65 protein-coding genes and 1 other annotated feature (2 of these 66 only partly in view) are annotated in these 56,242 nt (G+C 41.2%); of the genes, 40 read left to right on the forward strand and 25 right to left on the reverse strand.

Annotated features, from left to right (window positions below):
• The 4 genes from LG330_RS07320 to LG330_RS07335 all read left to right on the forward strand — a co-directional run.
• Positions 1-86, forward strand: the final stretch of a protein-coding gene (locus tag LG330_RS07320) for an ABC transporter permease subunit (RefSeq protein ID WP_404408662.1). 1,225 nt of this gene lie to the left of the window's left edge; 86 of the gene's 1,311 nt are visible here — the last part of the coding sequence; its start codon lies off the left edge, out of view; the stop codon is at positions 84-86.
• The gene (locus tag LG330_RS07325; protein ID WP_404408664.1) at positions 86-928 is read left to right on the forward strand and encodes a sugar ABC transporter permease; all 843 of its coding nucleotides are present in this window, start codon (positions 86-88) and stop codon (positions 926-928) included. The genes LG330_RS07320 and LG330_RS07325 overlap by 1 nt, the downstream gene beginning before the upstream one ends.
• 80 nt (positions 929-1,008) lie before the next feature.
• Positions 1,009-2,553: an alpha-amylase family glycosyl hydrolase gene (locus LG330_RS07330; protein WP_404408666.1), complete on the forward strand. Its 1,545-nt coding sequence runs from the start codon at positions 1,009-1,011 to the stop codon at positions 2,551-2,553.
• Between the two features lie 50 nt (positions 2,554-2,603).
• Positions 2,604-3,635: a LacI family DNA-binding transcriptional regulator gene (locus LG330_RS07335; protein WP_404408668.1), complete on the forward strand. Its 1,032-nt coding sequence runs from the start codon at positions 2,604-2,606 to the stop codon at positions 3,633-3,635.
• A 14-nt stretch (positions 3,636-3,649) separates the two neighbouring features.
• Here LG330_RS07335 and LG330_RS07340 read toward each other — a convergent pair whose 3' ends face one another.
• Both LG330_RS07340 and LG330_RS07345 read right to left on the reverse strand, forming a co-directional pair.
• Positions 3,650-5,002 carry a CoA-disulfide reductase gene (locus LG330_RS07340; protein ID WP_404408670.1) on the reverse strand — a complete coding sequence of 451 codons (1,353 nt, stop codon included), beginning with the start codon at positions 5,000-5,002 and terminating at the stop codon, positions 3,650-3,652.
• 13 nt (positions 5,003-5,015) lie between these two features.
• Positions 5,016-5,879 (reverse strand): DegV family protein, encoded by an 864-nt coding sequence (locus LG330_RS07345; RefSeq protein WP_404408672.1) that lies wholly within the window; start codon positions 5,877-5,879, stop codon positions 5,016-5,018.
• Between the two features lie 204 nt (positions 5,880-6,083).
• Here LG330_RS07345 and LG330_RS07350 point away from each other — a divergent pair, with 204 nt between their 5' ends.
• Complete coding sequence (locus LG330_RS07350; RefSeq protein ID WP_404408674.1) at positions 6,084-6,977, forward strand: YitT family protein; 894 nt, start codon at positions 6,084-6,086, stop codon at positions 6,975-6,977.
• Between the two features lie 212 nt (positions 6,978-7,189).
• On the opposite strand, the gene LG330_RS07355 is transcribed toward LG330_RS07350, so the two are convergent.
• Positions 7,190-8,002, reverse strand: coding sequence for a Cof-type HAD-IIB family hydrolase (locus LG330_RS07355; RefSeq protein WP_404408676.1), 813 nt, complete (start codon positions 8,000-8,002; stop codon positions 7,190-7,192).
• Between the two features lie 129 nt (positions 8,003-8,131).
• Here LG330_RS07355 and yjfP point away from each other — a divergent pair, with 129 nt between their 5' ends.
• Entirely contained in the window at positions 8,132-8,896 is a 765-nt protein-coding gene (yjfP, locus tag LG330_RS07360; RefSeq protein ID WP_404408678.1) for an esterase, read from the forward strand.
• 60 nt (positions 8,897-8,956) lie between these two features.
• Positions 8,957-9,265 (forward strand): metal-sulfur cluster assembly factor, encoded by a 309-nt coding sequence (locus LG330_RS07365; RefSeq protein WP_039808436.1) that lies wholly within the window; start codon positions 8,957-8,959, stop codon positions 9,263-9,265.
• Positions 9,266-9,710: 445 nt separating this feature from the next.
• Here the strand turns inward: LG330_RS07365 and LG330_RS07370 are convergent, their stop codons facing one another.
• Complete coding sequence (locus LG330_RS07370) at positions 9,711-10,541, reverse strand: undecaprenyl-diphosphate phosphatase (RefSeq protein WP_404408680.1); 831 nt, start codon at positions 10,539-10,541, stop codon at positions 9,711-9,713.
• A 141-nt stretch (positions 10,542-10,682) separates the two neighbouring features.
• Between LG330_RS07370 and clpB the strand changes: the two genes are divergently transcribed.
• On the forward strand, positions 10,683-13,259 hold the full coding sequence (clpB, locus tag LG330_RS07375) for an ATP-dependent chaperone ClpB (RefSeq protein ID WP_404408682.1): 2,577 nt from the start codon (positions 10,683-10,685) through the stop codon (positions 13,257-13,259).
• 36 nt (positions 13,260-13,295) lie between these two features.
• On the opposite strand, the gene LG330_RS07380 is transcribed toward clpB, so the two are convergent.
• Positions 13,296-13,481, reverse strand: a complete 186-nt coding sequence (locus LG330_RS07380; RefSeq protein WP_404408684.1) for a YjzD family protein — start codon at positions 13,479-13,481, stop codon at positions 13,296-13,298.
• 140 nt (positions 13,482-13,621) lie between these two features.
• Here LG330_RS07380 and LG330_RS07385 point away from each other — a divergent pair, with 140 nt between their 5' ends.
• The 9 genes from LG330_RS07385 (at position 13,622) to LG330_RS07425 (ending at position 22,672) form a co-directional block, all read left to right on the forward strand.
• Entirely contained in the window at positions 13,622-13,804 is a 183-nt protein-coding gene (locus tag LG330_RS07385) for a ComZ family protein (RefSeq protein ID WP_404408686.1), read from the forward strand.
• 268 nt (positions 13,805-14,072) lie between these two features.
• Positions 14,073-15,026, forward strand: coding sequence for a beta-ketoacyl-ACP synthase III (locus LG330_RS07390; protein WP_404408688.1), 954 nt, complete (start codon positions 14,073-14,075; stop codon positions 15,024-15,026).
• A gap of 21 nt (positions 15,027-15,047) precedes the next feature.
• Complete coding sequence (fabF, locus tag LG330_RS07395) at positions 15,048-16,283, forward strand: beta-ketoacyl-ACP synthase II (RefSeq protein ID WP_404408690.1); 1,236 nt, start codon at positions 15,048-15,050, stop codon at positions 16,281-16,283.
• Between the two features lie 340 nt (positions 16,284-16,623).
• On the forward strand, positions 16,624-17,652 hold the full coding sequence (locus tag LG330_RS07400) for an ABC transporter ATP-binding protein (RefSeq protein ID WP_404408692.1): 1,029 nt from the start codon (positions 16,624-16,626) through the stop codon (positions 17,650-17,652).
• Positions 17,649-18,662 (forward strand): ABC transporter ATP-binding protein, encoded by a 1,014-nt coding sequence (locus tag LG330_RS07405; protein ID WP_404408694.1) that lies wholly within the window; start codon positions 17,649-17,651, stop codon positions 18,660-18,662. Before LG330_RS07400 ends, LG330_RS07405 begins: the two co-directional genes overlap by 4 nt.
• 28 nt (positions 18,663-18,690) lie before the next feature.
• Complete coding sequence (gene opp4A / locus LG330_RS07410; RefSeq protein ID WP_404408696.1) at positions 18,691-20,442, forward strand: oligopeptide ABC transporter substrate-binding protein; 1,752 nt, start codon at positions 18,691-18,693, stop codon at positions 20,440-20,442.
• Between the two features lie 34 nt (positions 20,443-20,476).
• Entirely contained in the window at positions 20,477-21,442 is a 966-nt protein-coding gene (opp4B, locus tag LG330_RS07415) for an oligopeptide ABC transporter permease (RefSeq protein WP_404408698.1), read from the forward strand.
• 18 nt (positions 21,443-21,460) lie between these two features.
• The gene (opp4C, locus tag LG330_RS07420) at positions 21,461-22,366 is read left to right on the forward strand and encodes an oligopeptide ABC transporter permease (RefSeq protein ID WP_404408699.1); all 906 of its coding nucleotides are present in this window, start codon (positions 21,461-21,463) and stop codon (positions 22,364-22,366) included.
• 93 nt (positions 22,367-22,459) lie between these two features.
• Entirely contained in the window at positions 22,460-22,672 is a 213-nt protein-coding gene (locus LG330_RS07425; RefSeq protein ID WP_404408701.1) for a hypothetical protein, read from the forward strand.
• 3 nt (positions 22,673-22,675) lie between these two features.
• On the opposite strand, the gene trpS is transcribed toward LG330_RS07425, so the two are convergent.
• Complete coding sequence (gene trpS, locus LG330_RS07430) at positions 22,676-23,671, reverse strand: tryptophan--tRNA ligase (RefSeq protein WP_404408703.1); 996 nt, start codon at positions 23,669-23,671, stop codon at positions 22,676-22,678.
• A gap of 63 nt (positions 23,672-23,734) precedes the next feature.
• Positions 23,735-23,937: a binding site (T-box leader), on the reverse strand.
• A 201-nt stretch (positions 23,938-24,138) separates the two neighbouring features.
• Between trpS and LG330_RS07435 the strand changes: the two genes are divergently transcribed.
• The 6 genes from LG330_RS07435 (at position 24,139) to pepF (ending at position 30,958) form a co-directional block, all read left to right on the forward strand.
• Positions 24,139-25,326 carry a putative glycoside hydrolase gene (locus LG330_RS07435; protein WP_404409530.1) on the forward strand — a complete coding sequence of 396 codons (1,188 nt, stop codon included), beginning with the start codon at positions 24,139-24,141 and terminating at the stop codon, positions 25,324-25,326.
• A gap of 176 nt (positions 25,327-25,502) precedes the next feature.
• Positions 25,503-26,075, forward strand: a complete 573-nt coding sequence (locus tag LG330_RS07440; protein WP_404408705.1) for a GNAT family N-acetyltransferase — start codon at positions 25,503-25,505, stop codon at positions 26,073-26,075.
• A gap of 274 nt (positions 26,076-26,349) precedes the next feature.
• The gene (gene spxA, locus LG330_RS07445) at positions 26,350-26,745 is read left to right on the forward strand and encodes a transcriptional regulator SpxA (protein WP_039808451.1); all 396 of its coding nucleotides are present in this window, start codon (positions 26,350-26,352) and stop codon (positions 26,743-26,745) included.
• Between the two features lie 393 nt (positions 26,746-27,138).
• Positions 27,139-27,795: an adaptor protein MecA gene (gene mecA, locus LG330_RS07450; protein WP_404408707.1), complete on the forward strand. Its 657-nt coding sequence runs from the start codon at positions 27,139-27,141 to the stop codon at positions 27,793-27,795.
• 72 nt (positions 27,796-27,867) lie between these two features.
• A complete protein-coding gene (locus LG330_RS07455; RefSeq protein WP_404408709.1) occupies positions 27,868-29,067 on the forward strand; it encodes a competence protein CoiA in 1,200 nt (399 codons plus the stop codon).
• 67 nt (positions 29,068-29,134) lie between these two features.
• Positions 29,135-30,958, forward strand: coding sequence for an oligoendopeptidase F (gene pepF / locus LG330_RS07460; protein WP_404408711.1), 1,824 nt, complete (start codon positions 29,135-29,137; stop codon positions 30,956-30,958).
• A gap of 85 nt (positions 30,959-31,043) precedes the next feature.
• On the opposite strand, the gene LG330_RS07465 is transcribed toward pepF, so the two are convergent.
• The 5 genes from LG330_RS07465 to LG330_RS07485 all read right to left on the reverse strand — a co-directional run bounded on the left by LG330_RS07465 (position 31,044) and on the right by LG330_RS07485 (position 34,010).
• Positions 31,044-31,214, reverse strand: a complete 171-nt coding sequence (locus tag LG330_RS07465; protein ID WP_404408713.1) for a hypothetical protein — start codon at positions 31,212-31,214, stop codon at positions 31,044-31,046.
• 211 nt (positions 31,215-31,425) lie between these two features.
• On the reverse strand, positions 31,426-32,289 hold the full coding sequence (locus LG330_RS07470; protein ID WP_404408715.1) for a ClpXP adapter SpxH family protein: 864 nt from the start codon (positions 32,287-32,289) through the stop codon (positions 31,426-31,428).
• On the reverse strand, positions 32,283-32,681 hold the full coding sequence (locus LG330_RS07475; protein ID WP_404408716.1) for a globin: 399 nt from the start codon (positions 32,679-32,681) through the stop codon (positions 32,283-32,285). The genes LG330_RS07470 and LG330_RS07475 overlap by 7 nt, the downstream gene beginning before the upstream one ends.
• Positions 32,682-32,794: 113 nt before the next feature.
• On the reverse strand, positions 32,795-33,430 hold the full coding sequence (locus LG330_RS07480; protein ID WP_404408718.1) for a lytic transglycosylase domain-containing protein: 636 nt from the start codon (positions 33,428-33,430) through the stop codon (positions 32,795-32,797).
• A gap of 13 nt (positions 33,431-33,443) precedes the next feature.
• Positions 33,444-34,010 (reverse strand): CYTH domain-containing protein, encoded by a 567-nt coding sequence (locus LG330_RS07485; RefSeq protein WP_404408720.1) that lies wholly within the window; start codon positions 34,008-34,010, stop codon positions 33,444-33,446.
• Between the two features lie 150 nt (positions 34,011-34,160).
• Between LG330_RS07485 and LG330_RS07490 the strand changes: the two genes are divergently transcribed.
• Genes LG330_RS07490 through LG330_RS07500 form a run of 3 tightly spaced genes read left to right on the forward strand, consistent with a single transcriptional unit; the run spans position 34,161 to position 36,530 of the window.
• A complete protein-coding gene (locus LG330_RS07490) occupies positions 34,161-34,838 on the forward strand; it encodes a GTP pyrophosphokinase family protein (protein ID WP_404409532.1) in 678 nt (225 codons plus the stop codon).
• Complete coding sequence (locus tag LG330_RS07495; protein ID WP_039808459.1) at positions 34,835-35,629, forward strand: NAD kinase; 795 nt, start codon at positions 34,835-34,837, stop codon at positions 35,627-35,629. Before LG330_RS07490 ends, LG330_RS07495 begins: the two co-directional genes overlap by 4 nt.
• Positions 35,607-36,530: an RluA family pseudouridine synthase gene (locus tag LG330_RS07500; RefSeq protein WP_404408723.1), complete on the forward strand. Its 924-nt coding sequence runs from the start codon at positions 35,607-35,609 to the stop codon at positions 36,528-36,530. The genes LG330_RS07495 and LG330_RS07500 overlap by 23 nt, the downstream gene beginning before the upstream one ends.
• A 3-nt stretch (positions 36,531-36,533) precedes the next feature.
• On the opposite strand, the gene prpE is transcribed toward LG330_RS07500, so the two are convergent.
• Positions 36,534-37,277: a bis(5'-nucleosyl)-tetraphosphatase PrpE gene (prpE, locus tag LG330_RS07505; protein WP_404408725.1), complete on the reverse strand. Its 744-nt coding sequence runs from the start codon at positions 37,275-37,277 to the stop codon at positions 36,534-36,536.
• Positions 37,278-37,437: 160 nt separating this feature from the next.
• Here prpE and mgtE point away from each other — a divergent pair, with 160 nt between their 5' ends.
• The 3 genes from mgtE to LG330_RS07520 all read left to right on the forward strand — a co-directional run bounded on the left by mgtE (position 37,438) and on the right by LG330_RS07520 (position 40,598).
• On the forward strand, positions 37,438-38,808 hold the full coding sequence (gene mgtE / locus LG330_RS07510) for a magnesium transporter (protein WP_404408727.1): 1,371 nt from the start codon (positions 37,438-37,440) through the stop codon (positions 38,806-38,808).
• A gap of 285 nt (positions 38,809-39,093) precedes the next feature.
• On the forward strand, positions 39,094-39,867 hold the full coding sequence (fabI, locus tag LG330_RS07515) for an enoyl-ACP reductase FabI (RefSeq protein WP_404408729.1): 774 nt from the start codon (positions 39,094-39,096) through the stop codon (positions 39,865-39,867).
• A gap of 290 nt (positions 39,868-40,157) precedes the next feature.
• Entirely contained in the window at positions 40,158-40,598 is a 441-nt protein-coding gene (locus tag LG330_RS07520; RefSeq protein WP_404408731.1) for a hypothetical protein, read from the forward strand.
• A 78-nt stretch (positions 40,599-40,676) separates the two neighbouring features.
• On the opposite strand, the gene LG330_RS07525 is transcribed toward LG330_RS07520, so the two are convergent.
• The gene (locus LG330_RS07525) at positions 40,677-41,204 is read right to left on the reverse strand and encodes a CotY/CotZ family spore coat protein (RefSeq protein ID WP_404408733.1); all 528 of its coding nucleotides are present in this window, start codon (positions 41,202-41,204) and stop codon (positions 40,677-40,679) included.
• A 147-nt stretch (positions 41,205-41,351) separates the two neighbouring features.
• Here LG330_RS07525 and LG330_RS07530 point away from each other — a divergent pair, with 147 nt between their 5' ends.
• From LG330_RS07530 to LG330_RS07560, 7 genes are all read left to right on the forward strand, one after another.
• Positions 41,352-41,777: a sporulation protein gene (locus tag LG330_RS07530; RefSeq protein WP_404408735.1), complete on the forward strand. Its 426-nt coding sequence runs from the start codon at positions 41,352-41,354 to the stop codon at positions 41,775-41,777.
• 12 nt (positions 41,778-41,789) lie between these two features.
• On the forward strand, positions 41,790-42,248 hold the full coding sequence (spoVAC, locus tag LG330_RS07535) for a stage V sporulation protein AC (RefSeq protein WP_404408736.1): 459 nt from the start codon (positions 41,790-41,792) through the stop codon (positions 42,246-42,248).
• Positions 42,249-43,262: a stage V sporulation protein AD gene (gene spoVAD, locus LG330_RS07540; protein ID WP_404408738.1), complete on the forward strand. Its 1,014-nt coding sequence runs from the start codon at positions 42,249-42,251 to the stop codon at positions 43,260-43,262.
• Between the two features lies 1 nt (position 43,263).
• Entirely contained in the window at positions 43,264-43,620 is a 357-nt protein-coding gene (gene spoVAE, locus LG330_RS07545; RefSeq protein ID WP_404408740.1) for a stage V sporulation protein AE, read from the forward strand.
• Positions 43,621-43,681: 61 nt separating this feature from the next.
• On the forward strand, positions 43,682-43,798 hold the full coding sequence (locus tag LG330_RS07550; RefSeq protein ID WP_039808466.1) for a YjcZ family sporulation protein: 117 nt from the start codon (positions 43,682-43,684) through the stop codon (positions 43,796-43,798).
• A gap of 56 nt (positions 43,799-43,854) precedes the next feature.
• The gene (locus tag LG330_RS07555; protein ID WP_404408742.1) at positions 43,855-44,109 is read left to right on the forward strand and encodes a stage VI sporulation protein F; all 255 of its coding nucleotides are present in this window, start codon (positions 43,855-43,857) and stop codon (positions 44,107-44,109) included.
• Between the two features lie 95 nt (positions 44,110-44,204).
• Positions 44,205-44,495 (forward strand): hypothetical protein, encoded by a 291-nt coding sequence (locus LG330_RS07560; RefSeq protein WP_404408744.1) that lies wholly within the window; start codon positions 44,205-44,207, stop codon positions 44,493-44,495.
• A gap of 38 nt (positions 44,496-44,533) precedes the next feature.
• On the opposite strand, the gene LG330_RS07565 is transcribed toward LG330_RS07560, so the two are convergent.
• From LG330_RS07565 to LG330_RS07575, 3 genes are all read right to left on the reverse strand, one after another.
• Positions 44,534-44,965, reverse strand: coding sequence for a GNAT family N-acetyltransferase (locus tag LG330_RS07565; protein ID WP_404408746.1), 432 nt, complete (start codon positions 44,963-44,965; stop codon positions 44,534-44,536).
• On the reverse strand, positions 44,965-45,480 hold the full coding sequence (locus LG330_RS07570; RefSeq protein WP_404408748.1) for a YjcG family protein: 516 nt from the start codon (positions 45,478-45,480) through the stop codon (positions 44,965-44,967). The genes LG330_RS07565 and LG330_RS07570 overlap by 1 nt, the downstream gene beginning before the upstream one ends.
• A gap of 83 nt (positions 45,481-45,563) precedes the next feature.
• Positions 45,564-46,298 (reverse strand): alpha/beta hydrolase, encoded by a 735-nt coding sequence (locus tag LG330_RS07575; protein ID WP_404408749.1) that lies wholly within the window; start codon positions 46,296-46,298, stop codon positions 45,564-45,566.
• Positions 46,299-46,641: 343 nt separating this feature from the next.
• On the opposite strand from LG330_RS07575, the gene LG330_RS07580 reads away from it, so the two are divergent.
• The 4 genes from LG330_RS07580 (at position 46,642) to LG330_RS07595 (ending at position 50,967) form a co-directional block, all read left to right on the forward strand.
• Entirely contained in the window at positions 46,642-47,193 is a 552-nt protein-coding gene (locus tag LG330_RS07580) for a phosphatidylglycerophosphatase A (protein WP_404408751.1), read from the forward strand.
• A 219-nt stretch (positions 47,194-47,412) separates the two neighbouring features.
• Positions 47,413-48,384 (forward strand): TAXI family TRAP transporter solute-binding subunit, encoded by a 972-nt coding sequence (locus tag LG330_RS07585; protein ID WP_404408753.1) that lies wholly within the window; start codon positions 47,413-47,415, stop codon positions 48,382-48,384.
• Positions 48,385-48,464: 80 nt separating this feature from the next.
• Entirely contained in the window at positions 48,465-48,986 is a 522-nt protein-coding gene (locus LG330_RS07590) for a DUF1850 domain-containing protein (RefSeq protein ID WP_404408754.1), read from the forward strand.
• Positions 48,979-50,967 (forward strand): TRAP transporter permease, encoded by a 1,989-nt coding sequence (locus tag LG330_RS07595; RefSeq protein ID WP_404408756.1) that lies wholly within the window; start codon positions 48,979-48,981, stop codon positions 50,965-50,967. Before LG330_RS07590 ends, LG330_RS07595 begins: the two co-directional genes overlap by 8 nt.
• Before the next feature lie 48 nt (positions 50,968-51,015).
• Here the strand turns inward: LG330_RS07595 and LG330_RS07600 are convergent, their stop codons facing one another.
• The 9 genes from LG330_RS07600 to LG330_RS07640 form a co-directional block, all read right to left on the reverse strand.
• The gene (locus tag LG330_RS07600) at positions 51,016-51,423 is read right to left on the reverse strand and encodes a hypothetical protein (protein WP_404408758.1); all 408 of its coding nucleotides are present in this window, start codon (positions 51,421-51,423) and stop codon (positions 51,016-51,018) included.
• Between the two features lie 658 nt (positions 51,424-52,081).
• Positions 52,082-52,759 (reverse strand): hypothetical protein, encoded by a 678-nt coding sequence (locus tag LG330_RS07605; protein ID WP_404408759.1) that lies wholly within the window; start codon positions 52,757-52,759, stop codon positions 52,082-52,084.
• Complete coding sequence (locus LG330_RS07610) at positions 52,759-52,977, reverse strand: hypothetical protein (protein ID WP_404408761.1); 219 nt, start codon at positions 52,975-52,977, stop codon at positions 52,759-52,761. The genes LG330_RS07605 and LG330_RS07610 overlap by 1 nt, the downstream gene beginning before the upstream one ends.
• 20 nt (positions 52,978-52,997) lie before the next feature.
• Positions 52,998-53,435, reverse strand: a complete 438-nt coding sequence (locus LG330_RS07615) for a hypothetical protein (RefSeq protein ID WP_404408763.1) — start codon at positions 53,433-53,435, stop codon at positions 52,998-53,000.
• Positions 53,436-53,532: 97 nt separating this feature from the next.
• Complete coding sequence (locus tag LG330_RS07620; protein WP_404408765.1) at positions 53,533-53,691, reverse strand: hypothetical protein; 159 nt, start codon at positions 53,689-53,691, stop codon at positions 53,533-53,535.
• A 64-nt stretch (positions 53,692-53,755) separates the two neighbouring features.
• Positions 53,756-54,100 (reverse strand): hypothetical protein, encoded by a 345-nt coding sequence (locus tag LG330_RS07625; protein WP_404408767.1) that lies wholly within the window; start codon positions 54,098-54,100, stop codon positions 53,756-53,758.
• A 62-nt stretch (positions 54,101-54,162) separates the two neighbouring features.
• Positions 54,163-54,363 carry a hypothetical protein gene (locus LG330_RS07630; RefSeq protein ID WP_404408768.1) on the reverse strand — a complete coding sequence of 67 codons (201 nt, stop codon included), beginning with the start codon at positions 54,361-54,363 and terminating at the stop codon, positions 54,163-54,165.
• Positions 54,364-54,426: 63 nt separating this feature from the next.
• A complete protein-coding gene (locus LG330_RS07635; protein ID WP_404408770.1) occupies positions 54,427-55,116 on the reverse strand; it encodes a hypothetical protein in 690 nt (229 codons plus the stop codon).
• Positions 55,117-55,172: 56 nt separating this feature from the next.
• Positions 55,173-56,242: the 3' portion of a hypothetical protein gene (locus tag LG330_RS07640; protein WP_404408772.1), read on the reverse strand. It continues 1,024 nt past the right edge of the window; only the last 1,070 of its 2,094 coding nucleotides appear in the window; its start codon lies beyond the right edge, outside the window; the stop codon is at positions 55,173-55,175.

The following is a 56,242-nucleotide window of genomic DNA, read 5'->3' on the forward strand; positions in this document are numbered from 1 at the left end:
CATTAATCCTTGGATTAATCGTTACAGGATTTGCCTTCTTCCAGTTCAGAAGAACAAGATCATTTAAAGAGGAGGGGAACCTTTAATGAGTAAAAAATTGAAATCCAATCTTGAAGTCGGGCTGATTTATCTATTCCTTGCGTTCATGGCTGTTGTTATTGGCTATCCTCTTCTCTGGACTGTAGGAATGTCGCTTAACCCGGGAACAAGTCTTTATTCAGCTCAGCTGATCCCGGATAACTGGTCACTCGTTCACTACAAATGGTTATTTACAGATCCATCAAGTGATTATCTGCTCTGGTATAAAAATAGTGTCATTGTTGCAATTGCGAATGCTTTCTTCTCAGTTGTGCTGACATCATTTGTTGCCTATGCATTCTCACGCTATAAGTTCACCGGCCGTAAATATGGTCTGTATGCATTCCTATTGCTTCAGATGTTCCCTGTGATCATGGGAATGGTCGCAATTTATGTCATGCTGAACATGGTTGGACTGCTTGATTCACTAGTTGGACTTACTTTGATCTATATTGGTGGTCAAATACCGTTCAATGCTTGGCTCGTCAAAGGATATTTTGATACAATACCTAAGGAGCTTGATGAAGCTGCAAGAATTGATGGTGCCGGGCATTTAGGCGTATTCTTTAAAATAATGCTGCCGCTCGCAAAGCCGATCCTCGGTGTTGTAGCCCTGTTTAATTTCATGGCACCATTCGTTGACTTCCTGCTGCCGCGTATTATTCTCAGAAACCCTGACAACTTTACGCTTGCACTTGGACTCTTCAACTTTATCAGTAATCAGTTCGATAACAACTTCACACGATTTGCTGCAGGATCGATTCTGATCGCTGTACCAATCGCACTTGTTTACCTCTTATCCCAGCGTTACCTGATCTCAGGACTGACTGCCGGCGGTACAAAAGGTTAATCGCTGATACTGATTGATTCTTACAGACACATAGCTTACGTAACTTCGGAAAATTTTCCGTTAAAGGAGGAGGGGCAGAGGTGAGAAGAGTCAGCGCTCTTTTACTCATCACTATCCTCCTTTTTAATAGCGCTTTTTTGAATGCAGCCGGCGCTGTTGAAAAGGAAGAGAGAATGTGGCAGGACGAATCAATTTATTTTCTGATGGTAGACCGCTTTTTAAACGGTGATACCTCGAATGACTTTACAGTGGACACGCAGGATCCGCTTGCGTACCACGGTGGTGATTTCCAGGGAGTTATTAATGAACTGGATCACATTGAAGATATGGGCTTTACAGCAATCTGGCTGACACCAATCTTTTCTAATGAAGAAAACGGGTATCACGGCTACTGGATTGATGATTTTTATGAAACAGAAGAGCATTTCGGCACAATTGAAGAATTTAAGACACTTGTCGATGAAGCACATGACAGAGATATTAAAGTCATTCTGGACTTTGTCGTAAACCACACAGCACCAACCCACCCATGGATGTCTGACCCTGAAAGAGAAGCATGGTACCATGAAGAACAGCCGATCAGAGACAACAATGACCCTGAACAGCTTGAAAACGGCTGGATTTATGGGCTGCCGGACCTTAATACTGAAAATCCGGAAGTACGTGAATATTTATTTGACGCAGCTAAATGGTGGATCGAAGAAACTGATATTGACGGATACCGTCTTGATACAGTAAAACACGTTCCGGCTGAATTCTGGACAGAGTTTTCCTCTGAAGTAAAATCTGTAAAGGAAGACTTCTATTTAATTGGGGAAGTATATGATACGGATGTAAGAAAAATTGCTGAATATGCTGATACCGGGATTGACGGATTTGTAGACTTTCCGCTGGCTGAACAGATGAGAACGGCATTTCAGACAGTTGACGAGTCAACGGACAGACTGTTTAATTATTGGGATTATAATCAGCAGTTTTTTGACAACCCTTATCTGATGGGTAATTTTATCGATAACCATGATATGACCCGTTTTACAAGACTTGCTGCAGAAAATAATATGTTCCCGGGTACAAGGTGGGAGCTTGCTACCGTCTTTATGTTCACAGTACCCGGCATTCCAATTATGTATTACGGTTCTGAAATTGCACTCGATGGAGGGGAAGATCCTGACAATCGAAGGCTCATGGACTTTAACGTCGATGAAGAGCTGAAAGATTATATTGCTGATGTCGGCGAACTCAGACAGCAGCTTCCTTCATTAACAAGAGGGACTTTAAATGTCCTTTATAATGAAGATGGAATGCTTGTGTATGAACGGGAATATGAAGATGAAACAAGTGTAATCGCAATTAATAACACGAGTGCTACGCAGACAGTGGATTTACCTCTATCAGAGTTCCGGGGCGACAGCGAGCTTCGCGGCCTGCTGGGTGGAGATCTTGTCAGACCGGAAAACGATCAGTTCAGAATTATTCTGGACCGTGAAGTAGCAGAAATCTATGTCGTTGCTGAAGAAACCGGTATTAATTACGGCTTTTTAGCATTGATTGCTGCTGTATGGATATTCTTCATCGGTTTGTTCATATTTATGAAGAAAAAAGGGAATAGAAAATCAAAGGCATAAAGTCTTTGATTTTACTCGAATTGTAAGCGTAATCACAGGAGGTGACGATGATGTCTGTCACGATTAAAGATGTAGCAAAGGTTGCGAATGTCGCGCCTTCCACTGTTTCACGGGTGATTGCAAATAATCCGAGAATCAGTGAACGGACGAAAGTTAAGGTAAGGGAAGCGATGAATCTTCTTGGCTATCATCCGAATTTTATAGCCAGAAGTCTTGCCAATCAGGCAACGCAGGTGATCGGACTAGTCACTCCGGGTTCATCAGACGTGTTTTTTCAAAACCCATTCTTCCCGACAGTGTTAAGAGGATTGAATGAAGGTGCACACGAGCATCAATATGCACTTCAGCTCGTTACAGGTAAAAGTGAGGACGATATCTATCATGGCGTCGTCCAAATGGTACAGGGCGGCCGGGTTGATGGCGTTGTCCTTTTATACTCGAAAGTGGAAGACAGAATTGTTTCATACTTACAGGAACGGAATTTTCCGTTTGTGATGATTGGTAAGCCTTATAAAATGGCTGACAGCATTACACATGTCGATAACGATAACGTCAGCGCAGGCTTTGATGCAACAGAGTTTTTAATTGGCATGGGGCATGAACGGATTGCCTTTGTCGGCGGTGACAAGCAGCTGGTAGTGACGATGGAAAGACTCCATGGGTATAAAGAAGCGCTTGAGAAAGCGGGTATTCCTTATCGTGAATCTTATACGGTTCATGAAAGCTTTCTACTTGAAGGCGGGAAGGATGCAATTTGTGCGCTGATGGAGCTGCCGGAACACGACCGGCCGACAGCACTGTTAGTGACAGATGATTTAATGTCGCTTGGGGTATTGAACACATTAAGTGAGCTTGAAATGTCAGTTCCAGAAGATATTTCAATTATTAGCTTTAATAACGTGCTCTTTTCTGAAATGTCGAGACCACCTCTTACTTCAGTTGATATTAATATATTCCAGCTTGGATATGAAGCGTCAAAACAGCTGATTAAATGTGTAGAAAACAAAGAAGAGCCTTCTCACAGAGTCACTGTTCCTCATGAAATTGTGAAGAGATTTTCAACGGAATACGTAAAAAAATAAGAGCAGCGATGCTCTTATTTTTTTTTGTTCATTTTCATAACTGCTTTGTATCCAATCATATTAACAGGATCTTTCGGTGCGCTGTAAGGTGGTGCGTAGGCAATTTCTAGCGTCTGCAGGTCAAGAACACCTAAATGTCCGCAAATCGCTGTACTGATGACATCGATACGCTTATCTGCTCCCTGTCCGACTGCTTGAGCACCGAATATCTTTCCGCTGTCAGGACAGAAATGTAATATCAGCGATAGGGAGGATGCACCAGGGTAATAGCCAGCGTGCTGCTTCGATGTCAGTTCTGCAGTTTCAAACGTCATATTCATTTTTCTGAGTGAAGCTGCACTGTGACCAGTAACAGCGGCTGATTGCTCAAATACCTTACAAATTGCAGTACCTAAAATCCCTTTAAAGGGTATTGGATCATCTGTGATATGTCTTGCTGCAATATAGGCTTCCCTGTGTGCCACCCAGGCGAGTGGCACCTGCTTAGGCTCACCTGTAATAAAATCAACTGATTCGATTACATCACCAATCGCATAAATATCATGGTCATCTGTCTGCATATATTCGTTAACGCAAACACCGCCTGTAGAACCGATTGAGAGCCCAGCCGTTTCAGCCAGGTGTTTATTCGGTTTAATACCGACTGCTAGCAGCAGAAAGTCCGCCTCAATGACAGAGCCATCTGAAAGCTGAAGTGACTGATCTTCATTAATTTGCGTCACTGTTGATGACAGATGGAGATCTATACCATTTTCAACCAGTTCTTCTTCAAGTATTTTTGAAAATTCAGGTTCAAGGAGGTTAAGCACATGTTCAGACCGCTGGACAAGATGAACTTTTATCCCTCTGGCTTTCATATTTTCAGCCATTTCAAGCCCGATAAATCCGCCGCCGACCAGACAGACAGACTGATAATTGCGCTTAGAGATATGCTCATCAAGCTTCAGCATATCTTTGAATGATCTCAGGCTGTAGCAGTTCCCTCTGTCCAGATGTTGAATATCCGGAACGATTGGTACTGCACCGGGTGAATAAACAAGCTTGTCATAGCTTTCATCATACGTGTCATCTTTAATATGATCTTTTATGGTTACGGTTTTCTCAGTTCTGTTGATGCGGATTACTTCATGACGGATCCGGACTTCAATATTCTTCTTGTCCCGGAAAGACTCAGGTGTAGCTGCAATCAGGTGCTCTCTTTTTTCAACAAAGCCCCCAAGGTAATAAGGCATTCCGCAATTTGCAAAAGACATTGTCCCATCTTTCTCAAAGACTATGATCTCAGCCTGCTCATCAAGCATTCTAAGTTGTGAGGCGAAAGTGGCACCTCCTGCAACTCCACCTATTACCAGCACTTTTTTTGTCATCTAATCAATCCAATCAATGTGCAGATTTTTTATTCAGGAAAAAGATGGCCAGCGTGCCGGGTCCTGCGTGTGCCCCAACTGCTGAACCGATCATTCCAGTAAAGAATGAAGTTGTACCAAACTCATTTTCAATCATCGTTTTCATTTCTTCAGCAAGTGCTTCATCATCCCCGTGGCTGATCCCGATCATCTGTTGGTCCAGCTGATCACCGCGTTCTTTCATAACTTCAATGATTCTCTTCATCAGCTTCTTTTTACCACGAAGCTTCTCAAGCGGTACAAGCTTTCCGTCTTCAACATGCAGTAACGGCTTAATATTTAATAAACCTCCGATGAATGCAGACGCTTTAGACACGCGTCCGCCTTTTGCAAGATAATCAAGGTCCTCAACCGTAAAGAGATGTTCCATATGCTCATACTGGAACTTCACTTCTTCTTCGATTTGTTTAAATGTTGCCCCCTCTGAAAGCATGTGAGCCGCTTTTACAACTACGAGGCCATATCCAAGAGATGCACACTTAGTATCAAGGATTGTCAGATCGAGCTCAGGATATTCTTCCTTCACCTGATCTCTGATCATAACGGCAGTCTGATAAGTCCCAGATAACTCTGAAGAAAAGGCAATATATAATCCTTTTTTACCTGATTTAGCAAGGTCTGTAAAAACTTCTTCCATTTTCTTTGGACTTGCCTGCGATGTTTTTGGATGACCGCCATTTCTGATCGAGTCAAATACATCTTTGGACTTAATTGATACGATGTCTTCGTATTCTTCTTCTCCAATATGTACATGAAGTGGGAGGAGTGTTATATTATGTTCTGTGAAAAATTCACCCGGTAAATCACTAGCACTATCAGCAATCAGTTGAATATTCATTTTAGTAGCTCCTTTTAGTTTAGTTGTCGTAAACGGCTGAAGTGTTTGCGGTCCCGCGCATCGTTCTTCAGCTGCTGTTTTTATCAAGCTTTAGTCATACTTCTAAGTTTAGCGATTAAATGAAGAATTTACAATCAGATTAGTGTATTGACGGGTAAATTAGGTAAAGTATAAATTAAGTGATATAGAAGGGAAGGGTAAATCGTGACAGAGACGAAAGACGCCTTTAGCCTGGCGCACGTATCGAGAGAAAATATCTGGCTTGAATCAAAGAAGATTGCAGTTGTCATTATAGGGGCTGTATTGAACGCAGTCGCACTGAATCTGTTTTTAATACCGGCAAACGTTTTTGCAAGCGGCTTTACAGGGATGGCTCAGCTTTTATCTAATATTCTTCTTGATTTTACACCGTTTTTTCTATCAACTGGTATATTGTTACTCATCTTAAATATACCGGCTATCATACTTGGCTGGCTTAGAGTGGGGAAAATGTTTACCATTTATAGTTTGATTTCGGTTGGATTTACAACGATTGCGCTTGAAATCATTCCGGTGGTGGAGGTTTCACCGGATATTTTATTAAATGCTGTGTTCGGTGGCGTTATAGCAGGGATAGGAGTAGGTATGACCCTGAAGTGGGGTGCTTCAACTGGTGGTATGGATATCATTGCCATGATATTATCGCGGTTGAATGATAAACCTGTCGGCATTTACTTTTTCGCAATGAACGCAGGGATTATCCTGCTTGCAAGTGCGCTATTCGGGTGGGAGAAAGGTTTGTACACGCTCGTGACACTTTATGCATCCACCCGTATGATTGACGCACTGCATACGAGACATGAAAAGCTTACTGCGATGATTGTTACTGACAAATCATCAGTACTGAAAAAAGCGATTCATGACAAAATGGTACGTGGCATTACGATTGTACCGGCACGCGGTGCTTTTGCTGATGATCCGAAGGAAATGCTCATTATGGTTATTACGCGATATGAGCTGTTTGAGCTTGAGCGGATTATTCACCAGACGGATCCGCATGCGTTTACGAATATTATTCAGACGACCGGGATCTTCGGGTTCTTTAGAAAAGATGATTAGAAAAACGGCTGCTTCTATTAAAGAGGCAGTCGTTTTTATCTGTAACCGGGTCACTTCGCTTCAGGCGGACGCTTTCCGCGGCCGGGCGGTGAGCCAGCAGGCTTCGCCATGCTCTGTCTCACACGTCCCTTCCTGCCGCAGGAGTCGCCTCCTTACGCTTCGTTCCCCTCTGATTCATTTCAAACGATTGAAACATTTAACATTCATCTTAATCAGATTTTGATATTTAAACGGTCTTCTAAAAATAATGAAATACCATCTTCGTTGTTAGTGCCTGTAATGTGTTTGGCTGTTGATCTGACGCTGTCGATGCCGTTGCCCATTGCGACCCCGAGTCCAGCGTAATCCAGCATTTCAAGATCGTTGTCCTCGTCTCCAAAAGCGATGATGCGGTCTTTGGAGATGCCGTAGTAGTCAGACACTTTTTTAAGTCCGACTGCTTTATTCAGACCGGATTTGACGATTTCAATGACATGCCACGGGGCACCCCAGCGTCTATGGTCAATCACTTCTGCGTGAACTTCACTCAGGTGGCTCCTGATGCTTTCAACATGGGATTCATCTGCATGAATCAATAAGCTTGTCGGATTGGCAGGCAGGTAGGTTCTAAGATCTCCTGCAGTAATAGTCGGGTTACCGAAACTGAAGATATCCAGCAGCTTTTCGTCATGATAATGAAGGTACACGTCATCAAGAATTTCTGCAACCATATTGTGAAATTCATAGCTGTGAACAGCTTCAACAATATCTTTTACAACATTCAGGTTCATTGGTTCATGATGAAGTCCCCAGCTCTGATCAAGAGGATGGTGGACATATGCACCATTGAAATTAACAATCGGTGTATGGAGAGCAAGCTCCTTATAATAAGCTTCGCTCGCTCTAAAAGGTCTGCCGGTTGCAATCATGACTTCATGACCGGCTTCTTTTGCTTTTAAGAGCGTTCTTTTCGTTCTGTCTGAAATTGTTTTTTCATCTGTCAGCAGAGTACCATCTAGGTCAAGTGCAATTAAATGTTTGTCCATTGGAATGCGCTCCTTCGCTTCTACGTTCTGACACAATTGTATCACTCGTTTAAGGTAAGGTGAAATAGTATGCCACAATTTGGTTATATGATAATATATGAGCGAAAAGGATTGAAAGGAGCATCAGAGTTGATCGAGATACATAACAGAAAAATTGCAGGTATACCATGTTTACTGGTTGAAAATAAGCAGGACGAGAATTCCCCGGTTATTTTTTTCTTTCATGGATTTATGAGTGCGAAAGAGCACAATCTTCACTATGCCTACCTTTTAGCGGAAAAGGGATTTAATGTGGTGCTGCCTGATGCAGCCTATCACGGTGCAAGATCGGATGGTGCTGATGAAATGGTGATGAGCACACGTTTCTGGCAGATTGTTGTCAGATCAATCGAAGAGTTTAATGCAATGAAGCAGGAGCTCGTCGCTAAAGGGTATGTAGAAGAAAATCGAATTGGTGCTGCAGGTACATCCATGGGAGGCATTACGACACTCGGCTCACTGAAACGCTATGACTGGATCCACACAGGGGTCAGCCTGATGGGTTCTCCTGCATATGTAGGATTTGCTAAAGCGCAGATTCAGCACTTCGAAAGAAACGGCCTTAAATTACCGATGAGTAATGAAGAGGTTGATGAACAGCTAAAGGTACTTGAAGCATATGATCTCAGCCTTCATCCCGAAAAACTGGATAACAGACCACTCTTGTTCTGGCACGGGAAGGCTGATACAGTCGTACCTTATGAGCCGACATATGCTTTCTTTAAATCCATTCATCAGTTATACGATAAGAAAGACAATCTGAAATTTATCTCTGAAGAAACAGAAGGACATAAAGTAACCAGAAAAGGATTACTTGAAACAGTTAAGTGGTTTGATCTGCATATGCAATCATGACAGTTTCAGTTAAAGCATTTTTTTGTTATGATAAGTACAAAGCGTTAAAGGAGTGATTGGATGGATCAGGATACAAAAGACAGCATCATGGGTGCCCTTGAACAGGTGATTGACCCGGAGCTTGGAATTGATATCGTAAACTTAGGCCTTGTCTATGATGTATTTATGGACGATGCAGGAAATACAGAAGTAAAAATGACACTGACATCTATGGGTTGCCCGCTGGCACCGGTTATCGTTGACCAGGTTAAAGCAGCACTTGCAGATGTACCGGAAGTAAAAGAAGTAGATGTGAATATTGTATGGAGCCCGCCTTGGAGCAAAGATAATATGTCACGCTACGCTAAAATTGCGTTAGGGATTACGTGATCATACACTCAAAACCGCTGGACCTTTTAATGGGTTCAGCGGTTTTTTGCTGAGCGAGGAGCGGAGGCAGCTGTCGTGGGAGGATCCGTTCAAATAATCCGGTAAACGATTCAATTAATGCGCGCCATGAACCAATTATCAGTAGAAATGAGACATATATCTTATCCTGCAGCAGTGAGGGTTCAATAACACTTACTGATGAACCGATTAAACCTGGAGCCGACACATATATCGGAAGAGGTGAATCAATTAACGACACTCACCACAACCCATTCCCGAGCAATGCAGCTCACATGTTTTGCGCAGACCACTCCCTGGTGTCAGATTGCAGTACTTCCACTCTCTCGAAAATTAAAAAGAGGCTTAGCCATTAACGCAGCCAAACCTCTCACCAATTAAAGTGAAACAATTTTCCTTATTTAACGTACATAAGAAAACCAATCCTTTATGAAATCCACAGTACAAGTAAAACAATTGGACCTACAATCAAACAGTAAATTGCAAAATAAATCAGGTTGCCTTTCGCCATAATATTCATAAACCACTTAAGTGAGAAGTACGAAGCAATGAGTGATGCGATAAACGCCAGCAGGTATGGAAGCCATAAAACTGCAAGGTTATCGTCCTGCAAAAAGTCTGAAAAGCTCAGGATCATACCGCCAAGACTGACAGGTACAAATAACAAAAATGAATACCGCAGTGCCGTTTCCTGATGAATCCCTCTTGCCATTGCCGCAACAATTGTTGCACCACTCCGGCTGATACCCGGGATTAAAGCAATCGCCTGAGCACCACCGATGATCAGTGCATCCTTAACAGACATACCGCTCTCACCACGTTTTCCGCGCAGGTTTCTGATCAGAAATAGTGCGATACCGGTAATCATTAAAGTGATCGCAACGGTTTGAGGCCCTGACAAGCGGGAAATATCATCATCAAACAGCACACCGATCACACCGGCAGGAATTGTCCCGATGATCAGGTACAAAATAAAGTTAAATTCAGTTTTATCTTCAGGCTTTCTTGTTTTTATGTAGCCGAGCCCTCTTGTGATCAGTCGCATGATGTCTTCTCTGAAAACTAGTAGTACAGCGATCAGTGAAGCAGAATTAACCATTAATTCAAATGTGAAGTTGTTTCCTTCAATTTCAATACCCAGAAAATATTGTGCCAGCTGCAGGTGCCCACTGGATGAGATCGGAATCGGTTCAGTAAACCCCTGAAAAAGTCCGAGAAAAGTAAATTTTAATAATATCCACAATTGTTCAATATCCATAAAATCCTCCATTATTTTAGCATCACATGTTTTTAATTTAACCACCCAAAAGGTGAGATGTAAAGTGTTGGTTCTTTACAATTTGATGAAGAGAATGATAAAATATAGGAAAAGGTCAAAGAAGGTCAAAGGAGTGATCAGATGAAACTGGATCAAATGACATACAGTGTTCAAGATGCTTTTGGAGAGGGGAAAGAGCTTGCAGTAAATAGTAAGCATTCCTCTATTGATGTAGAACACGTTTTTGCAGCAATGCTGAATAATGATTTTACAGCACGTCTTCTGACCGGTATCGGGCTGGATGTAGCTGATGTCAAAAGCTATATCTCAGAAAAACTGTCTTCATTCCCTGTCATTCATTCAGAAGGGTACGACCCCGTTTTTGCAAGTGATGTGGGTGCCTGGTTAAAGAAGTCGGAAGAGGTCATGAAAGAATATACAGATGAGTTTCTATCATTAGAACACCTGATGCTTGGTTTAATGAGAATGTCTCATCTGGATATGGTCAAATATTTATTAAAACATAGTGAAGGACCTGATGCTTTAAAGCAGGTCATTGATGAAATCAGAGGGGGAAGAAGAGTGACATCTCAAAATCCTGAAGTAGCATATGAAGCACTGTCCAAATACGGACGTGATTTAGTAGAAGAAGTTAAGAAAGGAAAGATGGATCCGGTGATTGGACGTGATGCTGAGATCAGACATGTCATCAGGATTTTATCCAGAAAAACAAAAAACAACCCTGTGCTGATCGGTGAGCCCGGGGTTGGTAAAACGGCCATTGTTGAAGGACTTGCCCAGCGGATAGTCAGAAAAGATGTTCCGGAAGGACTGAAAGATAAAATTGTCTTTGAACTTGATATGAGTGCACTTGTCGCCGGTGCAAAGTTCAGAGGTGAATTTGAGGAAAGACTGAAAGCCGTACTTGCAGAAGTAAAAAACAGTGACGGGCAGATCATCCTCTTTATTGATGAATTACACACAATTGTCGGTGCCGGGAAAACAGAAGGTGCAATGGATGCAGGAAATATGCTGAAGCCGATGCTTGCCAGAGGGGAAATACACTGTATTGGTGCCACAACATTAAATGAACATAGACAGTATATCGAAAAGGATCCTGCTCTTGAACGCAGATTTCAGCAGGTAATGGTGCAGGAGCCTGACGAAGATGATACAGTATCGATCCTGCGCGGACTGAAAGAACGTTTCGAACTGCATCACGGGGTAAGAATTCACGATAGTGCGATCGTTGCTGCTGCGAAGCTTTCTGAGCGGTACATTACAGACCGTTTTCTGCCGGACAAGGCAATTGACTTAATTGATGAAGCCTGTGCAATGATCAGAACTGAAATTGATTCCATGCCACAGGAATTAGACGAAGCATTCCGCAGAGTCATGCAGCTTGAAATTGAAGAAGAGGCACTTGCAAAAGAAAAAGATCCTGCGAGTATTGAACGGCTGAATAAACTCCGGCTTGAACTTGCTGAACTGAAAGAACAGGCTGAGGTCATGAAAGCAAAATGGGAAGGTGAAAAGAAGTCATTAGTCGTGATTCAGGAGAAAAAAGAAGAGCTGGATAAATTGAGACGTGAGCTTGAAGACGCTGAGAATAACTATGACCTGTCAAAAGCCGCAGAATTGAAGCATGGTCATATTCCAAAGCTAGAAAAGGAAATTACAGCACTTGAAGTTGAAAATGAACAATCACGCGACGAAAACCGTCTGTTAAGAGAAGAAGTTTCTGAAGAAGAGATTGCATCGATTGTAGCGAGATGGACTGGGATTCCGGTCAACAGATTAATAGAAGAAGAGCGTCAAAAACTGTTACGACTAGAAGATACACTTCAGGAAAGAGTAATTGGGCAGCAGGAAGCTGTTGTTGCTGTCAGTGAAGCGGTTCTGAGAGCCCGGGCAGGCATTAAAGACCCTGATCGTCCAATCGGTTCATTTATCTTCCTTGGGCCGACAGGCGTCGGTAAAACAGAGCTCGCAAAATCACTCGCTTTCACACTGTTCGACAGTGAAGATCAAATGGTCAGAATTGATATGTCTGAGTATATGGAAAAGCACGCTGTTTCAAGGTTGATCGGTGCGCCTCCGGGTTATATTGGATATGAAGAGGGAGGTCAGCTTACTGAGGCGGTAAGGAGAAAGCCATACTCAGTTATCCTTCTTGATGAAATTGAAAAAGCACACCCTGAAGTATTTAACATTTTGCTTCAAATGCTTGATGAAGGAAGAATTACTGATTCTAAAGGTCGCACAGTAGATTTTAAAAATACGATTATTATTATGACTTCTAATATCGGTTCCAGTCATCTTCTTGAACAACCCGAAGATATTGAAAAGGCGAGGAAGCTCGTGATGGGGGATCTCCACCGTCATTTCAGACCGGAGCTGTTAAACAGAATGGATGATATCGTCTTATTTAATCCGCTGACAGAAGATCATATGAAAGGCATTGTCTATAAGCTGATCGAAGAATTGCAGGAGCGTTTAGCTGAACAGCACATTACACTTGAACTCTCAGATAAAACAGTCAGCTATATTGCCAAAACAGCCTACAACCCATCCTTCGGCGCAAGACCGCTGAAGCGTTATATCCAGAAGGAAGTAGAAACCCTACTTGCAAAAGAGCTGTTAAAAGGAAATGTACAGTCGCACAGTCATATACTGATCGAGCGTGAAGATGAGCAGTATAGAATTATAAACAAATAAAAAATCATGATCCCTGTATCCGGGGATCATGATTTTTTAATGATGCTCAGCAGGCTGAGGCTTTGGAATGATTGTACCAAGTACAAATAGCAGTACCGTTACGATCACAGCGATAATGTTAGCAGTCATAAACTCGTAAGGAACGCCGTTCATTGAGCTGACAACATAAGCCATCATGTGCGTTAAAAGGAAAGTCCAGAATAATGTGAAGAAATATGCCAAAGGATTCACCTCATTTCGAAAAAATACATCGCTTTCATTTTAGCACAGTTTTTTAGAAAAGAAATGTCGAATCAATGAATTCATGATGAAATTCGGTTATGATATTAAAGTAATAATAGGAATTCAAAGGAGAGAGACAAATGGCAGACGATAAAACAATGGAATTTATGCAGATTGCAATGAAATACTTACCGGAAGCAAAAGCAAAAATGGACGAAGCAGGCATCGAAGTTTCAGTAGAATCACTCCAGCCATTCATGACAATCTTCGCAAAAGCAATGAACGACGCATACGAACTTGGGAAAGCAGATGCCGGGAAGTAAGAAAAAGTAAACACATGGAATACCAGTAACACTTGAGGTGAGCGTAGCGTATGGCGGCGACTCCACCGGGATAATACGGATAGGTGAGACCCCGCTGGCGCGCAGCGAGCCGGTCGTGTTCGAAGCTAAGACTATAATGTCTTAGCTTTTTTTATTTCATAGCAATCTATCCATCAGTTGAAAACAAATTCATTATCATATATTATTAGTACCAACTCATAATATATGATCATATTGATTGATAAAAAATCAGAAAGAAGGAAGATATATGCGTGCAGGTGCTTTAGGGGTAGGGCGTTACTTACCTGAAAAGGTCGTAACAAACCTTGACTTGGAAAAACAGATGGATACGTCAGATGAATGGATCCGCACCCGGACAGGGATAGAAGAACGCCGGATCGCCGGTGATGATGTAGATACATCAGATATGGCCTATGAAGCTGCGTTAAAAGCGATAGAAAACGCCGGTACAAAAGCTGAAGACCTGGATATGATCCTTGTAGCGACAGTAACACCTGACAGGCCGTTTCCTTCAGTTGCAACAATTTTACAAGAAAGACTCGGCGCTACCAAAGCTGCGGCAATGGATATATCAGCGGCATGTGCGGGATTTATGTATGGAATGGTCACTGCAAAACAGTTTATTGAAAATGCAGGTTATCAGCAGGTCCTTGTAGTTGGTGTAGAAAAGCTGAGCAAAATAACAAACTGGGATGACCGTAACACTGCTGTATTATTCGGAGATGGTGCTGGGGCAATGGTCTTAGGTCCTGTTGACGAATCGAAGGGTATTCTGTCATTCGAGCTTGGTTCAGATGGTTCAGGCGGCAAGCACCTTTATCAGGCGGAAGAAGGCATTTACATGAATGGTCGTGAAGTATTTAAATTCGCGGTGCGTCAAATGGGTGAGTCCAGTATCAATGTGCTTGAAAAAGCTGGACTGACAAAAGAAGATGTTGATTATCTGATTCCGCATCAGGCTAACATCAGAATTATGGAAGCATCCAGACAGAGGCTTGAATTACCAATTGAAAAGATGTCTATGACTGTAAATAAATATGGAAACACCTCAGCAGCTTCAATCCCAATCTCATTAATAGAGGATCTTGAAGCGGGCAGAATTAAAGATGGAGACCTGCTCGTAATGGTTGGATTCGGTGGCGGTCTGACATGGGGCGCGATCGCAATGCGCTGGGGAAAAAAATCGAACGAACAGATTTAAACTAAACAGGAGATGACAACAATGACTAAAAGACGCGTCGTAGTAACAGGTCTTGGGATGGTTTCACCATTAGGAAACGATGTTGAGACAACCTGGCAGAATATTATTGATGGGAAATCAGGGATTGGTGAATTGACAAGACTCAAACAGGAAGATTTTCCTGCAAAAGCGGTTGCTGAATTAAAAGATTTTAATATTGAAGATCATATAGAAAGAAAAGAAGCGCGTAAAATGGACCGTTTCACTCAATATGCGATTGTTGCAGCCAGAGAAGCAGTTAAGGACTCTTCACTTAATATTGCATCAAATGCAGAGCGAATTGGCGTCTGGATCGGCAGTGGTATCGGAGGAATGGAAACGTTCGAGAAACAGTTTGAGACATTCCAGAAACGGGGCTATAAACGTGTCAGCCCATTTTTCGTTCCTATGATGATTCCTGATATGGCAGCGGGGCAAGTGTCTATTGATCTTGGGGCTAAAGGAATGAACTCTTGTACGGTAACTGCATGCGCGAGCGGAACCAATTCGATTGGAGATGCCTTTAAAGTCATCCAGAGAGGCGATGCTGATGCAATGGTCACAGGAGGGTCAGAAGCACCAATCTCCCAGATGGCGATGGCAGGATTTGTTGCAAACACTGCCCTTACGCTTAATGATGATGTGACTAAGGCAAGCCGTCCATTTGATAAAAACCGTGATGGATTTGTCATGGGTGAAGGTGCAGGGATTCTAGTGCTTGAAGAGCTTGAACATGCGCTTGCAAGAGGCGCTAAGATCTACGCTGAAATTACTGGCTATGGCTCTACAGGAGATGCATATCATATTACAGCACCTGCTCCCGGTGGAGAAGGAGGCGTCCGTGCAATGAGGCAATCTCTTGAAGATGCAGGTATCAAGCCTGAAGAAGTTGGTTACATCAATGCACACGGTACAAGTACACCATATAATGATAAGTATGAAACAATGGCAATCAAGGAAGTCTTCGGAGATCATGCATATAAACTTGCGGTAAGTTCAACGAAATCAATGACAGGTCATTTACTTGGGGCAGCAGGCGGAGTCGAAGCGATATTCACCGTTCTTGCACTTAAAAACAGTATTCTTCCTCCAACAATTAACCTGGAAGAAGCTGATCCGGACTGCGATCTGGATTATATACCCAATGAAGCCCGTAAGCAGGAAATACAGGCTGCGGTCAGTAACTCCCTGGGATTTGGCGGACATAATGCTACAATTGTTTTTAAATCATATCAGTAAATTCAAGATACCGAGGCAGGGTTTGCAGCATGCAGCCCTGTTTTTTTATATGAATATGAATGTATATTCATGCATCCTATTGTAATATAATTCATTTTAACTATTAAAGTATTTTGAATAATAAAGTATTGTAAATATTATACTCAACTTTCAAGTGTGAAAATATTTTTTAATTTTTTTTATTTCGACAAAACCCTTTAAATTCAACTGTTCTAGGATGGTGTGGGGGGGTAATTTCAAAGAATTAGAAAAAACAAGTTGAAATTGTAATCTATCTGTAATAGTATTTTATACAAATAATATAAATTGATTGAAAATAAGAAATATTAGAGGTGTTCAAATGGTTAGAAAAACGGCAGGACAGAATGAGACACCACTTTTAGAGATCAAGGAACTCCAGACAGGCTTTAAAATAGGCAAGAACTATTATAACGCTGTTGAAAAAGTATCCTTGAAAGTCGACAGAAGAAAAATTGTCGGAATAGTCGGAGAATCCGGCTGCGGTAAAAGTGTAATGTCACTGTCAGTTATGCAGCTTCTTCCTCAGGGGATTGGAAAGATCAGAGGAGGAGAAATCAAATTCGAAGGAAGAAATCTGGAAAACCTATCAGAACGTGAAATGAATAAAATTCGCGGGAAAGATATTTCAATGATTTTCCAGGAGCCAATGACTGCTCTTAATCCGGTGTTTACAATCGGATATCAAATAGAAGAAGTGCTTCTCAATCATGAAAAGATTGATAAAAAAGAAGCCCGAAAGAAAAGTGTTGCTCTATTAAAGAGTGTCGGAATTCCTAGACCTGAAAGCATTGTTGAGGAATACCCTCACCAGTTATCAGGTGGTATGAGACAGCGTGTCATGATCGCAATGGCAATTGCCTGTCAGCCAAAGTTACTGATCGCCGATGAGCCGACAACTGCACTTGATGTAACCGTACAGGCTCAGATCCTTGAGCTGCTTAAAGATATTCAGGAAGTAAATGACATGGCAATTATCATGATTACGCATGACCTGGGCGTCGTCTCGGAAATCTGTGACGAGGTCATTGTTATGTACGCAGGAAAAATTGTTGAAAGAACGGATGTCATTTCACTATTTGAAAATCCTAAGCATCCATATACACAGTTACTAATGAATGCGATTCCGAAAATGGATGAAGAAGTAGAGACGCTCGCAACAATCGAAGGTCTTGTCCCATCCATTCAGAAGATGCCTCAAGTAGGGTGCAGATTCGCTAACAGATGTCCTAAAGCAATGCCGGAGTGTTCAACAATTACACCACTGCTTGCTGAAGATGAACCGGATCATGAAGTTGCTTGTATCTTATATGAAAACAGTAAACAGCCTGAAAGGGTGGGTGACAGATGAATACTACGGAAACACGCGAAACAACCGCTCAGCCGCCTAAAACAAAAAAAGAGATACTACTCGATATCCAGAACCTTAAAACCTATTATCCAATCAAAGGTGGATTCTTAAAAAGAACGATTGGTAATGTAAAAGCGGTTGACGATATTAATATCCAGATCAACAAAGGCGAAACAATGGGCCTTGTTGGGGAGTCAGGCTGCGGTAAGTCTACAACAGGACGGACGATACTGAGACTATTAACACCTACTGCCGGAAAAATTATTTTTGACGGAAAAGATATTACTAAAATCAAAGGAAATGCACTCAGAAAAGCAAGACAGGATTTCCAGATGGTTTTCCAGGATCCTTATGCATCTCTGAATCCGACACAAAGCGTTGGTGACATTGTATCTGAGCCGATCAGAAACTACCGCAAAGTCAGTAAGAAAGAACTAAAAGCTGAAGTAATCGAACTGCTTGGACGTGTTGGGCTGCCGCCTGAAGCATATGACAAATATGCACATGAATTCTCAGGGGGTCAGAGACAGCGTATCGGAATTGCAAGAGCGCTGGCGCTTAAGCCTAAGCTGATTGTAGCCGATGAGCCGGTATCAGCACTTGATGTATCTGTTCAATCACAGGTTTTAAACCTGCTGAAAGAACTTCAGGATGAATTTGATCTTACTTACTTATTTATTGCCCATGACCTTAGTGTTGTTAAACATATGAGTGACAGAATTGGGGTTATGTATCTTGGCAATATGGTAGAAGTGGCTGATAACAAAAGCTTATATGCTGAACCGCTTCATCCATATACTCAGGCACTGATTTCAGCAATTCCTGAAGCAGATCCTAAGAAAAGAAAAGAAAGAATTGTTTTACAGGGTGACGTACCATCTCCTGCAAATCCGCCATCAGGCTGCCCGTTCCATACGCGTTGTCCTATGGCCAAAGCAGAATGTGCTGAAATCAAGCCTACTTTAAAGGAGGTGAAACCTGGTCATCAAGTAGCGTGTATTCTTTACTAATAAATTAAACCAATTTGGGGGGAACAAAATGAAAAAGAAGTCACTATTGCTGATGCTTACTCTTCTCCTGGTACTATCTGCGTTTCTTGCAGCGTGTAGTTCAGATGACAGTTCAAGCGAACCGGCAGAATCAGACAACAACTCAGCAGAAGAAGGTTCAGAAGAAGGAACTGAAGACGAAGAAGGTACAGGCGAAGCACAAGCTGGGGGAACTCTTACATATGGTGTAGACTCTCCACCTGAAGGTCTTTTCAACTGGGCATTCTACGGTATCGTAACTGATGCTGATATTCTTGCACTATTCGATGAAGGACTAATCGAATATGATGAGAACCTTGCACCACAGCCTAACATTGCAAGCTGGGAAACAGAAGATAACAAAACTTACACATTCACTTTCGAGCAGGGTGTTATGTGGCATGATGGTGTAGAACTTACAGTAAATGACTGGGTATTCGCACTAGAAACAATTGCTGATCCGGACTATGACGGTCCTCGTTATGCTAACGTTCAGACTATTGAAGGTGCACCTGCATACCGCGATGGCGAAGCAGACAGCATTTCTGGTCTAAACGTAATTGATGACTACACAATTGAAGTGACTTTTGACGAAGCACGTGTTAACAACCTTGTTAACGTTTGGGCTTACCCAATGAGCCGTGCGCAATTTGAAGGCATTCCTGTAGCTGAAATGTCAGCTTCTGAGCAGGTACGTTCTAAGCCAGTTGGTCTTGGACCATTCAAGGTTGACAGCATCACTCCAGGTGAAGCTGTTATCATGACGAAGTTCGAAGACTACTGGAAAGGTGAGCCAATGCTTGACGGAATCAACGTTCAGGTTATTGATAATACAACTACAGTTGGAGCACTTGGAAATGGCGATATCGACATGATGTCACTACAGCCGGTAAACGCTGCTGAAGTTGAAGAACTTGATAATGTTGAAGTTGTAACTTATCCAGGTCTTTCTTATTATTATGTTGGATTTAAGCTTGGAACATTTAATCCTGAAACAAACGAAATTGTTGAAGACAAAGATAAGTATGCTGATGTGAATCTGCGTAAAGCTATGGCGCACGCAATTGACCGTGAGGCATGGGTAGAAGCGTTCTTCTTCGGATATGGACAGCCTGTAAATGGTCCGGTTCCAACGAACCACTGGATCGCTGCAGACCCTTCAGACCTTGCAACATACGAATATGATCCGGAAAAAGCAAAAGAACTCCTTGCTGAAGCTGGATACGAAGATACAAACGGTGACGGATTCGTTGAAGATCCAAATGGTGAAGAATTTATCGCTAAATTCTCTCACTACGATACTGGTAACCCGACATTTGAAACACGTGCTCAGGCAATCGTTCAATTCTGGGAAGCTGTAGGTATCCAGACTGAGCTTGAAATGTCAGAAGTAAACCTTTACTACGATGACATTGAAAAAGATGCTGAATCAATTGAAACATTCTTCGGTGGCTGGGGAACTGGAACTGACCCGGATCCAACTGCACTATGGGGATCTGATCAGCTTTGGAACTACCCACGTTACAAGAACGAAGAGTCTGACAAGCTTCTTGCTGACGCTCTAAACCTTGACATCGTAGGTGATGATCAGGATGCACGTAAAGACCTTTATGTTCAATGGCAGCAAATGGTAGCTGAAGATGTACCAATGATCTTCATCGCTGAGCTTCAGGAAATCGTTGCTCTTAGCGACCGCGTACAGGGTGTTGAATATGACGTTTCTGGTCAGAACAGCCCACACGAATGGTCTATCGCTCAATAATAATTTGCAGTAAAGCTAGATAAGGAGAGTATCTATGTTAAAGTATACAATTCGCCGTATTCTCGGCATGATTCCAATGCTTCTCCTTATCTCCTTCGTAGTGTTTCTCCTGGCGAAAGCAATGCCAGGAGATTCGCTAAGCGGGGAGATTGATCCGAATAACACAGACCCTCAGTACATAGAAGAGATGCGTGAAAGACTCGGTTATAATGACCCGATTCCGGTACAGTATTTCAGATGGGTTGGCGGATTTTTTGAAGGTGATTTTGGAAAATCAACACGATATAAAGTACCTGTAGCCGACTTAGTAGCAGAAAGACTTCCTAACACGATATTCTTAGGTGTTACATCACTTGTAATTACTTATATTTTAGCCTTTGCAATGGGGATATATGCAGGAAGAAAACCATATACGTTTGGTGATAATTTAATAGGTGGAATTAATTATCTCGGCCTTGCCATTCCATCATTTATTGCTGCCGTGTTTGCTATTTATTTCTTCTCCTTTAACCTTGGCTGGATCCCTTATTCAGGCTCAGTAGATCCAACCCTGCAGCCCGGTACATTTGATTACTGGTTGAGTAGACTTCATCACGTAATTATGCCGGCTATTGTTTTAGGAGCACTGGCAACTGCAAGTTATACGCAGTTTTTACGAAATGACATTATTGAAAACAGCAGAAAAGATTTTGTACGTACAGCTCGTGCAAAAGGAACACCTACATCAAAGATCTATAATGTTCATATCATGCGTAACTCAATTATCCCGCTTATTACATTTCTTGGCTTTGATATCGCGACACTCATCAGTGGTGCAATTATTACGGAAACAATTTTCACTTATCCGGGTATTGGTCAGCTATTCCTGAACTCAGTAACCAACCGTGATTACCCGACACTGATGATTATTACAATGATGCTTTCAGCTCTGACTTTGATTGGGAATCTGATCGCTGATATTTTGTATGGTGTTGTTGATCCAAGAATCCGTCTGGACTGATAAAGGAGGAATTATTCAATGGTCAATGTTACCGCAGATTCAAATAAGTCACAGGAAAAAACCATTAATATGTCTCCTTGGGCAATCGCCAGACGTAAGTTTTTAAGGAACAAACTGGCTATGACAAGCAGTTTTTTCCTGCTGACAGTAATTATCGTATCGTTTTTAGCACCTTTTATTACAACAGCTGATATTTCACAGGTCAATATTATGCAAATGACCCTTGAGCCAAGCAGAGATCACTGGCTTGGTACTGATAAATCTGGACGTGATGTATTTACACGTCTATTGTACGGTGGACGTGTATCACTGATCGTCGGAATGTCATGTACACTGTTAGTTGTATTATTTGGAACAATTGTTGGTTCAATTGCAGGTTTTTATGGCGGAATTGTCGATTCAGCTCTCATGCGTTTCACTGATTTCGTCCTTAACTTCCCATTTCTAGTTTTCGTTATCGTACTTGGTGCAATCTTCCGTGAATATGTAGATGGTCTGACAATTCTGATCGTCGTCATCAGTATACTCAGCTGGGGAGGCGTGGCCCGTATTGTAAGAAGTAAAATTCTTGCCGAGAAAGAAAACGAATATATTCTCGCTGCAGTATCAATTGGATGTAAGCCATCAAAAGTAATTATTAAACACCTGTTACCAAACGTATTATCTACAATTATCGTTCAGTCTACCATTTTATTTGCGACACTGATCGTTGCTGAATCAGGCCTGAGTTACCTGGGCTTTGGTGTGCCGGCGACAATTCCGAGCTGGGGCAATATGCTTTCAGCTTCTCAGGAATCTGATGTTCTTGCAAATAAACCATGGATCTGGATGCCACCAGCCATCATTCTGACAGTGACCATCCTGTCAATTAACTTTATTGGTGAAGGTCTGAAGGATGCGTTTAATCCTAAATCTATCCGATAAAAAGCAGGCACCTCTTCTAAGAAGAGGTGCTTTTTCATTTCCTGGGAAATGTTTTTTCATCGAACCGCATAGGATATAAACGGGGTGTTGATTGTGATTAGAGTATTAATTTATATTGCCGGGTTTATATTACTCAGTACAGGATTTTTACACAGCATGATCTTCCTGAATTTAATTCCTTCAGGCAATTCCACGATGGAGTACATAAAATATTTGTTTAGCCATTCAGAGACATATGGGATTCCTGCCGGAGCATTGCTGATTCATTTATCGACAATAAAAAAATCCGGCAATCGCCGGATTTAATGTCTATTTCTTTTTACGCTTTCTGCCAAGACCCATTGCTGTTTCCATTTTTTTAACCATCTTATCTGCTGTGAAGTTTGCCTTTTCAGCACCAAGGTCAAGTATGTCATCCAGCTCCTCAGAGTCCATCAGCTCATAATAACGATCCTGAATTGGTTTAATATGCGCTACAACAACTTCAGCCAGTTCCGCTTTAAAGTCACCATATCCTTTACCCTCATAAGCTTCTTCAATCTCTGCGATTGTTTTGCCGGATAATATTGAATAAATAGAAATCAGATTTGAAATTCCAGGCTTATCTTCTTTGTTGTATTTAACAATACCTTCAGAGTCAGTTACTGCACTTTTAATCTTTTTTACAATCTGCGCAGGCTCATCCAGCATAGAGATAAACCCTTTTTTATTTGCATCAGACTTACTCATTTTCTTCAACGGATCCTGAAGGGACATGATTCTTGCACCGGTTTTTGGAATTCTGACCTCAGGAATAGTGAAGATGTCATTATACTTTCTGTTAAATCGTTCAGCCAAATCTCTCGTCAGTTCAAGGTGCTGCTTCTGATCCTCTCCAACCGGTACAATATCCGTTTTATATAGCAGAATATCTGCTGCCATTAATGGGGGATAAGTCAGCAGCCCGGCTGAGACACCGTCTTTACCTGATGACTTATCCTTAAACTGTGTCATTCTCTCAAGTTCCCCTATATATGATACGCACTGTAACATCCATCCTGCCTGAGCGTGAGCAGGTACTTCTGATTGAATGAACAGTGTAACCTTCTCAGGGTTGAGGCCTACTGCAATATACATTGCAGCAAGACTCTTAATGTTTTTTCTTAATTCCAGACGGTCCTGAGGCATCGTAATTGCATGCTGATCTACTACACAGAAGTAACAGTTATAGTCATCCTGGAGATCAACGAACTGCCTCATTGCACCAATATAATTGCCAAGTGTGATGGTTCCACTCGGCTGAATGCCTGAAAAAATCGTTTTCATAAAAATTCCTCCTTTAATTAGACACACAAAAAATCCGTCCCTTCCTATTAATCGATGTTAATAGGAAGGGACGGATTTTCCGCGGTGCCACCCTTATTGCAGTTGAATACTGCCACTTAAAGCTCATAACGCAGAGCGGTACGCTAATCGCTTTTGACGATCAGAGCTCAAAAGTCCATTCACTGAAGTTTAAATATCTGCTTGCACCAACCGCAGACTCTCTGGAATTTAACTCAACAGCTACTACTCTTTATCATTGCCTGTAATATATAAGGTCCTTTTATTATTATAAGCCAGATAGCAAAAAGGAATCAATGATTTTTCAGTTTCACAGGAAAATTAGAAAAAAATATGTCATTTCAGAAATTTTTAACAAAATAATTCAATATGACGTTTCTTTTACGATTATTACTTGTTAGAATTATAAGGTACATAAAAATGAGTTGGTAGGAGAGGTATACGTGTCATTGAAATACATCGCAACTTCTGCAAGCGCTGCACTTTTAGCTATTACAGTTTTCAGCACTGACGCAAACGCAGAAACACAACACGAAGAGCATCAAATAAGAGAATTTATTGAAATGCAAAAGGGTTTCCCGGAATCAATGCCAAGATTCGTTTATGACTCAGGATTATCTTTCGAATATCCGGATGCGGTAAGAGGAATTTACGTGACTGGGCATTCAGCCGGTGGAGAGAGATTCGAAACGCTACTGGATTTAATGGATAACACAGATTTAAATGCAATGGTCATTGACGTGAAAGAAGATCACGGTTATTTAACATATACGCCTGAAGAAGATTCAGCTTTTACAGAAATCGGTCAGCCGTACATAAAAGATATGCGTGAAATGCTTGAGACGCTCGAGGAACATGAAGTTTATCCGATTGCACGTGTCGTTGTATTTAAAGATTCAGTGTTAGCTGAAAAAAGACCTGATCTTTCATTCCAGGAAAATGGGCAGGTATGGGCGAATGGACGGGGAGAATCTTTTGTTAACCCGTTTATGAAAGAGGTATGGGATTACAATGTGGACATTGCAATTGAAGCAGCAAAAATGGGATTCAAGGAAATTCAATTTGATTATGTCAGATTTCCTGAAGGCTTTGAAACCCGTGATGATGTATTAGAATATGGTACTGGTGATTACGTGGATGATGGCAGTGACGACACAAATGAAAGAGTCGATGCTGTAACTGATTTTGTAGAATATGCTTCAGATCAGCTGGAGCCTTATGATGTAGATGTTTCCGTGGATATCTTCGGATACTCTGCAACGTTACCTGAAGCACCGGGTATCGGTCAGAACTTTAACCGTATTTCTGAGCATGTTGATGTGATTTCATCAATGATTTATCCAAGTCATTGGACATCTTATTTCGGTATTGATAAGCCGGACTTAGAGCCTTACAACCTGATTTCAGAGTACGCGAAGGTCGAAAATGCAAAACTTGCTGAACTTGAGAATCCTCCTGTATCGAGACCATGGATTCAGGATTTCACTGCATCATATCTTGGTGCGGGGAATTATCTTGTGTACGGGCCAAATGAAGTTAAAGCTCAAATTGATGCACTTTATGACAATGGAATTAACGAATTCCTTTTATGGAATGCAGGTAACACATATACAGGTGGAGTAGACTACTTGCCATAACACCAGGAGTTACAGCTTAGAAGCCGGCACGCTTATTTAGTGCCGGCTTTTTAAATTTATTTATGGAAAATGGTTTAAAGATTTCAAAATAGGGAAAAGTATAAAAGTTATTAAACCTCATTATATAACCTCACGATACTCAACTCAAATCTTCATGATCTGAAAGGGGATCTACTATGCACTGGTATGAAAAACTGAAAGATTATTTTCCAGTAGAGGAAATGAAATCACGTGAACATATGGAAACGCTTTTAAAAGAAAGAAGTGATATTTATCATAAAGATGAAAGTGAAAAGCATGTGCTCATGTTTGTGGAGACAAAAGACTTTATCTTTATCGATTATTTATTCGTTTCAGGTGCTGCAAGAGGTGAAGGTCTTGGTGGCAAACTGATTCAACAATTGAAGGATAAAAATAAACCGATCATTCTTGAAGTGGAACCGGTTGATTATGAAGATACAGATACGGAAAAGCGCCTCCGTTTTTATAAACGGGCAGGATTCCAGCATGCAACTTCAATTGGTTATAACCGGAGATCGCTTGCTACAAATGAAGTAAATACAATGGAGATTTTGTATTGGGCTCCCGGTGATGAGAGTGAAGAAGTTATTTATGAAGCAATGAAGAAAACGTATGAGGATATCCACACGTATAAAGATAAAACTTTTTACGGTGATGAGTACGAACCGGTTGATCAGGTGCTTAAAAAAGACCGTGAAAATGCAGAAGATGTGCTGAAAGAGATCTGATATTTTCAATTAAAATATTTTAAATGAGAATGTATAGAACGAATTGCTAAACAGATGTTTAACTTATTGATATGTGGGAATAACTATAATAAGGTTGAAATATATAAGTTTTCATCACATATATATGACAATTTCGTTAAGAGCCTATTCAAAACATACTTATTTGTGTATAATGAATTCAAGATATCTTTTTAAAACGATTTTAATCTAGGAATTGATCGTTTAAGATATTGAAGGATAAAAATTTTTAAATTCGAGGGAGTGTGAATGGTTCATGGTAACGTTGTTCACTTCACCTAGCTGTACATCGTGCAGGAAAGCTAAAGCCTGGTTGGAAGAACATGAGATTCCATATACAGAAAGAAATATCTTCTCTGAACCGTTAAGTATTGAGGAAATCAAAGAAGTGCTTCGAATGACTGAAGATGGAACTGATGAGATCATCTCTACAAGATCTAAAATCTTTCAAAAGCTTAATGTCGACTTAGAATCTCTGCCACTGCAGGATCTATTCGAACTGATCCAGGAAAATCCAGGATTACTCAGACGTCCAATTATTATGGACGAAAAGCGTCTTCAGGTTGGATATAATGAAGATGAAATCCGCAGATTCCTGCCTAGAAAAGTGCGTACATTCCAGCTTCTTGAAGCGCAAAAAATGGTAAATTAATTTTCATTAATAGTTAATAAAAAAGACTTGTCCCATTTTCGCAATAGGACAAGTCTTTTTGTATAAATGTGTGCTTATTTCAAGCTCTCTTAAGCAGCTTGCCAGTCAATTCCACAGTTAAAAATGAGTTTGCCGGTCAGTTAATCAGCCTCAATGACAGCGGTTTAAAGTTTTAACTTCTATAAGCTTCACTGCTTGAAATAATTGACGTAATAGTCTACACTCAAATGACAATCCTTATAATAATTAGACGCCATATAATTTCCCTTTATGGCAGAATTATCATACAATATAAGAGTAGAAAGATCACCCTATTCTTTGAGTCCGATTGTATTACCTATGACTAGGGGGGAGATTCCCTTCATCCAACACATAGGAAGGGAGAGTTGAAAGATGGAAATTGAACGCATTAATGATCACACTGTAAAATTTTATATTTCTTATGGAGATATAGAAGACAGAGGATTTGACAGAGAAGAAATCTGGTATAACCGAGATAAAAGCGAAGAGCTCTTCTGGGAAATGATGGATGAGGTTCATCAGGAAGAAGATTTCACTGTAGAAGGTCCGCTTTGGATCCAGGTACAGGCTCTTGAAAAAGGTCTTGAAATCCTTGTTACAAAAGCACAAGTAACAAAGGATGGGCAGAAATTTGAATTGCCGATGCAGGATGATAAAAACAGCGCCGGTCTTTCCAATCAGATTGAGGATTATCTTGATCAGCATTTTGATATGGAAGATGAGCAGCAGGAAGAAATGGAAATGAAGCTTGTCATGCGTTTTCAGGATTTCGAGGATGTTATTGCGCTGTCAAAAAGATTTGAAACAGAAGATCGCTTAATCACAAAGCTGTTCTCTTATGAAAACCACTATTTTATGTATATTGAATTTCCTGAAAACCAGTTTGAAGAAGATGACTTTGAAAATATCTCAAGTCTTTTGTATGAGTATGGTAAAGAATCAAATGTTACCGTACACCGCCTTGAGGAGTATGGAAAAGTGATTATGAAGGATCAGGTATTCAAACAGATTGTTGAATATTTCAACTAAGAGTTTTACTGTACTGTTCGCTTTTTTAAAGCGTCAGTACAGTTTTTTCATCGTTAAAAAAGGAGAGAGACTATGCTGATAGCAGAAACCCCGCTTGGCAAACCTATTTCACTATACCTCGCAAGACATAACAGCCCTTTGATTACTCATCTGAGAACTCAACCACTTATATGTCCGTCCTGTAAATCTTCAGTGATCATAAAATCCGGCGAAAAAGTAATGCCACACTTTGCACATAAGTCAAAAGCAGCCTGCAGCGGTTTCTCAGAAAATGAATCAGTTTTTCACCTTCATGCGAAAACCGCTTTAAATCACTGGTTTTCCCAGCAGTCCTTATTTACAGAGCTTGAAAAAAACTATCCTCAAATTAAAAGAAGGACTGATATTAGTGTGCAATATTCAAAAGCCGAATTTGCCATTGAGGTGCAGTGCTCACCAATTTCTGCAGATATACTGCAATTAAGGTCTGCCGATTACCGTAAAATTGGTATCATCCCATTCTGGATATTACCCTCAGAGTTTATACAGAAAGCCTCTATGGTAAAGCTGAGTTCTTTCCACCAGCAATTCATTAGGTACTCACCCGCTACCGGTCAATACTATCTTCTGACTTATTCCCCTGTATCACAATCATTTACAATTTATAACCATTTAACCCCGCTGAGTAAAACGCTCTTTCTAACCAGTTACAACGTTATTCTACAAAATACAATCAATTTCCCCTCGTTTCCAATTAAACGATTTCATATGACTGACAAGCTTTACGCAGTCCACTTGAAAATGAATGAGAAGTGGCTCCTGAATTTATTGAAATATCGCAGAAGTGTCAGAGATCCTCTGATGCGAAAACTCTATGAGACAAATCTGCCCCTGTTTGAAGCGCCGCCGTGGATCGGACTTATGTTAAAAAACAACATGATTTTCTCATGTTCACCGATGGAATGGCAGATACACCTTTATGTAATAATGAAAAAAGAGAAAGTGTTTTATAAACAGCAGTTAATAAGTGAACTGAAGCAGCTCATCCATTGGAGAGTTTTGCATGTAAGATCCATATTAGAGCCATTACCTGAACATATTTATACTGAGGCTGTTGAAGAGCTCATAAATGTATTATCACAATGTGAGATTATTGAGAAAAACAGATCTGGGTATGTATTAGACGAAACAATAGCATCTCAGCAAATAAATGCTCAAAACAGATCATATCACCTGAATAACTTCCATCATCAAATGAAAAAAGTCATCATACAGGAATATAATAGAAGATAGTTGCAACTTGATTTAAAAAGAGAGAAAATAAAGAAAGTTCGAGTAATGAAATGATAGGGGGAGCAATATGTCTAGTCAAGCAGTAAAGAAATTAAAAGAAAGAAACGAAGTACCTGAAGAATTGACCTGGAACCTTGAAGCGATCTTTGCAACAGATGAAGAGTGGCATAAAGAGTATAAAGAAGTGCTTGAGGAGTCTAAAAAAGCTGAAAATATCCAGGGAACCCTTGGAAACAGTGCAGATTCTTTCTATGAAGCGCTTAAGTTTCAGGACGCAGTGATGGAGCGTCTTGAAAGACTTTATACATATTCACATATGCGTCATGATCAGGATACAGGCAATTCAACCTATCAGGGGATGGATGACCGCGCAAAAAATCTCGTTTCCCAGGTGAGCAGTGCATTTGCATTCATGCTTCCTGAGATCTTATCGATTGAAGAAGAGAAAATTCACCAGTTTCTTCAGGAAAAGTCTGAGCTTGAAACGTACAGACACTCATTAGAAGTATTGAATGCTCAACGCCCCCATGTTCTGACAGCTGAAATGGAAGGGTTGATGGCAGAAGCATCAGAAGTATTAAATGGATCTGCTAATACATTTGGTACATTAAATAATGCGGACCTGACTTTCCCGACAATTAAAGATGAAAACGGGGAAGAGGTAGAGGTCACACACGGCAGATTTATTAACTTTCTTGAGAGCGGAGATCAGCGTGTCAGACGTGATGCATTTAAAGCAGTATATGAGACGTATGGGAAATTCCGCAATACATTTGCTTCAACACTTGGCGGACAGGTGAAAAAAGATAACTTTAACGCAAGAATCAGAAAGTATCGTTCTGCAAGACATGCTGCTCTTTCAAACAACAGCATACCTGAGGATGTATACGAAAATCTGACAGGTACGATTAATAAAAACCTTCATCTGCTTCACCGCTACGTGAAACTGCGTAAAAAGGTGCTTGGCCTTGATGAGCTTCATATGTATGATCTTTATACGCCACTTGTAAAGGATGCTGCAATGAAGGTGCCTTATGATGAAGCGAAGCAGCTGATGACAGATGGTTTGAAGCCGCTCGGTGATGAATACCTGAATGTAGTGAAAGAAGGCCTTTCAAGCAGATGGGTTGATGTAGAAGAGAACAAAGGAAAACGAAGTGGCGCTTATTCTTCAGGTGCATTCGGCACTAATCCTTATATCCTGATGAACTGGCAGGATAACGTGAATAACCTGTTCACATTGGCGCACGAGTTTGGTCACAGTGTTCACAGCTATTATTCAAGATCAAATCAGCCATATCATGATAGCGGATACTCAATTTTTGTAGCTGAAGTGGCGTCTACATGCAATGAGGCACTATTAAATGACCACCTGCTTGCGACAATTGAAGATGAGAAGAAGCGTTTATACATCTTGAATCATTTCCTGGAAGGTTTCAGAGGAACTGTCTTCAGACAGACGATGTTTGCTGAATTTGAGCATAAAATTCATCAGATGGCCCAGGACGGGGAAGCGCTGACCGCTGACACGCTCACAAAGGAATATTACGAGCTGAATAAGAAATACTTTGGGGACGACCTGATTGTAGATGAGGAAATTGGTCTTGAATGGGCGAGAATTCCACACTTCTACTATAATTATTATGTATATCAGTATGCGACCGGCTATAGTGCTGCAACTGCGCTGAGCAAAAAGATTCTGGATGAAGGGGAGCCTGCTGTAGAGAAATATATTAATGAATTTTTAAAAGCAGGAAGCTCTGATTATCCAATCGAAGTACTTAAAAAAGCAGGAGTCGATATGACAACTGCTCAGCCGATCGAGGAAGCGTGTAAGGTGTTCGAAGAAAAGCTGAACGAAATGGAAGCACTGCTCGACCGTTTGAATTAATTCGAGTGATGAGTTTCTAATTACATTTAAAATTATTACTGAAGCCTGAGACACCTCTGTCTCAGGCTTTTTCATCTCACATAAACTACCTCTTAAACCGCCTCGGCTGGTAAAATGTCCATAAGAACAAAGTAATAGCAGAGAACAAAAATAGTGATGAGAGCGTAACGGAATAGATCTCCAGCAATGCAAACAGATGATAAATGAAAGCTGAAGGAATAAGGACAATCAGCAGAATGTATCTGAATAACTTCATAACAGGCGCCTCCTGCTAATAAATATATGAACATCCTGCAAATTTAAAACCGATTGACTTGTCACACTTGTAAATACATGATAAGATAATGGTGTGAAATTGATCACATACAAACATATACCCCTTTGTTTGACCGTGAAAAATTTCTCCCATCCCCTTTGTTCGTAAGAAAAGGCCCTCACATTTGTGAGGGCCTTTTCGTTATGCAAAATTAAAAAATATAACGCCAAAACGTACCATTTACTGCTTCGATTTTCTCAATCTTATTCGTAAACATCAGTTTCTTCAGCTTTTTTTCAGCTTCTTTTATCGAAATATCATAAACTTCAGCTACTTCAACTGTCGCAGCAATTTTGAATCTCATTAAAAACTCTTCAACAGATGGTAATTCCTTTTTAACAGGCTTATCTTCAAGCATCTGTTCAACAACCTGAGAATAAATTTCGTATGGGTATAAACCGTCTACTTTAATGCCTTCATCCTCAATATTTTCATTAAAGAATACTAAAGTGGGTGTGCTGTGGACCTCCATTTCACTTGCGATCTTTACATCACATTGAAATGCTTTAGATGCAGTCGCTGAGTGCATATCATGAGTGAATTCATCAAGATCCAGTCGTGACTGCTCTGCACACTTCAGTAGTACATCATAATCTGAAATATTTTTCTGCTCAACAAACAGCTGTTCCTGAATGGATCTTAAAAATCTGCTGCCTGCTTTTTTCCCCTGCATTTCCGCAGCCTTCACAGCAACTGATGCCAGGAAAGGAGATTCTACAGGGTTTTTCAGCCATTGGTTACCATTGCAGGGCATTCCGGATTTTTTAGCTGTTTCATTCCAGGATTTTGCGATTTCTTTGCGCTGTTTTTCAGTCTGGCAATTTAGTGTATCCAGACTGCTGCTTAGGATATGCTTGATTCTTACATATGGTTCGTATTCCAATAAAAGCTTTTTGATTTTTGGTTCAAGCGCCCAACAATCTGAACTGAGTGGATCTATGAATAAATAAATTTCCAAAGGCTTTTGGTCTTGATTATACCAGCTTGCGTCTGTCCATTTTTTCGCACTCACCATTGATCACCCTCATGTTCAGGCGTATTGACCATATGCTTTGCTGTCATCGCAAGGCGGTAATACAATGCGTCTCTGAACTCTCCCTCCAGACCGGTTTCATCCATGGCATCATTCATACAGCTTAGCCATGCATTGGCCCGGGATGGTGTAATCACATGAGGCAGGTGTCTGGCTCTTAGCATTGGATGACCGTGTTCTTCAGTATAAAGCTGAGGTCCTCCGAGATACTGTGTCAAAAACTGTTTTTGTTTTCTTGCAGTTTCAGTAAGGTCATCAGGAAAGATTGATTTAAGTTCAGGATGATTGCCAACTCTGGTATAAAAAGCGTTAATGAGTTCAGTTAGTTTAGCTTCACCAATATATTCGTATGGTGTTCTATTCTGTTCAGTCATGAAAAAACCCCTTTACGCCCGTAGTTCGAATGTATAACTATTGTAGCAACCGACCATTCTTTTCTCAAATAGTTCGCTTGAGGACAAATTAAAAACGCCTGAAAACAGACGTTTTAAGATAAATAAGTATCCATTACTTTTCTCACGTAATTGGTTGTTTCCTTAAATGGTGGAATCCCGTTATATTTATCTACATTGCCGGGTCCTGCATTGTATGCAGCAAGTGCGAGCTTTGGATCCTGGTTGTATTTGTTCAGCATATCCCTCAGATATTTAACTCCGCCATTTACGTTTTCTACAGGATCAAAAATGTTTTTAACGCCAAGCCATTTTGCAGTACCCGGCATCAGCTGCATTAATCCGGAAGCACCTGCATGGCTGACAGCATCAGGGTTAAAATTGGATTCATGCTGAATGACTGATCTTACAAGCTTTTCAGGTACCTGATACTTCTCGGAAGCGGTTTTAATGATCTGGTCGAGCGGCTTTGACCGTGATGAAGCGGCCTGAGCTGTCGTTTCAATAGGAGATTGAATCGGTAATTGGGTCGTTGGGGACTGAAGCGGCATGGCATTTTGCAATTGATGCTGTTCCACAAGACTTGCTACAGATCCGAGCTGATTTGGATTCACATTCATACTCTGCTGCATCAGCTGAAAAAAGTTTTGGGCACTTGTCTCCGGGTTCTCTGATCCGAGTGTACGCATTGCCCGCATTTGCATCAGCTGATTGATCGAGTCAATATTCATGGTTCTCCTCCTTTTACTTAAAGCGTGCTTTATAAAACCGTTTAATTTTATTATCGGTATCTCTTACCGGAATTTTGTAGGACGTTAGTAATGACAGGAAATTTTCTTTTCCTTCAGCATAAGAAGGTACTTCATATTCCAGTTCGTAATCCTCGTGTCCAAGGTAAGTGCTGTGATCAAGCACGAGTAAACCGCCTTTATATTCCTTTTCAGTCCGGCTTGTCTCAAGTGATCCAAAGTGCACAATATCCTGTGGCGCTATATTCATCAGCTTTAGTAGTTCAGCAATTTCTCCTCCGATCAGACCGCCGCCTGAGAGCATGTCCTCGGTATCTAGTCTCGAAATTGACTGATGGGTTTCAAGTAAACCTTCTTCTACAGGTTGTTTCAGCGTGAGTGTTAGCTTTCCTGATTTTTCACGGATTCTCAATGCGGAATGAGCATCTTTCAGATGAAAAAGAGGGGTATCAAAATAATGATTGACCTGCTGAACCGGTTCCTCCATTTCAAAATCCTGATAAAGCTTTATATATTCGTTTTTAGTTAGCAGATTTTTAAATTCTATTTCGAGCTCCTGCACAGTAAACGCCCCTTTTCGTTAATACTCACATTATGGAGTGTTTCTATTGAAAATTCAATGGGAAGGTGAAAGCGGCGGGGCTCTGTGATAAAATGTAAAGGCAACTATTGGACTGGAAAAACCTGAGTTAGACAAACTTACGGGGTGATGCTGATGAAATGGGAAACATTTCTTGAGCCTTATAAACAGGCTGTAGATGAATTGAAAATTAAATTAAAAGGGATGCGCACACAATTTCAACTTGAACAAACTCATTCCCCGATTGAATTTGTAACAGGAAGGGTAAAGCCCATTGCAAGCATCTTAGATAAAGCAAGGGAAAAAGAGATTTCAGAGCATGAATTTAACCAGCTTGCCTATCAGATTCAGGATATCGCAGGGCTAAGAATGATGTGTCAGTTTGTAGATGACATTGAAAAAGTGGTTAAACTGCTGAGACAGCGTAAGGATTTTATGATTGTTGAGGAAAAGGATTATATTTCGCACAAGAAATCAAGTGGATACAGATCCTATCATGTTGTCATTGAATACCCCGTGCAGACGATTAATGGTGAAAGAAAAATTCTTGCTGAGATTCAGATCAGAACGCTTGCCATGAATTTCTGGGCGACAATTGAGCATTCATTAAATTATAAATACCAGGGGCAATTCCCTGAAGATATCCAAAACAGACTCCAGCGTGCTGCTGAAGCGGCTTTCAGACTTGATGAAGAAATGTCTGAGATCAGAGAAGAAATACAGGAAGCGCAGGCTTTCTTTCAGAAAAAGAAAGAGAACCAGCACAAGGATCACCGGAAAAATGAATGGAATGGAGGAGAGACACGATGAAATTTGCTATCACATCTAAAGGTGACGCAAAATCAAATGCACTGATGCATAAGATGCGCACTTACTTGAAGGATTTTAATCTCGAATACGATGAAAAGGAACCTGAAATCGTAATATCGGTCGGTGGAGACGGTACACTGCTTTACGCTTTCCACCGGTACAGCTCCCGTCTGTCCAAAACAGCTTTTGTCGGTGTACATACTGGTCACCTCGGCTTCTATGCTGACTGGGTGCCTGATGAAATAGAAAAACTTGTGATTGCAATTGCAAAAACACCTTATCAAATTATTGAATACCCTTTGATGGAAGCGATTATCCGCTATAAAAATGGAGGACGTGAAACACGCTACCTCGCATTGAATGAATCTACTGTTAAAAGTGTGGACGGCACGCTCGTCATGGACGTTGAAATCAGAGGTCAGCACTTTGAAGTATTCAGAGGGGACGGGCTTTGTCTATCTACACCTTCAGGGTCCACTGCCTATAATAAAGCGCTCGGCGGTGCAATTATCCATCCATCGTTGCCTTCAATTCAATTAGCTGAAATGGCATCCATTAACAACAGGGTTTTCAGAACAGTCGGCTCTCCACTCATTATGCCGGCACATCATACGTGTATGTTAAAACCGGTGAACCGTTCTGACTTCATGATTACAATTGATCATTTGACACTCGTTCATAAAGATGTGAAATCTATCCAGTATCGTGTCGCTGATGAAAAAATCAGGTTCGCAAGGTTCAGACCATTCCCATTCTGGAAAAGAGTACATGACTCGTTCATTGATGGATAAACGTTTAATGATGGAGTGGATAGTAGGAGCAGAAGAACATAACTTACTGCTGCGTGAATATGTAGGACTTAAAGGTATTTCAAAAAGGGGTCTGACAGCTATTAAATATGATGGTGGCGGAATCTTCTTAAACGGTGAAGAAGTAACAGTGAGAAGGAGATGTCAGACGGGGGATCAGGTGAAAATTTATTTTCCGCCGGAGACCAGAAGCGACTCCTTAATCCCTGAAGATCTGAACCTGGAAGTATTATATGAAGACGACTGGCTGCTGGCCGTCTTTAAGCCGGCTGGCATGAATACAATACCTTCGCGTGATGCTCAGACCGGCTCACTTGCAAATGCGCTGGCAGGCTATTATGACGGGCAGGGGATCGCAGCTGGGATTCATATTGTCACCAGGCTCGACAAAGATACGTCAGGGGTCGTGCTTGCTGCCAAGTATGCGCACATTCATCACCTGCTCAGTGAGATGCAGCAGTCAAATCTGGTGAATAGAGAATATATTGCAATTGCTGAGGGGACGGTTTTACAAGACTCGGGTACAATCGATCAGCCGATTGCACGTGAACCGGGCAGTATCATTACAAGAATGGTGGACAGCGGAGGCAGACGTGCAGTGACTCACTTTAAAAAACTGTCTGCAGGTGACCGGCATACAATGTTATCTTTCAAATTGGAAACAGGCAGAACTCATCAGATCAGGGTCCACGCGTCCTGGCTTGGTCATCCGCTTGCAGGTGATGATTTGTATGGTGGAAAGTGTGACTTAATAGGAAGACAGGCCCTGCACTGTAAAAAGCTGACACTGGCTCATCCGGTTACCGGGGGAAACCTTGAAATAAACTCGCCCTTGCCAGCTGATATAGTAGGACTGATGAAGAAAGTTAACATAAAAGGTTAAATTTTATATCAGCTCATCATCCCTGAACTTTTCAGGATTATAAGTCTTTGACGATTGAACAGAGATGATTTCCATTTCAGGATATCTGAGAGCGGTCAGCTTGTTACCGAATACAGCCCCGGTATCAATATTAACAGTGCGATTTTTAAACCTTGCCTCATGAACAGGTGTATGACCGTAAACAACCCAGGGTTTACCTTTATAATGCCTTGCCCAGTCTTTTCTGACAGGCAGGCCTTTTTCATTTTTCTCTCCGGTAATATCACCATACAGTACAAAAACAGCTACACGTTTATTGAACTGGCCGATATCTTCCTCTCTGATGCCGGCATGTGCAATCACCAGCCGCTTATGATCGAGCACATGATACAGTGGTGCTTCTTCATATAGTGTTAAAAATTGTTCAGTGACTTCTTTTCTATCTTTTTCAGAAAGCCGCTCAAGCTCAGCGGCAGTGGTCTCAAGTCCATGAATCAGTTTTACATTATTCCCTTTAAGATAGCGGTAAAGCTTATTACAGTGATTCCCGGGTACATAAAAAGCATGATGTTCTTTTACCACACAGAAAACATCTCTAATAACCTGCACTGAATCAGGACCTCGATCTGTCAGGTCACCGACAAATGCGAGATGCCTGCCTCCGGGATGGACAGGCAAACCGGTTTCCCAGGAATAGCCAAGCTTTTTCGTTAAAGAAACCCACTCATCATGACAACCATGAATATCACCAATAATATCTATTTGCATGTCTGCCTCCTTAAGGGTAAAAACCATTGATTTTTTTAATAAAAAGCGATATCTATATAAAGTGTGCTTATTTATATCCGATTATTTCTCAGTGTACCATCTGTCAGACGTAAATAACACTTAACGGCTGCTTTGCCAGAAAGAAAGGAGTGTGGATTAAATGGCTGAACAGGAACTAGAAAAAGAAACAGTTATTGATGAAGACTATTTAATAAAATCGCTTGAAAATAATGAGTTTGATGTGTTTAGGGACGAGTACTTTAATCTGCATCCTTATGACCGGGCCCAGTTTTATTTCAGGTTGAACCCTCGGCAGCGGGTGAAAATTTATGAATATCTATCTCCTGAAGAAATGGGAGAAATTATTGAAAATATCGAAGCGGACGATGAGGATTATGAACCGCTTTTTGCTGAAATGAATGCCCAGTATGCTGCAGATACACTTTCACATATGTATACGGATGACGCAGTAGACGTATTGAATGAATTAAATAAAGATCAGGCAGCCAGTTATTTAACGATAATGGATCAGGACTCGGCAAAAGAAATAAAAAACCTTCTTCATTACGAGGAATATACTGCCGGTTCCATCATGACCACGGAATTTATCTCAATTCCTGAACATTCAACCGTCCGCTCAGCAATGGCCATTCTAAGAAATAAAGCGCCGGATGCTGAAACGATTTACTATACGTTCGTTATAAATGAAGACAGAAAGCTTGTCGGAGTTGTTTCACTCAGAGATTTGATCACATCAGAAGAGGACCGATTGATCAAAGAAATTATGTCAGACAGAGTTGTGTCTGTTTCAGTGAGTGAAGATCAGGAAAATGTCGCGAGAATGATGAAAGATTACGACTTTCTTGCGTTGCCGGTTGTGGATTTCCAGCAGCATTTGCTCGGGATCATCACTGTCGATGATATCATCGATGTTTTAGACGAAGAAGCTTCTGATGACTACTCCAAGCTTGCCGGGATCTCAGATATGGATTCACGTGACCGGACACCAATCAGAGCAGCAAGAAAGCGTCTGCCATGGCTGATCGCATTATTATTTCTCGGTATGCTGACAGCTAACCTGATCGGAAGCTTTGAAGATACGCTTGAACAGGTAGCCATTCTCGCCGTATTCATCCCACTGATAGCAGGGATGGCAGGAAATACAGGAACACAGGCACTTGCTGTCGCAGTCAGAAGTATTGCTACAGGTGATATAAAAGATGAGAGTAAGATGAAACTTATTATGAGAGAAGCAGGTACAGGTCTGATCACCGGTACAGTCTGCGGTATTCTGGTTACAGGGATCGTATATGTCTGGCAGGGTTCATTTTTCCTTGGACTTCTGGTTGGCTTCTCGATCTTTGCATCATTGATCGTTGCAACACTTGCAGGGTCACTCGTGCCGCTTGTTATGCACAGGTTCAACATTGACCCGGCCGTAGCATCAGGCCCGTTTATCACAACGATTAACGATATTATCAGTATTTTGATTTACTTTGGAATCGCTACAACGTTTATGAGTTATCTTTAATTTAGTATTTAAATGATGTTAGTTTCTTAATAACATATTAATTAGGTACTAAATGGAAGTAGAGGTGAGCGGAGGGAGCGTAAGGCGGCGACGCCAGTGGCGGAAAAGGGGCTCACCGCATGCCCGCAGAAAGCATCCGCCTGAAGCTCAGCGAACCAGTTAAAGAGAGTCGGGCAAATCCAGCTCTCTTCTTTTCTGTAAGTTAGATAAACATTGCCTCCATTCATTTAAATGTGTTAAGTTAGTATCAGGTACTAATAACTTGTTCTAAACAAGGAGGACAAAATGAGCTTATCATTAGAAGGAAAAACAATTGTTGTAATGGGTGTTGCCAACAAAAGAAGTATTGCCTGGGGGATTGCAAGATCACTTGATGAAGCCGGCGCAAATTTAGTTTTTACATATGCAGGAGAACGCTTTGAAAAACCTGTGCGTGACCTTGTCCGCACATTAAAGGGTAATCATGAATTGATTTTGCCATGTGATATCACAAATGATGAGGAAATCAAATCATGCTTTAAAACGATTAAAGAAAATGTCGGTACAATCCACGGATTTGCACACTGCATTGCATTCGCTGTCAAAGAAGATCTGCAGGGTGAGTATACAAATACGAACCGTGATAATTTCCTTCTTGCACATAACATCAGCTCGTATTCACTGACTGCTGTTGCGAAAGAAGCACGTCCGCTAATGACAGAAAGCGGAAGTATTGTGACACTGACTTACCTTGGTGGAGAGCGCATCCTACCTAATTACAACGTAATGGGTGTAGCTAAAGCTTCACTTGAAGCAAGTGTCCGATATCTTGCAGGTGACCTGGGTAAAGATAATATCCGTGTCAACTCAATTTCAGCAGGTCCAATCAGAACACTATCAGCTAAAGGAATTAATGACTTTAACTCAATTTTAAAAGAAATTGAAGAGAAAGCACCTCTAAAACGAAATACCACGCCTGAAGAAGTGGGCGATACTGCAGCATTCTTATTCAGTGACTATTCACGCGGAATGACTGGAGAAAACCTTCACGTAGATTCGGGTTATCATATTGTAGGTTAATCAAAAGGCTTATCGGCATTTGCTGATAAGCTTTTTTTGCTGTCTCAAGAGGGTTGGCTTAGCATCGGCATAGGGGAAATGACCCTAAGTGGTGAACATGATGGGTTTTGCGTCGATAAACGCATCTAAGTCGCGAACCTCAGATTTTATAAGCCGAAAACCGGTTATTTCCCATTGAACATTCACTATTTCCCGTCGAACCTTCAAAACACAACGCCAACTCATAATGTTGAATACTACTCATACATCGTACATATAATGAATCACTAACCGTTAAAGGGAGTGAGGTATTGCACAAAAAGGGGCGTCCGCTTCTTTATGTCAACCAGCCGGAGTTTCCTGAAATTAAGCCTGTCATGCAGCACTACTATCAGGCCCCGTCAGTTCATGAAAAAACACCTGTTAAAAAAGCAAAAGTAGCCCCACTTGGGTATGTAGAAGAAACTGCCATTGAAAAACCTCCACCGATTGAAGTTGAACGTGAGAAAGAAAAATTTACCTTTAAAGAACTTAAGCCATTTAAAAAAATGAATCTTTCTGAAAAACTGGAATACCTTGGGGCTTTTGAAGGAAGGAGAGCCCCATTTCAGTGCCGTTTTCTAAAAGATGATGGCAGTGAAATTTATGGTGTGCTATCAAATCAGGATCAAAACAGTGTTATAGTCAAAACACTTAAAGGTGAAGGTGTCAGTATAAGCACAAACGAACTGAATGACATTACGATTTATTAAAACTTAATTCCGCATGCTAAAAAGACATCCTGTAATCAGGATGTCTTTTTGCAGAGAAAGATCAGGGAGAAACCCTAATTAGTCACAAATCCCAAGGTTTACGTCTTTAATACACTGAACCGCACAGAAGCAGCTCAGGTCAACAGTTACACAGCTGTCAGTAGAATCAAAATCAACTACTTTACAAAGCTTGCTCAGCTTAATTTTAGTACCGCATTCGTTCAGAAGGTCAACTTCTTTGCCATCATGGTCTCTCGGCTCAAGTACCCGAAGTGTAGCACAGCATCCATCAAAAATTGATTCAACTCTGAAAAATACTGAGATGCAATCATGATCTTTAAAGTCAGTGTCCTTATAAAATGCATGGAACGGTGACCCATCTTTGGTTTTCAGCGTAAATACGCGTGTATCTGCCCGGCGTCTTCTAGAAGGCGCAACCAGATCCCCAAGCGGCTCTAAAAAACAATCTGTTAAGCACGGCTGACAATCAACATCAACAGCATTGTCCTGGATATCTTTTATCGCACGTACAACCTCACATACACAATTACGGTGGTGGTGATGATCGCCTGCTCCGCCGACTTCATTTCTTTTGCCACAACTCATTTTTTCTCCTCCTTTACTTGAATTCTATATACTTTATTCAAGCCGCACGTCAGGAGAGTGGTCATTTGCCGTGTTTTTTAAAATTAGGCATAAAACCTTCAGAGTAAGACAAACTATGTCTATTCCGAACGGCAAAGAGGCGATTCGATGAAAAAGTTTATTTTACCGGCGATCTGCTTAGTTTTATTGTCCGGCTGTGCTGCGCTTGAGCAGACTGGACCTGTCCATGTCAAAATTCATGATAGTGAGAACGGTACGATCAAAGAGGTTGCAGAACATATAGAGGACACTAAAGAGCTGTATGATTCTGTTGTAGTAGCTGCAGATTCAACGCTGGTTGTCAGTTATAAAGTAAAACACCTCCACCGCTTTCAAATGAAAGAAATTGAAAAAGAAATGAAAGCCTGGCTCGAAGAGAAGTATCCGAATAAAGAAATCGTGCTTTCAAGTGATTATAAAATCTTTCTTGAATTATATGACCTTTCAGATAAGTGGGCGTCCAACTCATTAAGTGAGAAAGAAGCGATGGATGAAATTGAAAAGATCATTAAATTGAAAAAAGAAATGACGTAAGAGGTGATGAATGTGGCTGATATATGGGTCAGGCAGTCGAAAGATGCTGCAGAACAGAATGAGATTAAAAGACCTGTACTGATAAACTGTCTAAAAGCATTTTTAGTAGGTGGTTTTATATGTACGATCGGACAGGTTGTGACGCTGTTATTAATTAGCTATTTCCCCTTTACCGAACAAACCGCAGGAAATCCAACAGTAGCGATTATGGTGTTTTTCTCAATGCTGCTTACAGGGTTTGGTCTTTATCAAAAGCTCGGTCAGTTTGCCGGAGCGGGAAGTGCAGTACCGGTAACAGGGTTTGGTAATGCTGTTATAAGTGCTGCAATTGAACACAGAAGTGAAGGGCTGGTACTTGGAGTCGGGGGAAATATTTTTAAGCTTGCAGGGTCAGTCATTGTATTTGGTGTTGTATCAGCTTTTTTTATTGCACTTGTAAAAACAATTCTGATTCAGATAGGAGTCATCTGAATGAAAACATGGCATTTTTACTCGCATCCATCAATCATATCGTCTGCAGTAGCAGCAGGTCCTTTTGAAAAAAAAAGTCCATATTCAGCTTCGTTTGATACTTTTTTTGAAGATTTATATATGGGTGAGAAAACGTTCGAAAAAGCACAGCGGAAATTAATGGAGACTGTTTCAAATAAGGTGCTCGAAAAAGTAAATATGAAGAGAGAAGACGTTGATTGTTTCATTTCGGGCGATTTGATTAACCAGATTACACCGAGCAGTATAACAGCAAGAACGTTAGAAATCCCTTACTTAGGAATTTTCAGTGCATGTGCAAGTTCTATGGAAGGATTAGCATTAGCAGCAGCGCTTGTAGATGGGGGATTCACAGAGTATGTATTAACTGGAGTATCAAGTCACAACGCAGCAACAGAAAAACAATTCAGGTATCCAACTGAGTATGGTGGACAAAAGCCGCCTACAGCACAATGGACGGTTACAGCAGCAGGTGCAGTCCTTGTTAGTGGCAGTCGTGAAAACTCTATGGCATATATAGAAAAAGCAACTATTGGCAGAGTCCAGGATATAAATGTCACTGATCCCTTTAACATGGGAGCTGCCATGTCACTTGCCGCAGCAGATGTCATTGAGAGACACCTGAAGCAGTGCGGTGAAACACCGGAGGATTACGATTACATTATTACTGGAGATTTAGCTGAGATCGGTCATGCGACTGTAAAGGATATATTGAATAAAAAACATATTCATTTAACAGATGAAAAATTTTTAGATTGCGGAAAACTGATTTATGAGGGGATTGAAGAGGTGATGGCAGGAGGAAGTGGTCCGGCATGTTCGGCTGCTATGGTGTACAGTTACTTTTTAAATCAATTAGCTTCGGGTGCTGTCAGCCGAATTTTAGTCGTGGCAACTGGCGCGCTCTTATCTCCACTGACCTTCCAGCAAAAAGAAACCATTCCCTGTATCGCTCATGCTGTATCGCTGATCAGTCCAATAAAAGGAGTGAAATAGGATGATCCCAATGTTTTTCTGGGCATTTGTTGTCGGTGGATTGATTTGTGTAATTGGACAATTAATGATGGATGTGTTGAAACTGACGCCTGCACATACGCTCAGTGCGCTGGTCGTCAGCGGGGCGCTGCTCGAAGCGTTTGGATTATATGAACCGCTTATCGATTTTGCAGGAGCAGGGGCAACCGTTCCAATCACTTCATTTGGCAATGCACTGCTGCACGGTGCAATGCAGGAAGCAGAGAAGCACGGCATTATTGGCGTCATGACAGGCATGTTTGAAGTCACAAGCTCAGGTATCTCCGCAGCAATTATTTTCGGGTTTATTGGTGCACTTATATTTAAACCGAAAGCCTGAACGTATGCCCACTCTTTCTATATATCTTCTACATAGAATATAGAAGTCAGGGGGTGAAGGTATGTACGGCAACTGTGGATATGGCAATTATGGCGGGTACAATGGCGGCTCTACGTTTGTGCTGATTGTTGTGCTTTTCATTCTGTTAGTTATTGTTGGCGCGAGCTTCTACTATTAAGCGCGAAAGCCACTCCGGTATGGGGTGGCTTTTGACAATCAAAGGGAGGGTTAAATATGAATGATGCTTTTTTTAAAAAGATAGAGAATAAAACCGGGGTTAATATGGATCAGATTTTTGCGCTTGCCAATGCTTTTCAGCACGCGGATTTCAACGATGAACAAACCGTTAAAAAGCTGGTACGTCAGGTAGCATCAGCTGCAGGGAAACCAATTACTAAAGAAATGGAAGAAAAAATTGCGAAAACAGTTACAGCAAAAGGGGAAAAACTTGATTATCAGACACTGTCTAATATGATTAATAAAAAATAACCCTTATAAAAATCAGCTAATGTTCGAAAAGTATATCAGGAAGTTTAATTTTATGTAAAAAAGGTAATATTAAATAGTATTCGGAGGTGATAAGAATGGGCTATATCGCACCAGTAAATCAGCTGCAGTACCAACAGTACGCCGAGAGAGTCACAATGAAGGATTACGATCCGTACTACTTAACGCCTGTTCAAAGAGTCAATCCGCTTCGCAGATCTGACAGAGATTTTGAAGAAGAGCTTGAGGAGAAATTGGACAGAAAAGCTAAGAAACGTGAAAGTGATTTTAAAAGCGGTGATGCGCCTATCTTTCACATCCAGACAATTCCACCACATCTGATTCCAAAGGTAACAGGTAAAGGACAGAACTTTAATGCATCTATTTAAATAGTATAAAAAGCAGCTGCGATCATGCAGCTGCTTTTTTATGATAATTGTAAGTCTTTTTGCATCGTGTAATGGGGAATACCGGCATCCATAAACTCATCAGAGATAACATGGTAGCCAAGTTTTTCGTAAAAGCCAAGTGCATGTGTCTGTGCATTCAGGATCAAAGCCTGAATACCTGAATTTTTTGCATGCTGTTCAATCTCTGTCATTAATAGAACGCCTGCGTGCTTCCCGCGAAGTGTTTTTAACACACACACTCTTTCAACTTTCCCTTTTCCATCCTTCATTCTGAAACGACCGGCACCTGCCGGCTGATTTTCAGAATAAAGAACAAAATGGGCAGCGGTCTGATCAAAATGATCAAGCTCTAATTCTTCAGGGACCTGTTGTTCTTTAACGAATACCTCTTTTCGTACCTGGTATGCATCCTGCAATTCCTCATCTGTTTCAACATTCTTTACAAACATCAGCTGTCGCCACCTAAACGATAAGTTTCGTATACAGTCCATGACCCGTTTTCAAGCTGGTATAACAAATGGAAACGGTCAACAGTTTCTTCATGATCAACGCCGGCCATTCTCAGTGAACCGTATACATCTGAATGTTCATCATTAGACAGCTTCTGGGCGATGGTGATATGAGGAACGAATGAATATTGTGATTTCCCGCCGAAATCACTGCTGTGAAGGGCTTCATAAAGATTCATCAGTTCAGGTACAGCATCAACCTTCATGTAAATAACATTATTTACAGGCTGAAATGAGCTGATTTTATATGCTCTTAATGTAAAAGGCTCTGCATGATTAGCTACATCACCTAACTTTTTTGCAATTACATTAATCTCATCATCTGTTGCATCAAATGGCTCTTTAAGAGTCAAATGAGGCGGAATCAGTGAATAGTGCGGATCATAGCGTTTCCTGTAAGAGTTAGCAAGATCCTGTAATTTTTTTGAAGGGAATACTGCGATACCAAACTTCATTATTGTCAACCTCCTCTTTAACGTCATAAAATAATCAGTTTCTCATACAATTATATCAGACAAATAGTTGAATATTGCGTCGTTTAATAAGAAGTTTTTCTAAACATTTTTTCCATTACACGAGCCAGATCAGGCTGCCAGTATTTCCATGAATGCTCACCGTTAAATTCATCATAAAACACACTGTAATTTTTATCTTTCATTACCTGATGAAGTTCTCTGTTAGGCTCAAGAAAGTTTGCTTCCGATCCATTGGTCGTTTTAACTGAAGTTTCACCGGTCCCGATAATGTGGTAAAAATTAATCAGCTGAACATCAGTGAATTTTTGTGCATTCTCAATGACATCCTCATTCACCAGAGGGGACTGCATAATGACACGCCCAAAAGTGTTTGGATATTTCAAAGCTGCCTGGAAAGATACAGTACCTGCCAGTGAATCGCCGATTAAGGCCCGTCCAATACCGATGTTATAGGTAGGGTACTGGTCATCTATGAAAGGTACCAGCTCTCTTGCAATAAAGCGGACATAAGCATCATGCTGACTGCCGCCCGGGTGATATTTTTCATAGCGGTCTTTTACATTTTTATAGGGGACCCCTACAAAAATCAGATTTTCAATTTTTTCATCTTCATTTAACTGATCCAGCAGTCTCGGCACACGGCCAAGCTGGAAATAATCCTTTCCATCCTGAGCAATCAGCACCGTGTATTTATATAAAGGCGAATAGTTGTGAGGAAGATAGACCAGTAAATTCATTTCTTCCCCGAGCGCCTCACTGTATAGCTGATGTTCTTTTACTGTTCCTGTCTTAGGCATCAGAAATCCTCCCTGTTACAAAAAAAGTTTGAAGCGTTTACAAATAGATTGTATCATATCAGTCTATACAGTTATCAAATTCTACTTTCCGGTATAGTTAAAACCTGATCGTTTGAATCGATTAAATATAGGCTTTGTTTAAGTGGGCTGTTGATTTCCACTTCAGGGGGACGCTTTCCGAGGACGAACGCTCAAGCCTCCTCAGGCAGAAGAGCACTGCCTTCCGGGGTTTTTCACGATCGTTTTTCCGCAGGATTCCCCCTGCAGCGAGAATCACCAGCTGTGCAGAAACAACATTAATCTTAAACAAAGCTTAAATACAATGACTAAAGGAGATTTTATGATGAAGAATAAAAACGACAGAGTCCATTCGCATGATGTGACGCAGGCAGCTCATAATGTATTAATTGAGCGGGGCGTTACCATTAATGATATTGCAGAAATCGTCTATGAAATGCAGGGTCCTTATAATGAAAAACTAAAGCATGATGAGTGTATTGAGAGTGTTGAAAAGGTTTTGCTGAAAAGAGAAATGCAGCACGCGATCCTTGTTGCAGTTGAACTGGATCGGCTTGCAGAGCAGAAAAAGCTTTCAGAACCGCTCCAGTCACTTGTCGAAACAGATGAAGGCCTTTTTGGTGTAGATGAAACAATTGCACTCGGGGCTTCATTAGGTTATGGCAGTATTGCTGTTACAACATTCGGTCATCTTGATAAGAACAAAATCGGCATTATTGAAAAGCTTGATACAAAAAGAGGCGGAGGAATCCATACGTTTCTTGATGACATGGTAGCAGCGATTGCGGCAAATGCATCTTCAAGACTTGCACACAGGCTGAGAGATATTGAAGAAAATCTGCCGAAAAGTGAAAGAAGAATTATAGAAGACGAATAATACTATACAAAATTTATACAAACCCTCCCATGAAATTGCAATCTTTTTTACATGAGATGTCATGAATGTCATGGAATAGATAGCGTTTCCATAATTGGTTTATCAGTATTTGCAGAAATAATAACCAGATACAAAATGATTTAAGTTTGACACAAATGTAATATTGCGTGATAAAATAGTATACGTAGTTATGCAATTTTATAAGGAGGGGGAACTACTTTGAAAAACAAAAAGTTTTATTTAAGTATGATATTGCTACTGGCAGTATCAATGATTCTTGCTGCCTGCGGCGGGGATGACAGCGGCAGTGGAGATGGTGAAGGCGGTTCTGAACAGCCTGAGTTTATCAATATCGCTACTGGCGGTACTGGCGGTACATACTATCCGCTTGGTGGAACATTTGCACAGCTGATTGAAGATGAAACAGGGATTACTACAACTGCTAATACTTCAAACGCTTCAGCTGAAAACATGGCAATGATCGATAACGAGGAAGTTGAAATTGCGTTTGTTCAAACGGATATCGCTTCTTACGCTGTTGAAGGTACACAAATGTTCGATGCACCAATCGAAACAATCCAGGGGCTTGCAACGCTTTACCCTGAAACAATTCAGATCGTAACAACTGCTGATTCAGGGATTGAATCAGTTGAAGACCTTGCTGGTATGACTGTATCAGTTGGTGAGTCAGGTTCAGGTACACGTCTGAATGCTGAACAGATTCTAGAAGTTCACGGTATGTCATTTGATGATATGGACGTTCAAAACCTTTCATTTGATGATTCTACAACTGGAATCCAGGATGGATCTATTGATGCGGCATTTATCACTGGTGGCACGCCAACTGGAGCTGTAGAAGGACTTGCTGCTCAGGTTGATGTTGTTATTGTACCAATCGAAGCTGATATGGCTCAGACACTGATGGATGAATACCCATTCTATTCAGAGGATGAAGTCTCTTCAGGCACTTATGGTCTTGAAGAAGCAGTTCCAACTGTAGCTGTTCAGGCGATGCTTGCTGTATCTTCTGAGCTTTCAGATGATGTAGTTTATGACATCACAAAAGCAATCTTCGAAAACACAGACTCTATTACTCACCCTAAAGGTGAATTTATTACTGTTGATACTGCACTAGAGGGAATCGGAATCGATGTACACCCGGGTGCTCAGCGTTACTACGACGAGCAATAATACACCTTTGAATGAAATATGATGTGGCAAACAGGTCCCAAAAGGACCTGTTTGCCCATTCTTATGGAGTTGTAAATGAAATGCAGAAGAAAAAAATGATTCCTATTGTGGTCATTGTGATGACAGGAGTATTTTTTGCTGCTGTATTTCTGCCATTCAGACAAGCGATCACATTTCACCACCAGCAATCAGGAGAACTGATCAGCTATATCCCCGTATCAGACGAAAACAGTTTTCAGTTAAGCTATACACATTCTATTCATCAATCAGAAGTGATTGATTATTACGAAATCACACAGCAAAACGATGTAAAACAAGTGGCACTCGAATATGAAGATATGGCAATTGGTATGCCATCAAATGCCATGTACGAAGGCGAAGAATTTGTTGAAAAAGATGGGAAGTACAGGATCGAAAATATGAATCGGGTATTTCCATCTATTAATCTGCATACAAGTCAGGTTGTAGTCAGTCATGTATTTCACTATCGTGACAAGGATTATGCCCTGCATGACTATATTGAGCCTGGAACATTTATTATAATATCTATTAAACAATTAACATTGATAGAGTTATTGAGAGGAGTTGGAATGGATGACTGAGGATAAAAACAAAGCTGAACTGGAGCATAAAGATGAAGAACAGTTTGGCGAAAAAGAACAGAAGGATCTGCTGGCAAAATATGATCCGGATTCGAGAACGAAACAGTATGAAGGGATCCTGAATTGGGTCGTCTTTATCGGACTAATCGCATTCTCTGTTTTTCAGATCTATGCTGCCGTTACACAGTCAATTCCAAGGCAGACGCTATTATCTATACACTTAGGTTTTGCACTTACTTTAGTATTTCTTCTTTTCCCTGTTTCAAAAAAGAAGGTTGGACACAATAAACTCACATGGTATGACAGTATTCTGGCGCTGTTATCAATTTGGGTAGGTGCCTATTATCCGCTGAATGAAGACCGGATTGTAAATACAATCGGTTCAATTTCACCTCTGGATTTCTGGACAGGGCTGATTGCGATTCTGTTAGTACTTGAAGCAACCAGACGTGCTGTCGGTCTTCCAATCATGATCATCGCAGTGACCTTTATGGCATACGCTTTATTCGGTCCTCAGATGCCGGGCTTCCTGCGTCACCGAGGGCTTGACCTGGAAGGTTTAGTTAATACAATGTTTATTTCTTCAGAAGGTATATTTGGTACACCATTATATGTATCAGCAACATTCATCTTCCTGTTCCTGTTATTTGGAGCTTTCCTTGTAAAAACGGGAATTGGGCAGTACTTTAATGACCTTGCCGTGGCATTCGCGGGTAAAGCAGTCGGTGGACCTGCTAAAGTAGCGATCTTCTCGAGTGCGATGCAGGGAACAATCAGCGGTAGTTCTGTAGCAAACGTGGTAACGTCGGGTTCATTTACAATTCCGATGATGAAACGGCTTGGTTACAGAAAAGAATTTGCCGGTGGTGTAGAGGCAGCCGCTTCTACCGGTGGACAGCTGATGCCGCCGATCATGGGTGCGGCAGCGTTCCTGATGGTTGAATTCATTGGCGGCGTTACGTACTGGGAAATTGCCAAAGCTGCTACAATTCCTGCTTTATTATATTTTGCAGGTATCTGGATCATTACACACTTTGAAGCTAAAAGAATTGGTCTGACAGGATTACCTGACTCAGAAATTCCAAAAAAATCTGTAGTGCTAAAAAAGATTTATTTATTAACTCCAATCTTTGCAGTTATTTTCTTACTGCTTGATGGTAATTCAATTATTAGAGCAGCATTGTATTCAATCGTGATTACAATACTGGTCAGCATGATCCGTAAAGATACACGTATTAACATCAGAAAGTTTTTCGATGGACTCGCAGATGGTGCGAGAACTGCGTTATCTGTTGCTGTGGCAACAGCCTGTGCAGGTATTATTGTAGGGGTTGTTACACGTACAGGACTTGGTCTGAAGCTTGCTAACGGACTTGTAGACCTTTCTGGCGGGATCCTGCTGTTGACGTTGTTCTTCACAATGTTTGCAGCGATTATACTTGGTATGGGATCACCAACCACTGCGAACTATGTGATTACAGCAACAATCGCAGCACCAGCCTTGATCCTGCTTGACGTTCCACCGCTGGCTGCTCACTTATTCGTATTCTACTTTGGAATCGTGGCTGATATTACACCACCGGTAGCGCTCGCGGCGTTTGCCGCCGCAGGGGTATCAGGCGGGGAGCCGATACGAACCGGGATCAATGCCGCCAAGCTAGCCATTGGCGCATTTATCATCCCATATATGTTCGTTCTTTCTCCTCAGCTGCTGCTGATTGATACAAATGCAGGGGAAATTACATTATCAGTCGTAACGGCACTTGCCGGCATGACAGCAATTGGTGCAGCAGTAATTGGTTACTGGTACAGACCGGTACATCCAATTGAAAGAGTTCTTGCACTGACTGCAGGACTTATGCTGATTTACCCTGAGGGCATCACTGACCTGCTTGGTGCAGGGCTGTTTGTTGCACTGCTTGTTCTTCAGTTTGTATGGAAGAGAAAAGATAAAGATAATCTTCAAACTGCAAAAGCATAATAAAAAGCATCCCGGCGTCGGATCTTTCTCCGATCCCTGGATGCTTTTTTATGATGAATGCGAATGTTTTTCGCCTAACCTTGTTGCCCAGGATTCACACCAGAAGGAATCATAAGGTTTTAAGGGTGACCCTTTTTTCATTCTATATGCCCGGATGTGGTAGCGGAAAGCTGAAGGGATCGTTACAGCAAATGGCATCAATGGACCCAGGTAAAGGTTCTGAAAGCAGTGACCGTACTCGTGGGATTTCAGCCTTTCAGAAGCATCTTTTTGAACAAAAAAGAACCCTCCAAAATTAACGCCTCCCCATTTTTCTCCCGTTTCAAAATAAACCGCCTGATTGAACAGCTTCGGTTTTTTCCCTGAGCATATGAAAATCAATGAAATGAGTAGACCGGGAATATTAATTAATAAACCCCAGGTTAACTGAATCAGCCAGAATAGATAAATATTCATATGATCTCCTTTTCAGCAGGATCAAGGATAGCTGTATTTATTTGCTTATCCCCATTTTACCGATTAGATCCCACTTTGTCAGCGCATGAAAAAAAGCACTTTCATAAAAGTGCTTTTCAGATGACCTGTGAGGGACTTGAACCCCCGACCCCTTCCCTGTCAAGGTGAAAGGAACCCAGATTTATCAGTGAGAGCGTGTCACTCAAGCATTTGACCTCTTGAGAACGCTGTACAGTTTTTAATTTACAAGTCCATTGTACAGCGTTCACCTAGAAGGTGTCAAGAGTCCACAAGTAAAACCCTGTGAGGGGGCAAATCACCAAAGGGGAAAGACCAGTGAAGTTTTGTTGGTTCCCATAATTACCACCTCAGTGAATCCTCTGTTGTACTTGTCAAGCTCCCTGTTCACAAGGTCTCTTAACTCCTGAGAATCTTGCACATCAGTGGTAATGAACATAACAAGCTTGTTTGCAAATGTCCATGAGCTTCTTACTTCCAAAAGAATCACCTCTGGGGGAAGATAAAAGAGCCAGCCTTATAGACCAGCTCTCTAGGGTTTGTTGTTAAGGTAAACCATCAAGGTTGACTCTCAAAGCTCCAGTTCTTGTTGAACCTTCAGCACCTTGTTTGAACCAACCAAAGAGGGTTTAGCTCTCAGTTAATTTAGCGGTTGTTTATCCTCTTCTTCATCCTCGTAATTATCAGCAAAAGCCAACAAATCAGCAACCGCTTGAGCTGTCTTGTGAGTGCGTCTCTCAGCGTCTGACTTCTTTACCCATCCCATCTCTTTACAAGCTTTCATCAAGTCCATAAGGGGTTTAGCTGTATGCTTTGAACCTCTTTCAAGTCTCCCTGAATTGAGCAAACGGAAATGGAGTATAGCGTCATGTAAGAGACCCTCAAGAATCACATCACCAATGCCAGACTCTACTTCATAGTGGCTTCTTACTTCTTGGTCTAACCAAGCCATGAAGCGTAACTCCCCCTCAGTGAGTGACTCAATGAAGTTCCCCTTTTCAGCGTAAAGACCATGTACCATGGGAGCTGTAGGTCTCAAGTTTTGAAGCTTCTTGAGCTTTGACTCTTCAGAGACATTTTCATTCCCCAAAGCCCCATGGAGGGAACAGCGGTTTTTCCCCTCAACAACTGGTCTCAAGCAAGCTGTGTAGTTGCCACCTCTCTGACCTAATGCGAAACAAGCTTCAGTCCTCTTACCAAGTTCTCCCCAAACCTTTTTAGTCTCAGGAGAGTGGCGGTCTTTGTTAGCTTCAACCTCCATTTCCTGAACCTTCAAGAACAGCTCAGGGAAATCTCTTTTTAGTTCATTCCTTTTCATTACTCTTCACCTCCTAGGTCTAGCTCGTTGCAATCCTTAACGAGCTGGTCTATCATGCTCCCTTCTGGAATTGTTGGAGCAAAGCTCTCAAGGGCAATCATCAAGAACTTTGTTCCTTTCAACTCTTCCAGTTCATCCATGTAATTCATAAACAAGAAGAAGCTGTCCTCATCAATGGCTTCCTTCATTCCATTCAAAATCTCTTCTAATCTATCCATCTATATCATCCTCCGTTTAATTAAAGTGGGTAGTTGTACTTTTTCAAGTAGTCTTCCTGAATCTGACGCTCTCGGTTTTTCTCCTTGAGTCGTTCCGCTTCAGCTTGAAGCTTTGGAGTTTGCTTCTGGTAGAACTTCTCTAGTTCCTCCATCTTGGTTTTCATACTCTTCATTCGTTCCTGAAGCGGTAAACTCTTTTGGAACTTCTCTTCAGCAACCTTTAAGGCTTCTTCTCCAAAGACCACTGAGACGCTCATTGAAATGTTTTCTTTGGCAATCTCAGAAAGCTTTTTGTTCTCATCTTGAGTGTTTTTCTTCTTAGTTTCATGAACCTTCTTCAAGAGAGAGCGTAACTCATCAATCTCAGCTTTTGAAAGTGAGCCTTGGTCTCTGTCAAGTGCCTTCCCAGTTAGTTCCTCAATGCGAGCTAGTACTTTTTGTAGTTGTTTTTCAGTCATGTTTTCTTCCTCCTTTTTTAGTTAGTGCGAGAAGCCCTCAGAGCGTTTCTGAGAGTCTCCTCCACCTTCTGAGCACAAAATCCTCTAGCAATCTATGTTAAGCTCTCTGGGAGCGAATTTGAACGTTCTGAGACAGTTCCTGAAGCTCTCTATCAATCTCTCTGCTTTTTAGTTCTAGCTCAATCATCTTCAACTTGAACTGGTACTCCTTCTTAATCCAATCAATCCTTTCTTCAAATGAAATTACTGGTTTCATCTCCAGCACCTCCATGAATCTTTTTTTAGTGCGACTCCTTTCACTCTTCCCCTCAAGTTGCCAATTAGCGTTTGTTACGTTTCTGTTTCTCTTGCCAAACACTCTCAGAGTGAGCTTTTCGTTTTCGCTCGTTAACTTCCATCTCAGCCATAGCCTTACGAGCGTGTTCTTCAGCTCGGCTCATGCGAGCGTCAATTCTGTCATTGTTAAGCCCTTCAGAAATCTCCATGCGTTTCTTCTCAGAAGCTTGTATGCTCTTGAGCTGTTTCTCTGAGAGGTACTTATAGCGTTCCTCTGGAGTCATTCTTGAGAGCTTTGCTTCTTCTTCAATTCGTTGCAAGTAATTCTCCATAATCTCATCTTTACGAGCTTGTTTAATGTCTTGTAGTTCCTTTTCAAATTTGTTCATTCTTCATCCACCTCTTAGTTTTTTTTGAAGTTCTTTTGAGTTTAGTGAAGCTTTGCTCCACCTTAATTTCTCCAATCAATCACAATGCGGTTGTTTTCCTCTTCAGTTTGGAACTTTGCAAGTTCAGCTGTGAGTCGCTTCTTGCGAGTGTTCAACCTTTCAAGCTCAGCTTCAAGTTCAGCCTTATCTTTGCCAACCTTTGAAATCATAGCTTTGACATAATCCATTTCCTTTTCAAGTTCCTTCTTGCTTTTACCAAACATAATCAATCACTCTCCGCTTGTTTTTTTCATCACAAAAAACCCTCTGAGTTACTCTCACAAGGCTTAGTACCAAATCTCAATTGAGTGCTTCCTAGCGTCATTCCACTTATCCCTTGAGTCAGGGGCTAGTTCAGGGAGTACAGTTAAGACTTGCTTAACAGCTGTTCTCCGCTTTTCTGGGAGTATCCCCTCTGGAAGGTGCTCAAGTGTTGCTTCTGTCATTTCAGCGTAGTTCTGAGGTTTCTTGACTGGTAGCTTGAAGAGCACCAAATCAGTTCCCTTGCTCATAAGGTTTCCATTCTTGTTGAAGTTCTCAACCTGAATCACTACAGCATGACAAAGGTTAATTATGAGCGGTTTCTTGAGCTTTTCTACCCCTGAAGGGTCTCTCCGCTTCCATTCCTCATCCAAGTACCTTTTGAGGAAGGTTCTTGCTTGTTCTTCCCCTTCATAAGGAACATACTGGTCATCAGTTCTAATGAACTTGGCTTCTTCAAAGAATCCTTCAGGAACTTGCTCCAGAGTTTCCAACAAAGGGAACCATTTCAAGAACAACTTTCCTCCACGCTTCTGAATTGGCTTCCAGCGGTCTTTACTTATCTTGGTGTTACTAACATCACGAGGGGGCAAGTGCCCTGAGCGGTGGACTCTTTGCAAGACCACCATGAAGTCTTGCTGAGTCTTATCAGCTACATCATCTCCCTTGCAGACCAGAAAGCTGGTCAATCTTAATGTGTTACCTAGTTCATTCACTTCAATCCATCCTGCTGTAGTACAGCTTTTTAGTTATCGTTTAATCATTGTGTCAATCATCCAAATTCAATCTCTTCTAGTTCCTCTCTGGTAAGTGGGTTAGGGTCAACTGGAATGGTTTCCTTCTGGAGCGGTTCTAGGAAGGTGAAACCTCTTTTGTTTGCTTGAATGTTTTGGCTCTTCAAGAAATCTTGGAAGCTTTCATCCTTTTTCACTCTGCTAAAATCCTTTTGGTAAACCCTGTCTTTCTTTTTATCCTCACTGACCATTCCAGTTTTGGCTCTAACCTCTTTGTTAGTTACTTCTTCAAGACCTTCAGAGTGCAACTGAATGAGTGCCATCTCTATCTTTTCTCGAACTGAGAGACGTTCTTCAAGAGCTGGTATCTTGTTGGTCAACCTTTTAATTTTAGCTCCCCCATCAAGGAAGTGTTGTTGAAGTAGCTTCTGGAAGGTTTCATTTCTGGCAAACACAACCGCTGTTTGAACCTTTTGAGAGCGGTACATTCTTAGTCTTGCAAGCTCTTGAATCATAACTACTAGGTTGCTTCTAACCTTATAATCATTCACAAGCCCTTCATGGAACCTCATATCACCTTTGAGGAAATCAGCTCCAAACCTTTGAACAGAGCCACCATAAACAGACCTTGCTTGCTCCAAGTACATCTGAGCTGAAAAATTCATGTTTGCAAACATTAGAATCACATCATAATCAGACCACTTGTTGAGTGCTCTTCCAGAGTCAGCGTTCTTGAAATCAACCGTATCAACAAAAGGTAATGTGAGAATGGTCTCTTCAGCGTAGCTCTCAAAGAGTGAGCGGTAATCTTTGAAGCCAGTTATCAAGACTTTTTTAGCTGGTCTTCCAGAGTTGTGAATTTCACTCAAGTACATCATTGAGGTGTTACTGAGCTGTTTCACAAGGTCATTGTCTGTTATCTTTCCATTTTCATCTTTGGTGTCGTAAGCTTCAAAGGAACTTCTGGTGAGAGTATATCCAACATGACTCATCAGCAAGAATTTGTCATAATCACCTTTTGCAATTGGTAGTGTTATGGACTTGACACCTTTACCAAACCACATAGGGTCTTCTTTGAAGGTAGCGTCTGAGCACAACATTTTAACGT

This window comes from Jeotgalibacillus malaysiensis, assembly GCF_044789845.1.
GTDB classification, from domain to species: domain Bacteria; phylum Bacillota; class Bacilli; order Bacillales; family Jeotgalibacillaceae; genus Jeotgalibacillus; species Jeotgalibacillus malaysiensis_A.

Excerpts from the sequence above, each read along its gene's own strand:
- LG330_RS07325 (WP_404408664.1), top strand. The coding sequence starts at position 86 with ATGAGTAAAAAATTGAAATCCAATCTTGAAGTCGGGCTGATTTATCTA.
- LG330_RS07335 (WP_404408668.1), top strand. The coding sequence starts at position 2,604 with ATGTCTGTCACGATTAAAGATGTAGCAAAGGTTGCGAATGTCGCGCCT.
- LG330_RS07340 (WP_404408670.1), bottom strand. The coding sequence starts at position 5,002 with ATGACAAAAAAAGTGCTGGTAATAGGTGGAGTTGCAGGAGGTGCCACT.
- LG330_RS07345 (WP_404408672.1), bottom strand. The coding sequence starts at position 5,879 with ATGAATATTCAACTGATTGCTGATAGTGCTAGTGATTTACCGGGTGAA.
- LG330_RS07355 (WP_404408676.1), bottom strand. The coding sequence starts at position 8,002 with ATGGACAAACATTTAATTGCACTTGACCTAGATGGTACTCTGCTGACA.
- LG330_RS07365 (WP_039808436.1), top strand. The coding sequence starts at position 8,957 with ATGGATCAGGATACAAAAGACAGCATCATGGGTGCCCTTGAACAGGTG.
- LG330_RS07370 (WP_404408680.1), bottom strand. The coding sequence starts at position 10,541 with ATGGATATTGAACAATTGTGGATATTATTAAAATTTACTTTTCTCGGA.
- clpB (WP_404408682.1), top strand. The coding sequence starts at position 10,683 with ATGAAACTGGATCAAATGACATACAGTGTTCAAGATGCTTTTGGAGAG.
- LG330_RS07385 (WP_404408686.1), top strand. The coding sequence starts at position 13,622 with ATGGCAGACGATAAAACAATGGAATTTATGCAGATTGCAATGAAATAC.
- LG330_RS07390 (WP_404408688.1), top strand. The coding sequence starts at position 14,073 with ATGCGTGCAGGTGCTTTAGGGGTAGGGCGTTACTTACCTGAAAAGGTC.
- fabF (WP_404408690.1), top strand. The coding sequence starts at position 15,048 with ATGACTAAAAGACGCGTCGTAGTAACAGGTCTTGGGATGGTTTCACCA.
- LG330_RS07400 (WP_404408692.1), top strand. The coding sequence starts at position 16,624 with ATGGTTAGAAAAACGGCAGGACAGAATGAGACACCACTTTTAGAGATC.
- LG330_RS07405 (WP_404408694.1), top strand. The coding sequence starts at position 17,649 with ATGAATACTACGGAAACACGCGAAACAACCGCTCAGCCGCCTAAAACA.
- opp4A (WP_404408696.1), top strand. The coding sequence starts at position 18,691 with ATGAAAAAGAAGTCACTATTGCTGATGCTTACTCTTCTCCTGGTACTA.
- opp4B (WP_404408698.1), top strand. The coding sequence starts at position 20,477 with ATGTTAAAGTATACAATTCGCCGTATTCTCGGCATGATTCCAATGCTT.
- opp4C (WP_404408699.1), top strand. The coding sequence starts at position 21,461 with ATGGTCAATGTTACCGCAGATTCAAATAAGTCACAGGAAAAAACCATT.
- trpS (WP_404408703.1), bottom strand. The coding sequence starts at position 23,671 with ATGAAAACGATTTTTTCAGGCATTCAGCCGAGTGGAACCATCACACTT.
- LG330_RS07440 (WP_404408705.1), top strand. The coding sequence starts at position 25,503 with ATGCACTGGTATGAAAAACTGAAAGATTATTTTCCAGTAGAGGAAATG.
- spxA (WP_039808451.1), top strand. The coding sequence starts at position 26,350 with ATGGTAACGTTGTTCACTTCACCTAGCTGTACATCGTGCAGGAAAGCT.
- mecA (WP_404408707.1), top strand. The coding sequence starts at position 27,139 with ATGGAAATTGAACGCATTAATGATCACACTGTAAAATTTTATATTTCT.
- LG330_RS07455 (WP_404408709.1), top strand. The coding sequence starts at position 27,868 with ATGCTGATAGCAGAAACCCCGCTTGGCAAACCTATTTCACTATACCTC.
- pepF (WP_404408711.1), top strand. The coding sequence starts at position 29,135 with ATGTCTAGTCAAGCAGTAAAGAAATTAAAAGAAAGAAACGAAGTACCT.
- LG330_RS07465 (WP_404408713.1), bottom strand. The coding sequence starts at position 31,214 with ATGAAGTTATTCAGATACATTCTGCTGATTGTCCTTATTCCTTCAGCT.
- LG330_RS07470 (WP_404408715.1), bottom strand. The coding sequence starts at position 32,289 with ATGGTGAGTGCGAAAAAATGGACAGACGCAAGCTGGTATAATCAAGAC.
- LG330_RS07475 (WP_404408716.1), bottom strand. The coding sequence starts at position 32,681 with ATGACTGAACAGAATAGAACACCATACGAATATATTGGTGAAGCTAAA.
- LG330_RS07480 (WP_404408718.1), bottom strand. The coding sequence starts at position 33,430 with ATGAATATTGACTCGATCAATCAGCTGATGCAAATGCGGGCAATGCGT.
- LG330_RS07495 (WP_039808459.1), top strand. The coding sequence starts at position 34,835 with ATGAAATTTGCTATCACATCTAAAGGTGACGCAAAATCAAATGCACTG.
- LG330_RS07500 (WP_404408723.1), top strand. The coding sequence starts at position 35,607 with ATGACTCGTTCATTGATGGATAAACGTTTAATGATGGAGTGGATAGTA.
- prpE (WP_404408725.1), bottom strand. The coding sequence starts at position 37,277 with ATGCAAATAGATATTATTGGTGATATTCATGGTTGTCATGATGAGTGG.
- mgtE (WP_404408727.1), top strand. The coding sequence starts at position 37,438 with ATGGCTGAACAGGAACTAGAAAAAGAAACAGTTATTGATGAAGACTAT.
- fabI (WP_404408729.1), top strand. The coding sequence starts at position 39,094 with ATGAGCTTATCATTAGAAGGAAAAACAATTGTTGTAATGGGTGTTGCC.
- LG330_RS07525 (WP_404408733.1), bottom strand. The coding sequence starts at position 41,204 with ATGAGTTGTGGCAAAAGAAATGAAGTCGGCGGAGCAGGCGATCATCAC.
- LG330_RS07530 (WP_404408735.1), top strand. The coding sequence starts at position 41,352 with ATGAAAAAGTTTATTTTACCGGCGATCTGCTTAGTTTTATTGTCCGGC.
- spoVAD (WP_404408738.1), top strand. The coding sequence starts at position 42,249 with ATGAAAACATGGCATTTTTACTCGCATCCATCAATCATATCGTCTGCA.
- spoVAE (WP_404408740.1), top strand. The coding sequence starts at position 43,264 with ATGATCCCAATGTTTTTCTGGGCATTTGTTGTCGGTGGATTGATTTGT.
- LG330_RS07550 (WP_039808466.1), top strand. The coding sequence starts at position 43,682 with ATGTACGGCAACTGTGGATATGGCAATTATGGCGGGTACAATGGCGGC.
- LG330_RS07555 (WP_404408742.1), top strand. The coding sequence starts at position 43,855 with ATGAATGATGCTTTTTTTAAAAAGATAGAGAATAAAACCGGGGTTAAT.
- LG330_RS07560 (WP_404408744.1), top strand. The coding sequence starts at position 44,205 with ATGGGCTATATCGCACCAGTAAATCAGCTGCAGTACCAACAGTACGCC.
- LG330_RS07565 (WP_404408746.1), bottom strand. The coding sequence starts at position 44,965 with ATGTTTGTAAAGAATGTTGAAACAGATGAGGAATTGCAGGATGCATAC.
- LG330_RS07570 (WP_404408748.1), bottom strand. The coding sequence starts at position 45,480 with ATGAAGTTTGGTATCGCAGTATTCCCTTCAAAAAAATTACAGGATCTT.
- LG330_RS07575 (WP_404408749.1), bottom strand. The coding sequence starts at position 46,298 with ATGCCTAAGACAGGAACAGTAAAAGAACATCAGCTATACAGTGAGGCG.
- LG330_RS07580 (WP_404408751.1), top strand. The coding sequence starts at position 46,642 with ATGAAGAATAAAAACGACAGAGTCCATTCGCATGATGTGACGCAGGCA.
- LG330_RS07590 (WP_404408754.1), top strand. The coding sequence starts at position 48,465 with ATGCAGAAGAAAAAAATGATTCCTATTGTGGTCATTGTGATGACAGGA.
- LG330_RS07595 (WP_404408756.1), top strand. The coding sequence starts at position 48,979 with ATGACTGAGGATAAAAACAAAGCTGAACTGGAGCATAAAGATGAAGAA.
- LG330_RS07600 (WP_404408758.1), bottom strand. The coding sequence starts at position 51,423 with ATGAATATTTATCTATTCTGGCTGATTCAGTTAACCTGGGGTTTATTA.
- LG330_RS07605 (WP_404408759.1), bottom strand. The coding sequence starts at position 52,759 with ATGAAAAGGAATGAACTAAAAAGAGATTTCCCTGAGCTGTTCTTGAAG.
- LG330_RS07610 (WP_404408761.1), bottom strand. The coding sequence starts at position 52,977 with ATGGATAGATTAGAAGAGATTTTGAATGGAATGAAGGAAGCCATTGAT.
- LG330_RS07615 (WP_404408763.1), bottom strand. The coding sequence starts at position 53,435 with ATGACTGAAAAACAACTACAAAAAGTACTAGCTCGCATTGAGGAACTA.
- LG330_RS07620 (WP_404408765.1), bottom strand. The coding sequence starts at position 53,691 with ATGAAACCAGTAATTTCATTTGAAGAAAGGATTGATTGGATTAAGAAG.
- LG330_RS07625 (WP_404408767.1), bottom strand. The coding sequence starts at position 54,100 with ATGAACAAATTTGAAAAGGAACTACAAGACATTAAACAAGCTCGTAAA.
- LG330_RS07630 (WP_404408768.1), bottom strand. The coding sequence starts at position 54,363 with ATGTTTGGTAAAAGCAAGAAGGAACTTGAAAAGGAAATGGATTATGTC.